The organism is Sagittula sp. NFXS13, assembly GCF_040148795.1.
Lineage (GTDB): Bacteria > Pseudomonadota > Alphaproteobacteria > Rhodobacterales > Rhodobacteraceae > Sagittula > Sagittula marina.
In genome coordinates this window covers 1-56699 of the sequence record NZ_JAGEMH010000017.1, presented here as the reverse complement: position 1 = coordinate 56699, position 56699 = coordinate 1, and the positions used below count along the sequence as shown (strand labels likewise).

The 56699-nt window shown below is 59.2% G+C and carries 53 protein-coding genes, 2 tRNA genes, 1 rRNA gene and 3 pseudogenes (1 of these 59 running past the window's edge); 25 read left to right on the top strand and 34 right to left on the bottom strand.

Annotated features, from left to right (window positions below):
* From lnt to miaB, 8 genes are all read right to left on the bottom strand, one after another.
* Positions 1-430 carry the beginning of an apolipoprotein N-acyltransferase gene (lnt, locus tag J4E08_RS21065; RefSeq protein WP_349540159.1) on the bottom strand. The gene continues 1127 nt to the left of window position 1, outside the view, so the window shows 430 of its 1557 coding nt (coding positions 1-430); the start codon lies at positions 428-430; its stop codon lies beyond the left edge, outside the window.
* Positions 431-434: 4 nt separating this feature from the next.
* Positions 435-1448: a hemolysin family protein gene (locus J4E08_RS21060; protein ID WP_349540172.1), complete on the bottom strand. Its 1014-nt coding sequence runs from the start codon at positions 1446-1448 to the stop codon at positions 435-437.
* Positions 1449-1461: 13 nt separating this feature from the next.
* Positions 1462-1986 carry an rRNA maturation RNase YbeY gene (gene ybeY, locus J4E08_RS21055; protein WP_349540158.1) on the bottom strand — a complete coding sequence of 175 codons (525 nt, stop codon included), beginning with the start codon at positions 1984-1986 and terminating at the stop codon, positions 1462-1464.
* 39 nt (positions 1987-2025) lie between these two features.
* Positions 2026-3870, bottom strand: a complete 1845-nt coding sequence (locus J4E08_RS21050) for a PIG-L family deacetylase (RefSeq protein WP_349540157.1) — start codon at positions 3868-3870, stop codon at positions 2026-2028.
* A gap of 248 nt (positions 3871-4118) precedes the next feature.
* Positions 4119-5090: a PhoH family protein gene (locus tag J4E08_RS21045; RefSeq protein ID WP_349540156.1), complete on the bottom strand. Its 972-nt coding sequence runs from the start codon at positions 5088-5090 to the stop codon at positions 4119-4121.
* A 188-nt stretch (positions 5091-5278) separates the two neighbouring features.
* Positions 5279-5602 (bottom strand): hypothetical protein, encoded by a 324-nt coding sequence (locus J4E08_RS21040; protein ID WP_183969427.1) that lies wholly within the window; start codon positions 5600-5602, stop codon positions 5279-5281.
* A 12-nt stretch (positions 5603-5614) separates the two neighbouring features.
* Complete coding sequence (locus tag J4E08_RS21035) at positions 5615-6214, bottom strand: OmpA family protein (protein WP_183969425.1); 600 nt, start codon at positions 6212-6214, stop codon at positions 5615-5617.
* 217 nt (positions 6215-6431) lie between these two features.
* Positions 6432-7760, bottom strand: a complete 1329-nt coding sequence (gene miaB / locus J4E08_RS21030; protein WP_349540155.1) for a tRNA (N6-isopentenyl adenosine(37)-C2)-methylthiotransferase MiaB — start codon at positions 7758-7760, stop codon at positions 6432-6434.
* 112 nt (positions 7761-7872) lie between these two features.
* Here miaB and J4E08_RS21025 point away from each other — a divergent pair, with 112 nt between their 5' ends.
* The gene (locus tag J4E08_RS21025) at positions 7873-8742 is read left to right on the top strand and encodes a hypothetical protein (RefSeq protein WP_349540154.1); all 870 of its coding nucleotides are present in this window, start codon (positions 7873-7875) and stop codon (positions 8740-8742) included.
* A 143-nt stretch (positions 8743-8885) separates the two neighbouring features.
* On the opposite strand, the gene J4E08_RS21020 is transcribed toward J4E08_RS21025, so the two are convergent.
* The 8 genes from J4E08_RS21020 to putA all read right to left on the bottom strand — a co-directional run bounded on the left by J4E08_RS21020 (position 8886) and on the right by putA (position 17648).
* Positions 8886-9560: a ferredoxin reductase domain-containing protein gene (locus J4E08_RS21020; RefSeq protein WP_349540153.1), complete on the bottom strand. Its 675-nt coding sequence runs from the start codon at positions 9558-9560 to the stop codon at positions 8886-8888.
* Between the two features lie 53 nt (positions 9561-9613).
* Positions 9614-9946, bottom strand: coding sequence for a hypothetical protein (locus J4E08_RS21015; protein WP_183969417.1), 333 nt, complete (start codon positions 9944-9946; stop codon positions 9614-9616).
* A 71-nt stretch (positions 9947-10017) separates the two neighbouring features.
* Positions 10018-10518: a hypothetical protein gene (locus J4E08_RS21010; protein WP_349540152.1), complete on the bottom strand. Its 501-nt coding sequence runs from the start codon at positions 10516-10518 to the stop codon at positions 10018-10020.
* A gap of 120 nt (positions 10519-10638) precedes the next feature.
* On the bottom strand, positions 10639-11427 hold the full coding sequence (locus J4E08_RS21005; RefSeq protein WP_349540151.1) for an enoyl-ACP reductase FabI: 789 nt from the start codon (positions 11425-11427) through the stop codon (positions 10639-10641).
* Positions 11428-11441: 14 nt separating this feature from the next.
* On the bottom strand, positions 11442-12671 hold the full coding sequence (gene fabB / locus J4E08_RS21000; protein WP_349540150.1) for a beta-ketoacyl-ACP synthase I: 1230 nt from the start codon (positions 12669-12671) through the stop codon (positions 11442-11444).
* A 318-nt stretch (positions 12672-12989) separates the two neighbouring features.
* The gene (locus J4E08_RS20995; RefSeq protein WP_349540149.1) at positions 12990-13370 is read right to left on the bottom strand and encodes a GFA family protein; all 381 of its coding nucleotides are present in this window, start codon (positions 13368-13370) and stop codon (positions 12990-12992) included.
* Positions 13367-14110, bottom strand: a complete 744-nt coding sequence (locus J4E08_RS20990; RefSeq protein WP_349540148.1) for a rhomboid family intramembrane serine protease — start codon at positions 14108-14110, stop codon at positions 13367-13369. Before J4E08_RS20990 ends, J4E08_RS20995 begins: the two co-directional genes overlap by 4 nt.
* 103 nt (positions 14111-14213) lie before the next feature.
* Positions 14214-17648 carry a bifunctional proline dehydrogenase/L-glutamate gamma-semialdehyde dehydrogenase PutA gene (putA, locus tag J4E08_RS20985; protein WP_349540147.1) on the bottom strand — a complete coding sequence of 1145 codons (3435 nt, stop codon included), beginning with the start codon at positions 17646-17648 and terminating at the stop codon, positions 14214-14216.
* 108 nt (positions 17649-17756) lie between these two features.
* Between putA and J4E08_RS20980 the strand changes: the two genes are divergently transcribed.
* The 3 genes from J4E08_RS20980 (at position 17757) to J4E08_RS20970 (ending at position 20439) form a co-directional block, all read left to right on the top strand.
* Positions 17757-18233: an Lrp/AsnC family transcriptional regulator gene (locus J4E08_RS20980; protein ID WP_349540146.1), complete on the top strand. Its 477-nt coding sequence runs from the start codon at positions 17757-17759 to the stop codon at positions 18231-18233.
* A gap of 147 nt (positions 18234-18380) precedes the next feature.
* A complete protein-coding gene (locus J4E08_RS20975; RefSeq protein ID WP_349540145.1) occupies positions 18381-20273 on the top strand; it encodes a calcium-binding protein in 1893 nt (630 codons plus the stop codon).
* A gap of 80 nt (positions 20274-20353) precedes the next feature.
* Positions 20354-20439 (top strand) — tRNA-Leu (locus tag J4E08_RS20970).
* Positions 20440-20496: 57 nt separating this feature from the next.
* On the opposite strand, the gene irr is transcribed toward J4E08_RS20970, so the two are convergent.
* On the bottom strand, positions 20497-20913 hold the full coding sequence (irr, locus tag J4E08_RS20965; protein WP_349540171.1) for a Fur family transcriptional regulator Irr: 417 nt from the start codon (positions 20911-20913) through the stop codon (positions 20497-20499).
* A gap of 183 nt (positions 20914-21096) precedes the next feature.
* On the opposite strand from irr, the gene fabA reads away from it, so the two are divergent.
* The gene (gene fabA, locus J4E08_RS20960) at positions 21097-21606 is read left to right on the top strand and encodes a bifunctional 3-hydroxydecanoyl-ACP dehydratase/trans-2-decenoyl-ACP isomerase (RefSeq protein ID WP_349540144.1); all 510 of its coding nucleotides are present in this window, start codon (positions 21097-21099) and stop codon (positions 21604-21606) included.
* 361 nt (positions 21607-21967) lie between these two features.
* Positions 21968-23851, top strand: coding sequence for a PhoX family protein (locus tag J4E08_RS20955; protein ID WP_349540143.1), 1884 nt, complete (start codon positions 21968-21970; stop codon positions 23849-23851).
* A gap of 357 nt (positions 23852-24208) precedes the next feature.
* Here the strand turns inward: J4E08_RS20955 and J4E08_RS20950 are convergent, their stop codons facing one another.
* From J4E08_RS20950 to J4E08_RS20935, 4 genes are all read right to left on the bottom strand, one after another.
* Complete coding sequence (locus J4E08_RS20950) at positions 24209-25000, bottom strand: inositol monophosphatase family protein (protein WP_349540142.1); 792 nt, start codon at positions 24998-25000, stop codon at positions 24209-24211.
* 118 nt (positions 25001-25118) lie between these two features.
* Complete coding sequence (locus J4E08_RS20945) at positions 25119-25427, bottom strand: hypothetical protein (protein ID WP_349540141.1); 309 nt, start codon at positions 25425-25427, stop codon at positions 25119-25121.
* Between the two features lie 814 nt (positions 25428-26241).
* Positions 26242-26640 carry a hypothetical protein gene (locus J4E08_RS20940; protein WP_349540140.1) on the bottom strand — a complete coding sequence of 133 codons (399 nt, stop codon included), beginning with the start codon at positions 26638-26640 and terminating at the stop codon, positions 26242-26244.
* A complete protein-coding gene (locus J4E08_RS20935; RefSeq protein WP_349540139.1) occupies positions 26633-27841 on the bottom strand; it encodes a pyridoxal phosphate-dependent aminotransferase in 1209 nt (402 codons plus the stop codon). Before J4E08_RS20935 ends, J4E08_RS20940 begins: the two co-directional genes overlap by 8 nt.
* A gap of 91 nt (positions 27842-27932) precedes the next feature.
* Here J4E08_RS20935 and J4E08_RS20930 point away from each other — a divergent pair, with 91 nt between their 5' ends.
* Positions 27933-28328 carry a helix-turn-helix domain-containing protein gene (locus J4E08_RS20930; RefSeq protein ID WP_349540138.1) on the top strand — a complete coding sequence of 132 codons (396 nt, stop codon included), beginning with the start codon at positions 27933-27935 and terminating at the stop codon, positions 28326-28328.
* A 41-nt stretch (positions 28329-28369) separates the two neighbouring features.
* Positions 28370-28591: an FAD assembly factor SdhE gene (locus tag J4E08_RS20925; RefSeq protein ID WP_183969528.1), complete on the top strand. Its 222-nt coding sequence runs from the start codon at positions 28370-28372 to the stop codon at positions 28589-28591.
* Positions 28592-28663: 72 nt separating this feature from the next.
* Here the strand turns inward: J4E08_RS20925 and J4E08_RS20920 are convergent, their stop codons facing one another.
* Both J4E08_RS20920 and J4E08_RS20915 read right to left on the bottom strand, forming a co-directional pair.
* Positions 28664-30151, bottom strand: a complete 1488-nt coding sequence (locus J4E08_RS20920) for an inorganic phosphate transporter (RefSeq protein WP_349540137.1) — start codon at positions 30149-30151, stop codon at positions 28664-28666.
* Positions 30152-30201: 50 nt separating this feature from the next.
* A complete protein-coding gene (locus tag J4E08_RS20915) occupies positions 30202-30690 on the bottom strand; it encodes an NUDIX hydrolase (RefSeq protein WP_349540136.1) in 489 nt (162 codons plus the stop codon).
* A 293-nt stretch (positions 30691-30983) separates the two neighbouring features.
* Between J4E08_RS20915 and J4E08_RS20910 the strand changes: the two genes are divergently transcribed.
* Positions 30984-31481, top strand: coding sequence for a MarR family winged helix-turn-helix transcriptional regulator (locus J4E08_RS20910; protein WP_349540135.1), 498 nt, complete (start codon positions 30984-30986; stop codon positions 31479-31481).
* A 159-nt stretch (positions 31482-31640) separates the two neighbouring features.
* Here the strand turns inward: J4E08_RS20910 and J4E08_RS20905 are convergent, their stop codons facing one another.
* The 5 genes from J4E08_RS20905 to J4E08_RS20885 form a co-directional block, all read right to left on the bottom strand.
* Positions 31641-32300, bottom strand: coding sequence for a DUF1194 domain-containing protein (locus J4E08_RS20905; RefSeq protein ID WP_349540134.1), 660 nt, complete (start codon positions 32298-32300; stop codon positions 31641-31643).
* Between the two features lie 8 nt (positions 32301-32308).
* On the bottom strand, positions 32309-32977 hold the full coding sequence (locus J4E08_RS20900) for a DUF1194 domain-containing protein (RefSeq protein ID WP_349540170.1): 669 nt from the start codon (positions 32975-32977) through the stop codon (positions 32309-32311).
* Positions 32974-33408, bottom strand: coding sequence for a VOC family protein (locus J4E08_RS20895; protein WP_349540133.1), 435 nt, complete (start codon positions 33406-33408; stop codon positions 32974-32976). Before J4E08_RS20895 ends, J4E08_RS20900 begins: the two co-directional genes overlap by 4 nt.
* Before the next feature lie 36 nt (positions 33409-33444).
* On the bottom strand, positions 33445-34725 hold the full coding sequence (locus tag J4E08_RS20890; protein ID WP_349540132.1) for a tetratricopeptide repeat protein: 1281 nt from the start codon (positions 34723-34725) through the stop codon (positions 33445-33447).
* A 109-nt stretch (positions 34726-34834) separates the two neighbouring features.
* The gene (locus tag J4E08_RS20885; RefSeq protein ID WP_349540131.1) at positions 34835-35785 is read right to left on the bottom strand and encodes a hypothetical protein; all 951 of its coding nucleotides are present in this window, start codon (positions 35783-35785) and stop codon (positions 34835-34837) included.
* A 599-nt stretch (positions 35786-36384) separates the two neighbouring features.
* Between J4E08_RS20885 and J4E08_RS20880 the strand changes: the two genes are divergently transcribed.
* The gene (locus J4E08_RS20880) at positions 36385-37281 is read left to right on the top strand and encodes a thymidylate synthase (protein WP_349540169.1); all 897 of its coding nucleotides are present in this window, start codon (positions 36385-36387) and stop codon (positions 37279-37281) included.
* A 251-nt stretch (positions 37282-37532) separates the two neighbouring features.
* On the opposite strand, the gene J4E08_RS20875 is transcribed toward J4E08_RS20880, so the two are convergent.
* Both J4E08_RS20875 and J4E08_RS24615 read right to left on the bottom strand, forming a co-directional pair.
* Positions 37533-38747: a V4R domain-containing protein gene (locus tag J4E08_RS20875; RefSeq protein ID WP_349540130.1), complete on the bottom strand. Its 1215-nt coding sequence runs from the start codon at positions 38745-38747 to the stop codon at positions 37533-37535.
* Between the two features lie 114 nt (positions 38748-38861).
* Positions 38862-39089: pseudogene (locus J4E08_RS24615) on the bottom strand (XylR N-terminal domain-containing protein); the annotation flags it as partial.
* Positions 39090-39404: 315 nt separating this feature from the next.
* Here J4E08_RS24615 and J4E08_RS20865 point away from each other — a divergent pair.
* The 8 genes from J4E08_RS20865 (at position 39405) to J4E08_RS20830 (ending at position 46533) form a co-directional block, all read left to right on the top strand.
* The gene (locus J4E08_RS20865) at positions 39405-39920 is read left to right on the top strand and encodes a 2,4'-dihydroxyacetophenone dioxygenase family protein (RefSeq protein ID WP_183969369.1); all 516 of its coding nucleotides are present in this window, start codon (positions 39405-39407) and stop codon (positions 39918-39920) included.
* A 30-nt stretch (positions 39921-39950) separates the two neighbouring features.
* Positions 39951-40787: an SDR family NAD(P)-dependent oxidoreductase gene (locus tag J4E08_RS20860; RefSeq protein WP_349540128.1), complete on the top strand. Its 837-nt coding sequence runs from the start codon at positions 39951-39953 to the stop codon at positions 40785-40787.
* Between the two features lie 89 nt (positions 40788-40876).
* Positions 40877-42175, top strand: coding sequence for an ABC transporter substrate-binding protein (locus tag J4E08_RS20855; protein WP_349540127.1), 1299 nt, complete (start codon positions 40877-40879; stop codon positions 42173-42175).
* Positions 42176-42184: 9 nt separating this feature from the next.
* A complete protein-coding gene (locus J4E08_RS20850; protein WP_183969364.1) occupies positions 42185-42913 on the top strand; it encodes an ABC transporter ATP-binding protein in 729 nt (242 codons plus the stop codon).
* Positions 42910-43644: an ABC transporter ATP-binding protein gene (locus J4E08_RS20845; protein ID WP_349540126.1), complete on the top strand. Its 735-nt coding sequence runs from the start codon at positions 42910-42912 to the stop codon at positions 43642-43644. Before J4E08_RS20850 ends, J4E08_RS20845 begins: the two co-directional genes overlap by 4 nt.
* Entirely contained in the window at positions 43631-44491 is an 861-nt protein-coding gene (locus J4E08_RS20840) for a branched-chain amino acid ABC transporter permease (protein ID WP_349540125.1), read from the top strand. The genes J4E08_RS20845 and J4E08_RS20840 overlap by 14 nt, the downstream gene beginning before the upstream one ends.
* A gap of 9 nt (positions 44492-44500) precedes the next feature.
* Positions 44501-45508: a branched-chain amino acid ABC transporter permease gene (locus J4E08_RS20835; protein ID WP_349540124.1), complete on the top strand. Its 1008-nt coding sequence runs from the start codon at positions 44501-44503 to the stop codon at positions 45506-45508.
* Positions 45505-46533 (top strand): zinc-dependent alcohol dehydrogenase, encoded by a 1029-nt coding sequence (locus tag J4E08_RS20830; protein WP_349540123.1) that lies wholly within the window; start codon positions 45505-45507, stop codon positions 46531-46533. Before J4E08_RS20835 ends, J4E08_RS20830 begins: the two co-directional genes overlap by 4 nt.
* Before the next feature lie 346 nt (positions 46534-46879).
* Here the strand turns inward: J4E08_RS20830 and J4E08_RS20825 are convergent, their stop codons facing one another.
* The gene (locus J4E08_RS20825; RefSeq protein ID WP_349540122.1) at positions 46880-48280 is read right to left on the bottom strand and encodes an alpha/beta hydrolase fold domain-containing protein; all 1401 of its coding nucleotides are present in this window, start codon (positions 48278-48280) and stop codon (positions 46880-46882) included.
* Positions 48281-48715: 435 nt separating this feature from the next.
* On the opposite strand from J4E08_RS20825, the gene J4E08_RS20820 reads away from it, so the two are divergent.
* The 6 genes from J4E08_RS20820 (at position 48716) to J4E08_RS20795 (ending at position 54371) form a co-directional block, all read left to right on the top strand.
* Complete coding sequence (locus J4E08_RS20820) at positions 48716-49582, top strand: shikimate dehydrogenase (RefSeq protein WP_349540121.1); 867 nt, start codon at positions 48716-48718, stop codon at positions 49580-49582.
* Positions 49583-49626: 44 nt separating this feature from the next.
* On the top strand, positions 49627-50616 hold the full coding sequence (gene dctP / locus J4E08_RS20815; protein WP_349540120.1) for a TRAP transporter substrate-binding protein DctP: 990 nt from the start codon (positions 49627-49629) through the stop codon (positions 50614-50616).
* A 62-nt stretch (positions 50617-50678) separates the two neighbouring features.
* The gene (locus J4E08_RS20810) at positions 50679-51200 is read left to right on the top strand and encodes a TRAP transporter small permease (protein ID WP_349540119.1); all 522 of its coding nucleotides are present in this window, start codon (positions 50679-50681) and stop codon (positions 51198-51200) included.
* The gene (locus tag J4E08_RS20805; RefSeq protein WP_183969349.1) at positions 51193-52488 is read left to right on the top strand and encodes a TRAP transporter large permease; all 1296 of its coding nucleotides are present in this window, start codon (positions 51193-51195) and stop codon (positions 52486-52488) included. The genes J4E08_RS20810 and J4E08_RS20805 overlap by 8 nt, the downstream gene beginning before the upstream one ends.
* 4 nt (positions 52489-52492) lie before the next feature.
* Entirely contained in the window at positions 52493-53377 is an 885-nt protein-coding gene (locus J4E08_RS20800) for an SMP-30/gluconolactonase/LRE family protein (RefSeq protein WP_349540118.1), read from the top strand.
* A 16-nt stretch (positions 53378-53393) separates the two neighbouring features.
* Positions 53394-54371: a sialic acid TRAP transporter substrate-binding protein SiaP gene (locus J4E08_RS20795; RefSeq protein WP_349540117.1), complete on the top strand. Its 978-nt coding sequence runs from the start codon at positions 53394-53396 to the stop codon at positions 54369-54371.
* 41 nt (positions 54372-54412) lie between these two features.
* Here J4E08_RS20795 and J4E08_RS20790 read toward each other — a convergent pair.
* Positions 54413-54967 (bottom strand): annotated as a pseudogene (locus tag J4E08_RS20790) (transposase); the annotation flags it as partial.
* A gap of 64 nt (positions 54968-55031) precedes the next feature.
* Here J4E08_RS20790 and J4E08_RS20785 point away from each other — a divergent pair.
* Positions 55032-56102: pseudogene (locus J4E08_RS20785) on the top strand (IS3 family transposase); the annotation flags it as partial.
* 197 nt (positions 56103-56299) lie between these two features.
* Here J4E08_RS20785 and J4E08_RS20780 read toward each other — a convergent pair.
* Both J4E08_RS20780 and rrf read right to left on the bottom strand, forming a co-directional pair.
* Positions 56300-56376 (bottom strand) — tRNA-Met (locus tag J4E08_RS20780).
* A 43-nt stretch (positions 56377-56419) separates the two neighbouring features.
* Positions 56420-56535, bottom strand: a 5S ribosomal RNA gene (rrf, locus tag J4E08_RS20775).
* Positions 56536-56699 lie beyond the last annotated feature (164 nt).

Here is a 56699-nt window from a genome sequence, read left to right as displayed (position 1 = left end):
GGAAGCCTGTCAGAACATAGCCGCGCGCCAATTCCGCAGCGGTCCATGCCAACACCAATGCCGCTACCCCTCGGCGCGGAACCTGCGCTGCACCCCAGAACGCCAGCGCCCAGAACAGCGCCAGTCCACCTGCCAAGCCGAAAAGACCAAAGGGCGCCATCCAGCCTGTCTCTGCTGCGTCGACCATAAAGGGCTCGACAATCCAGCCCATGGAAAAGCCGAAATATCCAAGACCGACCATCCAGCCGGTGCCTGCCGCCTGAACGCCGCGGGGCGCGACCTGAAACAGCCAGAACGCCCCGACCAGTCCGACGAAAGCGAGGTACCACATGTCCCAAGGGGCGGCGGCGCTGCCCATGGCAACGCCTGCGCCGAGCGCCAAGGGCAAGCGCGCCCAGCGCGGCAGCGCAAAGAGGCGCGGCTCGGGCATAGGGTTAGTCGCGACCTGCGGTGCTGCCGCTCGACTGCGGTTCTGTCAGCTGTGCGGAGGATTGCGGCTCTTGCGGAACAGGGGTTTGAGAGGCCTCCGCCCCAGCGCGCGCGGCAGCACGTGTGGTCCCCGGCAGGCGGACGCGTAGCCGCTTGATCCGACGAGGATCGGCGTCCACCACCTCCAGCTCGACCCCGGCAGGATGGCGCACCATCTCTCCGCGCGCAGGCACTCGGCCCGCCAGCATGAAAATAAGACCGCCCAGCGTGTCGATCTCTTCCTCGTCGATATCCTCGTGCTGGGTCAGATCAAAGCCCAGCTCGGCCTCGAATTCCTCCAACGGGGTCTTGGCGAGCGCCAGCCAGCAGCCGGGACGTTCCTTCACCCATGTCTGATCATCGTCGGTGTCGTGCTCGTCCTCGATCTCGCCGATGACTTGCTCAATCAGATCCTCAATCGTCACCAGGCCATCAGTGCCCCCGTATTCGTCGATCACCAGCGCCATATGCCGACGCTCCGTCTGCATTTTCGTCAGCAGAACGCCGATCGGCATGGACGGCGGCACATACAACAAAGGCCGTAGCATTTCGCGAAGATTGAAGTCATCGCTCTCGCCGTTGAAGCCATAGGCCAAGGCGAAGTCCTTCAGGTGAGCCATACCCACGGGTGTGTCGAGCGTGTTTTCATAGACAGGCAACCGGGTCATGCCGCTTTCGCGGAAAACCTGCACCAGATCGTCCTTCGTGATTGTATCAGGAACCGCGACGATGTCTGCCTTGGGGATGGACACATCCTCAACCCGCATCCGGCGGAGGTTCACCATGCCATGAGTCTGCACAGGTGCACCTGTTTCGCTTCGTGACATGAGCTCGCCGTCCTCATCTTCTTCTTCGCGCGGCGAACGCCCGAAGATTCGGCTCAAGAAGCCGCCTTGCTCTGTCAGTTGGCCATCGTCGTGGCCGTTTACATCCATTAGCGCGCTACGCGCCGCATTAGACGAATCGTCGTTGTCGCCCATCAATCCATACCAGTCACGAGCCATGTGGCCCATCGATCTCCCTATATGGGTCTTTCAGACCGAGATTGCCAAGTATCTCGACCTCAAACCCTTCCATTAGCGTGGCATCTGCATCACGGATATGGTCATACCCCAGAAGATGTAAAACCCCGTGAACCAATAAATGCGTCACGTGGTCACTCTCAGGCTTGTGCTGTTCGGCGGCTTCCCGCGCGCAGGTGTCATACGCAAGCGCCAGATCGCCCAGATGATGCGGCTCGCCTTCCAATTCCGGCTCTGGCGCGAATGGCGCTTCACCCGCTTCGTCCGCTGCCAAATCCTCTGATGGCCAAGACAGAACATTGGTCGCGCGGGGCTTGTCCCGAAAATCTGCGTTCAACACCGCGATCCGTGTGTCATCGGACCCCAGAACCGCGATCTCGAACGCCTCGGGATCGAATCCCAGATGCCGCAGCGTCGCCAACGCGGCACGCTCTGCCAGACGGTCAAGGCCCGCGGCCTGCCAGCGGTCGTCTTCGCAGAGGGTTTCTGTCAGCATGTCGGTCTCCGGACTGTAGCAGCGCCCGTGCTACCCACTTTACTCAATCGGGTCCATGACTTCCATCTCTGCTTCGATTTGGTCCGGCGGCAAGTCGCCGTCGCCCGGCAATGACAACAACGCCATAAGCGCCGCGCCACCTTCGCTTGGCACCTGGACAAAACTGTCGTCAGCGCGGGTCTCGAAGGTCAGCGACTCTTCGGCCTCCTCGCCCGTTTCGAAGTGGGTGACGCGGGTGATCTCATAGAAATGATCCTCGTCGCGGTCCCATGCGTCGTCGCGTGTGGGCGTGAACCAGTCTTGTGTATCCACCTCTCCGGTGGCCCTGTCGATGGTGAACAATTGTGAATCTTCACCCGCAAGACTGAAGAAATCTATTCCGCTGTCTGGCGCTGGGTCCGGCTCAGGATCTGGTTGCGGCTCCGCAGGGTCTGGATTGGAAATCGGGTCGGCAGGCGCGTCGCTCGTCAGACTCACCAGACCTTCCGCTGTTGTTTCAAAGGTCAGATCCTCCGTTACAGTCGTTCCGTTCTCATCGGTTGCGACGCGGGTCACTTGGTAGACGTGATCCTCATCGTGGTCCCAGGCATCGTCAAGGGAAGGTGTGAACCACGCTTCAGGCGCAATCTCTCCGCTGTTGGCGTCGATGGTAAACAGGAAGCTGTCCTCGCCCTCAAGGCTGTACACCACGTTGCCAAGGGGCATCGTAGGGTCCACGGGGTCAGGCCCTCCCGGCTCCGGTTCCACAGGGACAGGGGGGATCGGGTCGGGATCAGCCGGATCGTCTGCAACAGGCGCCAACTGACCCTCCGCCACTGTCTCAAAGAGCAGCGTTTCTTCCGTACGTGTGCCGTCATCTGCCACGAAGACCCGCGTCACCTCGTAGATATAATCGCTATTTTGATCCCACGCGTCGCTCTGCGAGGGCACGAACCAGTCCTTTGGCGTAATCGCTCCGGTACTGCCGATATTGAACAGGAACCCATCGGGTCCGGCCACTTCATAGCCTCCCCCGCCCTCCGCCGGCCCGGCTGGTTCGTCCGGCGCCTCGACAACCGGATCTGCCAGGGTCCACGGGGTGTCAGGATCGACCTCGGTCACACGGTCCACATATTGCCGACCGGTCCAGTCGAGATAGACCTTCGACAGCGTTCCGTCGCTTTCCCAAACTCCCGGGTCGTGCTCGGCATAAGCCTCCATAATAGCGAGCGTCCGGTCGGCCTCAGCCTCAGACAAATTGGCCGGCATATCCTTTGAGGCGTACTGCACATACTGTGTCACGGTGAAACTGTCGGCGTCATAGCCCGCCAAAGCTTCTTCCGCGAATTCGGTGACGTTGACGTGGTCGGTATGCTCGCCCACAGCATTGTCGCCATCGGCGATTTGCAGGCGCACCTGCGTTGGAGCATGCAGGTCGAGGAGCGCAGTCAGCGTCTCCACCAAATCGGCGCGAGTGTATGTGACGCTCTCGTCGACGGCGGTCACAGTGTTCAGCGTTCCCTCTTCAAGGCGGGCGAGCTGCTGCTCTTGGTCGGGCGTCAATGACCCCCCGCCATCCGGCAACCGCAGAAAGTAGAGACGCACATCAGAGAGACCTTCGGGATGGCTGCTCACGACCTCGATGCTGCGGCCGTTGATGTCGAGCTGAATCGCCTCGTCCACCCATGTATCCACGCCAGTCATCACAGAATAGGCGGCCTTTGCACCGTCTTCCCGTCCGCCCCAATACGCCGGCCCAAGCCCCGCGTCTCCTGCGGTCACAAATATGGTGGTGTTCGCCTCCCCCGCTGAGAGGCTCGCGTCAATGTCCGGGTTCATGAACAAGATGTCGTCGTCCTGATGGGCGACGATGGAGACCGCGCCTCCTCTAGACAATTCCGGCATGAGCAGATCCTCCGATGAGGCTCTGAAATTGAGCCCTACACGCAAGGATAGTACCGCAAATTTACCAAGACTGATAATAACGTCAGCCTGACACGGAAAATCTAAGAAAAATGAGGACAGCCCACCACATTTCGGCCAACCGTCGCCGGCACGGCAACAATGCTATCGGGAAACCGAATCATCCCTATTGAAACGACTTGCGCCCCCACCCGTCAGGCAGAGGCGCATTGCCGTTTAAGAGTAGCATATTACGCCTGCGTGTCGCCCTCATAGGCTTCGATGATCGCGGCGACCAGCGGGTGACGGACAACATCCTTTGCCGTGAAGTAATTGAACGATATTCCCGGCACATGGGACAACAGACGTTCCGCATCGGCAAGTCCCGACGGCACGCCACGCGGCAGGTCGGTCTGTGTGCGGTCGCCGGTGATGACCATGCGCGACCCTTCGCCCAACCTCGTCAGGAACATCTTCATCTGCATGGTCGTGGCGTTCTGCGCCTCGTCGAGAACCACGAACGCATTCGACAAGGTCCGACCGCGCATGAAGGCCAGCGGAGCGATCTCGATCGTCTTTTCTTCGCGCATTTTCGCTTGTTGCTTGCCAGGCAGGAAGTCGTTCAGAGCATCCAGAAGCGGCTGCATATAGGGATCAACCTTTTCCTCCTGCGTGCCAGGCAGAAAGCCAAGCCGTTCGCCCGCCTCGACCGCCGGACGACACAGAATGATTTTGTCCACCGCGCCGGTAATCAGCATGTTCACGCCAACGGCAACGGCAAGATAGGTTTTGCCGGTGCCTGCTGGCCCGATCCCGAACGCCATCTCATTCTCGAACAGCGACCTGACATAGGCCTTCTGCGCGTCCGTGCGTGGCTCGATCAGCTTCTTCCGGGTCTTGATCTCGACCTTGCCGCCGGTGAACATCTCAAGCTGCTCGTCGGGCTCTTCATGGTCTTGCAGACGGAACTCCCGGTCGATGTCGCCACGTTCCACCGCACGACCGTTTTCCAATCGGTCATACAGCGCTTCAAGCACCTCACGGGCACCGCTCACCGCATCTTCGGGGCCGTGCACCGCAAGCTGGTTGCCACGGCGCAGGATCTGCACCCCGGTGCGCGCTTCGATGTCGGTAAGGTTGCGATCGAATTCGCCACAAAGATCGATCAACAATCGGTTGTCGGGAAATTCAAGGATGGCTTCGGTCAAAAGGCCAGTGCTCAATACGCTCTCCTGCGCGAGTGTTGCGAAGACCGGAGGGGCCGTCGCTCCCTACTCCAGATATGGTGCCGCGTTGCCTTGTCCAACGCAAGGGGCCCGCTGCATTTGTCATCGCTCTGAAACACATCTGCCCAAAAAGAGACAGCCGCCCCGGGTGGGACGGCTGTCACGATGTCGCGATCCGGTTAAGATCAGAGGGGGTCGCCGATGATGCTTGTCGAACCCTGCTTGAAATTACCGACGGCAGTGGTCGGCGGGGCTATCCCCGAGCAGACCGGCTTGCCGTACTTGTCGAGACGGGCAGAGAGATAACCTTCGACGCCGTCGTCGATGATCCAGTGGTCACAGCCGTTCGGGTCAACCCAGATACCAGCGCGCATGCTGGACAGATCATCACTGTCGATGCCGCGGTCGATGGATTTGTCCGGACCGTAGGCGCCGACACCGTCTGCCAGCTCACAGCCGGCGAGCAGTGCGCCAGCGGTCAGCATCAGGGCGAGTTTTGCAATTTTCATGTCTCGGACCTTTTACTGAAAGCAGATGATTTCGACACGGCGGTTCTTCGCCATGCCAGTGGTGGAAGCGTTCGACGCCACGGGCATACGTTCGCCATAACCGCGCACATCGGTGATGTTCGCGCCGACACTGCGCGCGATTTTCGCCACAGCCAAGGCACGGTTATAGGACAGCTTGATGTTGTACTCATCGCTGGCGCGGCTGTCTGTGTGACCGGCAATCACATAGCCAACAGCAGGTGAGGAGCGGAAGAAGTCCGCGATCCGCGCCTTGCCGGCGGGTGAGATTTTGTAGCTGTCAGTGGCAAAGAACTGGTCAGTGTTCATCACGCCGCAAGTGTTGGAACGGTGGCATTGCGGGATACCCTTACGATCGACGTGCGGGCTCATGTAGCCTTCGACGCCATCGTCCATAACCCAGTGTTCGCAGCCATCGGGATCGACCCAAATGCCAGGAATATACTGCTCACCGCGAACTGTACGGGTGTTCTGAGTTGAAATAAATGCTTCGTTATGCTCGGCCCCAGCTGCAACGGCCGGTGCGGCCGCCGTCAGACATGCGAGAGCTGTCAGCGCAATTGCGCTGAGGGCCTTGGTGATACGTGTCGCCACAGGCTCTGTCCCTTAACTGTTGTTTCCCCCAACGCGGCTCCAAATTGGCAGCGGGCCGCGCTAATTAACTGTAATCAACAGTTTAAGGATTCCGATCGTTAAGGGAAGGATGAATCCACAGAGTTTGTACCGATTTCGGAAACAGTTCCCACTATATCTTGTGTTTTGTGTGGACAACCGGAGGTTTTCTGACTCGTCAAAGGCTTCGACGCCATACTTAAGACGAAAGAAGCACCCCTTCCAGACTATTCGTTTTACTCGACTCGATTCGAATTTTCGCCAAATCACCCACTGCGATTCTGGACCCGCCCTGCCCGTCCGACGTGTCGACGTGCACAGCATGCAGATATTCGGATTTGCCGACCATCTGTCCGGCTTGCCGTCCAGGCTTCTCAAATAGAACCTGCACCTCACGCCCCACCATGGCATCCTGAAGCGCGCGTTGCTGTTTGGTCAACAAGCCTTGAAGCCGCTGCAGGCGATCATCCTTCTCATCTTCAGGCACCTGAGGACGCTCAGCCGCCGGCGTGCCGGGACGTTCGGAGTATTTGAACGAAAACGCCGAACCGTATTCCACGGCCTGCACCAAATCCATGGTTGCTTGGAAATCCTCTTCGGTTTCTTCCGGAAATCCCACGATAAAATCGCCGGACATGTGCAAATCAGGGCGCACAGCGCGCATACGTTCAATAAGTTTGAGGTATTGCTCGGCCGTGTGCTGCCTGTTCATGCGCTTGAGGATCTTGTCTGATCCAGACTGCACCGGAAGGTGCAGATATGGCATCAGCTTCTCGCAATCGCCATGCGCCGCAATCAGGGCCTCATCCATGTCATTGGGATGTGACGTGGTGAAACGAATACGCTTCAGGTCATTTATCTTCGAAAGCTCGCGGATCAATCCGTCCAAGCCTGCGTCATGTCCATGATAGGCATTCACATTTTGCCCAAGCAGAGTGATCTCTCGTACGCCACGTTCAACCAGATCCTGTGCCTCCTGGATCACACGATCGGCAGGGCGGCTGACTTCGGCCCCCCGTGTATAGGGCACCACGCAAAAGGCGCAAAACTTGTCACAGCCTTCCTGCACGGTCAGAAAGGCGGTCGGGCCGCGCTTGGCCTTCGTCCGCCCCTTGAGGTGCTCGAACTTGTCTTCCTCGGGGAAATCAGTGTCGAGCGCCTTCGCTCCACCAGTCGCCTTTGCCGTCAGCTGCGGCAACTTGTGATAACTCTGCGGCCCGACCACGAGATCAACCAGAGGCTGGCGGCGCATGATTTCAGCGCCCTCTGCCTGCGCGACGCAGCCCGCAACGCCAATCTTCAAGTCCGGCTTTGCCGCCTTCAAACCCTTGTAACGCCCCAGTTCGGAATAGACCTTTTCGGCAGCCTTCTCCCTGATGTGACAGGTATTCAGCAGGATCATGTCCGCATCGTCAGGCGATTGCGTGACCTCATACCCCTCACCACCCATGGCCTCTGCCATGCGTTCGCTGTCATAAACGTTCATCTGGCAGCCATAGGTCTTGATATAGAGCTTCTTGGCGGTCATGGCGCGACTCCGATCCGGGGAACAAGGGCGGGAAATACCGCGAAACGCCCCCGGCTTGCAATGGGCACACTTTTCACCGATTCTTCACTAAAAGCGGAGATGACAGGCCAAGATGCAGTACGACTCCCTAGACGACTTCCTCAAACGCGGTCGCAGTGTTTTGGGCCATGGTCCAATCGCGCTTGTATTTGCCGAAGATGACGTGGAGTTGGCCACCACACTGCGCCACCATCGCCACTGCGGCTTTCAGGTGATCCTGTGTTTCGTGTCCAACCTGTACGACATGCCTGACGACCTGAACGGCAAAGTCCACCGCATAACATATGACGCCACAGACGATGGCGCGGTGCCCGCCGCAGTGAATGCCATCAACAACGCTGCGAGCGGCCAATGGGTATTCTACTGCTACAATGCGGAGTACCTGTTCTACCCCTTTTGCGAGACGCGCACCATCGGAGAGATGCTGTCATACCATGCAGAGGAACGGCGCGACGCCATGCTGACATACGTGGTCGACCTCTATGCAGGCGACTTGAGGCGTGTCCCAGATGCCGTCGATCTCGACGATGCACATTTGGACCGTTCCGGGTACTACGCCTTGGCCCGCCCAGACCCCGAAAACCGCAACCATCCCAAAGAGCGACAACTGGATTTTTTCGGCGGACTGCGCTGGCGATACGAAGAGCATGTCCCCGCGAAACGTCGCAAAATAGACCGCATTGCGATTTTCCGCGCGCGCGTCGGCCTGACTTTGCAGGAAGATCACACCTTCAACGATCAGGAATACAACACTTATGCCTGCCCTTGGCATAACAACCTCACGGCCGTTCTCGCGTCGTTCCGAACGGCAAAGGCTCTTAAACGCAACCCCGGCTCGACCTTTGATATCAAAACCTTCCACTGGCACAATTCCGTGCCGTTCGAATGGCACTCGCGGCAATTGCTGGACCTTGGCTTGATGGAACCCGGACAATGGTTCTAGCGAAAAGATGGGCGCCCGTCCGAAGCCATTGAGGCGGCTCGGTTGAAATATCCTGTGGCCTCTGGAATGCAGGTCACTTCCTTGCGTCCCAAAAACAACGGGTATCGGCGGCCGGCCCGCGATACCCGGTTGTATAATCTCAGTCAGTCGAGGTCTTCGGTCACGACCTGCTTGTCACGCACACCCAGTTCCGCCACTTCTCGGGGCATAGCTTCGACCATAGCGTCGGGTCCGCAGACGTAGACCATGTCACCTTTGACATCGACCATGTCTTTCAGAAACGATGCATCCACCTTGCCACGCGCATAGTCGCTGTCCGGTCGGTCAGTGACCGTGTAAACGGTTTTCAGACCCGGCATGGCGTCGAATTCATCTTTTAAAATAATGTCGGCTTCAGTTTGGTTGGAAAACACCAGCGTGTTTCCATCCAACGTGCCATTGTCCTGCAGCTTTTGACGAAGGATCGCGATAAAGGGCGTGACGCCAGCTCCGCCTGCAATGAAGATGCCGTCGCCTTTATCCTCGATCGCGCCCCACGGGTCTTCGATCAGAGCTTTGTCGCCAGCCGTCATCTTGCCTATCTGCTCGGTCACGCCATCATGTTCGGGATACGTCTTGATCACGAATTGCAGGGTGTCTTCGCCGGGCAGGCTGGTGAATGTGAAGGGACGCTTTTCCTCTCGCCAGCCATCTTTGTCGACCGCAAAATCAGTGGCTTGTCCTGGCTTGAACGCAAACCCTTCGGGCTTGTCGAACACCAGATGATACGTGTCTGGGGTTAGTGCGGCGATGGATTGCAGTGTCAGCGTATGTGTCATTGGAATACCCTCCGTTTCCCAATGAACGCCGGCCTTGGCTGCGGAGTTCCGGCTCAGCCACCGATCAGCGAACCATAGGTGCACAAGCCGCGATGCCCATCAGAGCGCTGCACCAGCGCCCCGTCCCGAAAGCGTGCGTGGACATAGCGCGGCCCATCCCCGAAGTCTCCGTAAGCATAGCTGCTGCAAGATTCGTCATAGTTCTGCGGATTGCGCTCGAACCCTGCTTCCATGCCCAGCGCGACCTCTGCCTCTGCCGCGGAGATGCCCAGCGCCAGTTTTTGCGCCACGCCGTCGTCCTTGCTACGGGCTGTCATCGGTTGATCGCCGGACTGACAGGCCGTCAGCGCAGCGAGCGCAATGGGCAGGAAGAAAGGCAGACGCATAGGAAATTCTCCGGCAGGTTGCCAGATGGGTACCATGGGACGCGGCGATTGCGAAGCCCGGAGGAACCCGATCAATCACCGATGCGCCGGATGGTGACCCGGCTTTGCGGCATGTCACTGACGATGGGGCGTTCCACGCGCTCCGATCCGCGCGCCGGAACGAAAGTGATTTTATCAGGCACGCGAATTGGCGTCGCCTGCGAGGGTGGAGTGAGTTTTGCCCCTTGAGCCGCAGCGGTGACGGCGTGAGTAGCCAGAGTATCAGGGTCCGCAGAGGGATCAGCATAGGCCACCTGCGCCTCTCGTCTGGCTTCCATTTCCGTGCGTATCACATCAAGCAGACCGGCTTGGAACTCGCGGCGCATTTCGCGTCCGCTTTCCGTGAACACCATCATTGCGGAGCCGGACAGGCTCAACGCCATGAAGATCAGCCGAAACACCCATCGGCGGTTGGCGCTGCGGTTCGCGCGTTTGGCCCGCTGTGCCCTCTTGGCAGCACGCTTATCCCGCTTGCCACCTGCAGCCGGCGCAGCGTCCAGAATGGCCTGCCTGAGTTCCTGTTCGGGTGTCATCGTTCGTTTCCTGCAACCAGTGCTTCGAGCATCCGCCCTTTGAAATGCAACCTCTGCATGAAAAAAGCCCAAAGCATGGCATGCTTCGGGCTTTTTCTGGCTATCGAAGTAGTTCGCGGTCTACAGGTTCTCGTACTGCGGCATCCCCAGCACATGATATCCACCGTCCACGCGGATCACCTCCCCCGTGGTGCAGGCAGCTGCATCAGAAATCAGGTAGACAGCCGTGCCGCCAACGGCCTCCAGCGTCGCATTTGAGCCCAAGGGCGCGTTCTGATCCGTGTGCTTGTAAGTCTTGCGCGCGCCGCCGATGGCCGCTCCTGCCAGCGTCTTCATCGGACCCGGAGAGATCGCATTCACACGTATCCCGTCCGCTCCAAGGTCATTCGCCAAATAGCGCGTGGTCGACTCCAGCGCCGCCTTGGCCACGCCCATGACGTTGTAATTCGGCGTCACACGGGTGGAGCCCATGTAAGTCAGCGTCAGCAAGGTGCCGCCTTCTGTCATAAGCGGATGCGCCCGACGCGCCACGTCCATGAAGGAATACACGGAAATATCCATGGAATTCCTGAAGTTGGCCCGCGAGGTATTCAAGATGCGGCCCGTCAACTCCGATTTGTCGGAAAATGCGATGGCATGCACTACGAAGTCCAAACGATCCCAACGCGCGCCAAGTTTGTCGAACGCCGCGTCGAGAGACGCATCGTCGGTCACATCCACATCAACCATGAAGTCGGAGCCGACCGAGGCCGCCAGCGGTTCCAGTCGCTTGCCGAAAGCCTCGCCCTGATAGGTAAAGGCCAGCTCGGCCCCGGCCTCGGCGCAGGCCTTGGCAATGCCCCAGGCGATCGAGCGTTCGTTCGCCACGCCCATCACAAGCCCGCGCTTGCCTTGCAAAGAAATCGTCATCAAAGCATTCCGTTTTATTCGTTGAACTTGGACAGCACCATGGAGCCGTTGGTGCCCCCGAAGCCAAATGAATTGGTCATCACGGAATCAAGGCCAGCGTTTTCGACGCAGGTGGTGGCGATCTCTTCCGGCTTCAGCGCCGGGTCCAGCGTTTCCACGTTGATCGACGGAATGATGAAATCGTGCTCCAGTGCGAGCAGGCAGTAGATCGCTTCCTGCGCACCGGTGGCGCCCTGGCTATGGCCGGTCATTGACTTGGTCGAGGACACAGGCGGCGTTGATCCTTCACCGAACACGCGGCGCACGGCCTCGATCTCGCCCACGTCGCCCACGGGCGTCGAGGTGCCATGCGCATTGATGTAGCTGACCTTGCGCCCCTCTGGCACCGTGCTCAACGCCACGCGCATTGCGCGCTCACCGCCCTCACCGGAGGGGGCCACCATATCTGCACCGTCAGAAGTCGCGCCGTAGCCGGTCACTTCGGCGTAAATCTTCGCTCCGCGCGCGCGGGCGTGTTCCAGCTCTTCGAGCACGAGGATGCCGCCGCCACCGGAGATGACAAAACCATCGCGGCCCGCGTCAAACGCGCGCGAGGCTTTGTCCGGTGTATCGTTGTACTTGGACGACATGGCGCCCATGGCGTCGAACAGGCAGGACAGGGTCCAGTCCAGTTCCTCGCCGCCACCGGCGAACATCACGTCCTGTTTGCCCATCATGATCTGCTCTGCGGCGTTGCCGATGCAGTGCAGCGAGGTCGAACAGGCCGAGGTGATGGAATAGTTGATGCCCTTGATCTTGAACGCGGTGGACAGGTTTGCCGACACGGTGGAACACATGGCTTTTGGCACGGCAAAGGGGCCGACGCGCTTTGTGGCACCCGTTTTCAAAACCGTCTGATGCGCGGTGAGCAACGCCGATGTGGACGGGCCGCCAGAGCCCGCCACAAGTCCGGTGCGCGGGTTCACGATGTCGGATTCTTCAAGGCCTGAATCCGCGATGGCTTGTTGCATGGCGATATGGGCATAGGCCGCCCCCGGCCCCATGAAGCGCAGAGCGCGCTTGTCCACATGCTCAGAGACGTCAATCTTCAACTGGCCTGCGATCTGTGACCGAAAGCCGTGTTCTTTCATTTCTTCGCTGGCAGTGATCCCGGAGGTGCCTGCCTTCAACGCGGCAAGCACTTCCTGAGCATTGTTCCCGATGCTGGAGACAACCCCCAGCCCTGTAACGACGACGCGGCGCATACGGCCTCCCTTGCGTTTGTTGGGGGTTATGTAGGCGACCAAAGGGGGGTGGCGCAAGGTGTGGCTGAATTCGCAGGGCCAGCAAACGCTTTGCAGTGGACTGATCAGGCATCATGCAAACAAGTGGCAGGATTCGCAGCCAATGAAATTGAGACGCACGCCGCCCATTTATGGTCAACACCTCTGCTATAGCTGCAGCGAAACGCTTTTTTAAGCAGCTCTCCGCAGGGCTCCCGAAGACGTTGATCCAACCAAGCACCCTGCATCACTATTTCGGAGGCCCCATGTGGCAGCCGCCGAGACGCGAGGCGGCCGCCGTCAGCTGTCCGAGGGATGATTCACGCCGTCGTTCCAGTGGACAGGCTCGAAATCCATCGGCTCCATGCCCTCAATGCAATAGAGGTTCACCCCAAGCTGGTCAGGGTTCGATCGCCGTTTGTGATACATGTAGATGCCGCAGGTTTTGCAGAAGTGATGCTGCGCGGTATGTGTGTTCCATGAATAGGTCGTCAGATTGTCCGCTCCCTTGATGATCTTCACCCCGTCCAACGGGGCAGAGACCACGGCAGAAGGACGGCGTCGGCAATAGGAGCAGTCGCATTTGCGAGGGGCGTTGGGCCCACCGATCAATATGACCTCCAGCGCGACCGCGCCACAATGGCAAGTGGCTTTGACGGGTTCGGTGGGAAGCTCTGTCATTTTCGTTTGATCCTTGGAACACGGGTGATGTCGCGACGATAGACTGCTGCGGGGTGCGGTGGAATGCCGTGTGTCTGGCTCCAGAAACGAGGCCCGCCAAGACGCAGAAACGTCGGCAGGGCCAGCGCGGCACCCGCGACGAAGCCCCCTGCATGGGCCCAATAGGCCACGCCTCCCGCCATCGGATCTGCGCCAAGCCCGTTCCAGATCTGCATCGCGAACCATCCTGCCAAGGCAATCCAAGCGGGCACCGGGATGATTTTGAAAATGATGACAATTATTAACAGGATGTCTACTTTTGCCCTTGGAAAGAGCAGGATGTAACCTCCCATCACCCCTGCGATCGCACCAGAGGCACCGACGGTTGGCACGTTGCTAAAGGGGGCCGAATAGTAATGCACCAACCCTGCCAGTATCCCCGCTGCCAGATAGAACAGCGCAAAACGGATATGCCCCATCTTGTCTTCGAGGTTGTCACCGAAGATCCAAAGATACAGCATGTTGCCGCCGATGTGCATCCAGCCGCCGTGCAGGAACATGGAGGTCAGCAACCCCGTGTAGCCAAAGCCTTCGGACAAGAAGGACGGCACCAAGGCGTAGTCCGCATAGAACGAAAGCAATGCCCGGTCATCGTTGGCAAGGTCAAGCGTCGCGACGAAGACGGCGATATTGATCGCGATCAGCGCATACGTGACGAAGGGCGTGCGCCCCGAAGGGTTGTGATCGCGGATTGGAAACATGGGAACAGTGGTAGGCTTTGGCGGTGGACGCGTCCAGAGCAGCGGGAGGGAGGACAAGCAATTCTCCCCCCTCCCGACCTGCCGTCGACGTCACGTGCAGAGATCAGGCATGCCCTGCCAGCAGGGCCGTGTTCCCGCCCGCCGCCGTGGTGTCGATGCAGATGTGCCGCTCTGCCAGTGCGTGGGCTGGGTCGGGCATCCCGGTGATGAGCGGCAGAATCGGCCCTGTGCGCTCTGCCAACGCGCGGCGCAGAGTTCTGGCGTGATCTTCGTCGCCCCACCAGACTACGCCGGAGAAACCATCGAGCTTGCTCAGGCAGTCGGCATTTACCGGGCCGGTCGCCGCATGGGCAGTGCCGCCAAGCGCGCGGATGGCTTCGGCCTGTTGCTGCGCGGCCCGTGTGCCGGGGCCAAGGCACAGCACGGGCGGACGGGCGCTGGTGGTCAGCTGGTTTGCCTCGCCCGTAGGCCCTGGCAGGATGGTGCGGCTGGGCTTCGGGGCGTCCTTGGCAGCGGCAACCAGCGCTTGCGCCAGCCCTTGTGCCGTGGCTGGCATATGGTCGCCATTGGGCGGCGTGACCTCGGGCGCGGGGTGCGCACGAAAGCGCGGCAGGTAATGCGGGCCGCCCGCCTTGGGGCCAGTCCCCGACAGCCCTTCGCCACCAAAGGGCTGAGAGCCGACAATGGCTCCGATCTGGTTGCGGTTCACATAGATATTGCCCGCATGAATGCGATCCGTGACGTGTTGCACACGGTCGTCGATCCGGGTCTGCAGGCCAAAGGTCAGCCCGTAACCCGTTGCGTTGATCGCATCGATGACCTTGTCCAGATCGCGGCCCTTGAAGGACGCAATATGAAGGACAGGGCCAAAGATCTCGCGTTGCATGTCTGCAATGCCGTCAACACGGATCAGAGCAGGCGGCACAAAATGACCGTCTGATGGGACGGGCAAGCTGTGCAACAGGCGCTTGTCGTGGCGGGCGGCCTCGATGTGATCGGTGATGATCCCGGCGGCCTCTGCGTCGATCACCGGGCCTGCGTCTGTAGCAGGTTGCCACGGGTCGCCCAGCACCAGCGCATCCATCGCGCCGGTCAGCATCTCAAGGAAACCCGTCATGATGTCTTCCTGGACATACAGGCAACGCAGGGCGGAGCACCGTTGCCCGGAGGACTGGAACGCGCTTTCAATGATCGCCTGCACAGCTTGTTCCGGCAGCGCGGTGCTGTCCACGATCATGGCATTCAACCCGCCGGTCTCCGCGATGAGCGGTGCGCCGGGAGCAAGGTTTTCCGCCATGGATTTATGGATGATTTGAGCGGTCTCGGTCGAGCCGGTGAAGGCCACGCCCGCCACATCCGGGCAGGAAGTCAGGGCAGCCCCCACGTCGCCTGCCCCGGGAAGCAGGTGCAACGCCTCGGCAGGCACGCCCGCCTCGATCAGAAGTTGCGCAGCGCGGTATCCGATCAGCGGCGTCTGCTCGGCGGGCTTGGCGAGCACGGCGTTGCCAGCAGCCAGGGCGGCTGCAATTTGCCCGGTAAAGATCGCCAACGGGAAGTTCCAGGGCGAGATGCAGGCAAAGATGCCGCGCGCGGGGTCCTCATTCGCCTGACCGGCGTAATAGCGTAGAAAGTCCACGGCTTCCCGCAGTTCAGCCACGGCGTCGAGCAGGGTCTTGCCCGCCTCACGGTGCAGCAGGGCAAACAGCTCGCCATAGTGCTGCTCATACAGGTCAGCTGCGGCGTTAAGCACGCGCGCGCGCTCGGGCGCGGGCGCAGACCATGGCTGCGCAACCGCTGCAGCGGCGCGGGACAGTTCCGGCGTGGCCCAGGCGACAGCGCCGACCGTATCCGACGGATCGGACGGGGCGACGCGGGTTTCCGGCGCAGTGGCCTCGCCCGTGGCGGTGGTCAGCGGTCCACCCTGCCACTGGTGCTTTGCAAAGGGCGAACGCGCTGCGTCAATCGCCGCCATCGTCGGGCGGTGGCGCAGATCCCAGCCCTTGGAGTTTTCGCGCCCGTCGAACAGGTCGCGCCCGGTGGGCAGATGGCGCGCATCCGGTGCATCAAAGGGATCGGCGGCAACCACTTCGGGGGCCACATCCTCGTCAACAATCTGGTTCACGAAGGACGAGTTCGCGCCGTTTTCGAGCAAGCGACGCACAAGATAGGCGAGCAGGTCGCGGTGTGCACCCACAGGCGCGTAGATACGACAGGCGGTGCCATTCTGATCCTTGAGCAGCCCATGCAAAGTTTCGCCCATGCCGTGCAGGCGCTGGAACTCGAACGCATCTTTGGGCACCTCCCGCGCCATGTGCAGAATGGCCGCTGCGGTATGGGCATTATGTGTGGCGAATTGCGGGTAGATGCGGTCGGTCATGGACAGCAGTTTGCGCGCGTTGGCGATGTAGCTGACATCGGTGTGCGATTTCGCGGTGAACACGGGGAAAGCGCCTAGCCCCATGACCTGCGCCTTCTTGATCTCTGAATCCCAATAGGCACCTTTGACCAAGCGCACCATGATGCGGCGGTTCAGCCGCTCTGCCGTGGCGTTGAGCCAATCGATGACCGCCCCGGCGCGCTGGCCATAAGCCTGTACAACAACCCCAAAGCCGTCCCAGCCTTTCAGCGCCGGATCGGCAAGCGTTTTTTCAATGATGTCGAGCGATATCGACAGGCGGTCAGCTTCCTCCGCATCGACGTTCAGCCCGATCCTGGCGCTTTTTGCCAGACCACACAGCGCGGTCAGACGCGGGACCAGAGCGGCCACGGCCTCGTCATGTTGCAACTCGTCATAGCGTGCATAAAGAGCCGACAGTTTGACCGAGATGCCGGGGTTGCGCCGCGTATCCTTATGCGTCGCGGCCTTGGAAATCGCGGTGATCGCGCGGCTGTAGGCAAGATGATAGCGCGCGGCGTCGCTTTCCGTCCGCGCGGCTTCGCCCAGCATGTCGTAGGAATAGGTGTAGCCCTTCTCTTCCATCTTGGAACCACGCTTCATCGCGGCCTCGATGGTTTCCCCAAGGACGAATTGGCTGCCCATCTCCTTCATGGCGCGCGCGACGGCCTTGCGGATCACCGGCTCGCCCAGCCGCTTCATGGCGTTGCGCAGATGGCCTGCGGGGCCGGGGCGGGCGTCGTCGTCCAGCACCTTGCCGGTCAGCACCAGCGCCCATGTCGATGCGTTCACCAAGGGCGAGGCGGAATGTCCGATGTGGCGCGACCAGTCGGACGGCGCGATCTTGTCCTCGATCAGCGCGTCAATGGTGTGGGCGTCGGGCACCCGCAGCAGCGCCTCGGCCAGGCACATAAGCGCAATGCCTTCTTCGGTCGACAGGCCGTATTCTGCGAGGAATACCTCCATCAAGCCGGGGCGGGTGCTGCCACGGATGTCTCGCACAAGGCGCGCGGCCTTGTCAGAGATGGCTTTGCGCGCTTCTGGCGACAGGTCTGCCGTGGCCCTCAAATCGGTCAAGGCCTCTGCCTCGGGTGCATAGGTCAACGCGTCGATACGACTGCGCAGGTCGGATGGCATGGTCATGGCGGTCTCCGGGCTGGATTTCGTCAAGAGTATCTGCAATCATAAAGGTGGTTCGCCTGATTGGGGGCGCTAAAGTGGTCAAATCGACTTTTGAAGGGGGCCTCTGCCATGCAGGATGAATTGAACGATCTGGACCGCTTTGATCAGGCCATTCTGCGCGAGCTTGCAGGTGAGGCGCGAATCTCGATCACTGAACTCGCCCGTCGTGTCGGGCTCTCGAAAAGCCCGGTTCAGGCACGCTTGAAAAAGCTCGAGAACGGCGGCACCATCAAAGGATATCGCGCGCTGCTTGATCCGATCCGGTTGGGGTTGGCGCATGTGACATTTGTCGAAGTGCGCATGGTCGACACGCGCGAAGCAACGTTGGCCAAATTCAATGCCGCCGTTGCCAAAGTGCCCGAGATTGAGCAAGCACATCTTATTGCGGGGAATTTCGACTATCTGCTGAAGGTGCGCACCGCCGATATGCCCTCTTACCGTCGCGTGCTGGCAGACAGCGTATCGACGCTTCCCGGGGTGGCCTCGACCTCCACCTTCGTGGCGATGGAAGCCATCAAGGAAGAGGCCGTGACAGACGTCTCGTGATCCGGTTGGAATTGCCGCCTCCTCCGTGCCGAACAGCCCGGCGCAGATCACCCGGTGTTCTTTTCGGAAGCCTCACGGCGGCGAGCCCCGCTGGGGATCCATGAGTTTTCGCTGCGATGATAACCCAGTCTTTACCCTGTCGGCACGATGGTGGCCCTGCGTCAGCTTCGGCGCGGAACAGGTGTGGCGGGCGAAGACCCGCTTTTGGGGCGCTGCATGGCCTATGTCTTTCTAAACGCGAACCAGATTTATACCGGCTCATATTACCCGGTAGCGAATGGCGACACGGTCTATGTGACAGATGGCACCATCATCGCCAACGACGAGAATTACACCGTCATCATGAGCGGCGGTTCGGCCCGAAGCCTTCTGGTGAATTATGGGCAGATCATAGGCCATGGCTTTGCAACACTGTACATGGGTGCGGCAAATTCCGTTTTGGAAAACCACGGATTGCTGCGGAACAATGACGACTCCCTGAACATGCGCCCCGCCGTCTTGCTCCCGACGGCGGGCAACCATCGCATCGTGAACAACGGGGAAATCACCAGCGCCGGGCGTGTGATCGACGTGAACGGAGCGGCCGCAACGCTGTCGTATACCGTACAGAACCACGGGCTGATGCAGGCGCTTTATGGCCACGATTTACTCCGCGATGGTGATTACGCGTCTCATGTCACCGTGGAGAACACAGGCACCATGCGCGGCGGAGAGCTTGCCATGTCAGGCACCGGGCGCAGCTGGCTGGACAATTCCGGCTTTATGGAAGTGACCAATATCGATGGCGCGTCCACCTTGGGATTGAAGCTGTTCAACACCGGCGTGATCCAGGGCTTCGAGTCGAGCAAAGCTTTTCTCGCCGACGCGGGAGAGGTCTGGATTCAAGGCAGCGAAGACAGCGACCTTGTGCGCAACCAAGGCACTATTCGCGGAGACATGGACGCCGCTTCCGGCGGAGACGCGATCTATAATAGCGGGCACTGGGTCGGCGACCTGACCCTTGGTTTTGGCAACGACAGCATCTACGGTTTCGATGGCACCTTTGAAGGCATTATCGACGCTGGGCCGGGTGATGATCGGATCGCGCTGGCAGAGAACAACGCCACTGTCATCGGGGGCGAGGGACAGGACACGCTGATCGCGCGAGGCGATGTTCTGAACGTCAGCGGCGTCGAGGTCATCGTCTTGCAAGGTTATGGCAGCTATGAAGTTATCGGCTCCGAAGCAGGTGACGATATTCGGGGCAATTACGCAGACAACTCCTTGTCCGGCCTTGGCGGCGCAGACACGATCAGCGGTGGCGCCGGAAACGACGTGATTTTTGGTGGGGATGCCGACGACGTCTTGTACGGCAATGCCGGGGACGACGAAATTGATGGCGGGGCGAATGCGGATGTTCTGGTTGGAGGCGAGGGCAATGATACGCTGCGCGGGGATGTCGGCAACGATGCATTATCGGGCGGCAACGGAAACGACTACGTCGATGGCGGGATCAACGACGACACGATGACTGGCGGGTTTGGAGACGACACGCTGCTCGGCGGTGACGGAGGTGATTACATCGCGGGGCTTGGTGATGATGACTACCTCGATGCCGGCAATGGCGCTGATCGTGTCTTGGGCGGCGACGGAGACGACACGCTGATTGGCGGGGCTGGAAATGACACGATCGCCGGAGACGGCGGAAATGACGTGATCCAAGGAGGCTTGGGCTACGACATTCTGATTGGCAAATCCGGCTCGGATACTTTCGTGTTCGACAGCTTTGCAGAGGTCGATGACGGAACGCCCGACAGGATCAAGGACTTTGAGAGAGGCCGGGACATCATTGACCTCTCCGGCATCGACGAAGAGGCGAGCTTTCGCTTTGCCGGAACGGGCGGGTTTACCGGCAGCGGCGGCATGGAAGTGTTCTACTTCGTCAATCCATTCGGCGCGACCCTGCTGTATCTCGACGAAAACGGCGATGGCGCGACTGATGCATCGCTGATTTTGCTGAATGTGCCTGATGGCGTCACAGAGGCTGACTTCATTCTCTGAAATCTTGGGCGAATGTGGTTTACACCGCAGGTGCTATAGCTATTGTCACGCCACCTTTCGCGCTTCGCGCGCGATGTGGAGCCCGCGTGGTGGAATGGTAGACACAGGAGACTTAAAATCTCTAGGCCTTAGTGCCGTGCCGGTTCGAATCCGGCCGCGGGCACCACATTATCCATAGGTGAAGACGACGAAAGAGCGCCACACGGCGCGTTAGCCCGCAATGTCAGCTTTTCTTGCGCAGACGGATCACGACCTCGACCGATGCAATTTCAGATCCAGGCGGCGCCTCGGGCAGATTGGTAATGACCAGCTGGTCAGAAGGCGCGTCGGTCAGATGGCCCTCATCTTCCCAGAAAAAATGCGGGTGATCGTGGGTGTTGGTGTCGAAATAGCTGCGCGAGCCATCCACGGTGACTTCCTGCATCAACCCTGCGTCGCAGAACGCCTTCAGCGTGTTATAAACGGTGGCGAGGCTCACCTGCTCTCCATCACCCTTGGCTGCGGCAAACAAGCTCTCGGCAGTTACATGGCGGTTGTTACCATCGCCGACCAGCAAAGCCGCCAAAGCAACGCGTTGCCGTGTCGGGCGCAGGTCACTGCGCGCCAGCCAAGATTTTCCACGCTCTATTGCGGGGGTCATTGTCAAATCTGCACCAACTTTCGCCATCACCCTAATATATAGGGCGCATGTGGGGGTGATTTCAATTCCTTTCACGGACAAAGGGCATCGAACGCGGTTGGGTTGCGCTTGCATGGCACGCGACCCCGGTGGTAGACGGGGCCGGACTTTCTGACACGGCTTATGATGAGGGGGACTTCCGCGATGTCCGACTATCCCACCAGCTTCGACAAGGACGACCTGCTGAAATGCGCCCGTGGCGAGCTGTTCGGCGAAGGCAACGCACAGCTTCCCGCACCGCCCATGCTTATGATGGACCGCATCACCGATGTCTCTGCTGACGGCGGCGCGCACGGCAAGGGGCACATTCTGGCCGAATTCGACATTACGCCAGACCTGTGGTTCTTTGACTGCCACTTTCCCGGCAACCCGATCATGCCCGGGTGCCTCGGGCTGGACGGCCTATGGCAACTGACTGGGTTCAACCTCGGCTGGCGGGGCTGGAAAGGCCGTGGCTACGCACTGGGCGTGGGCGAGGTGAAGCTGACCGGCATGGTTCGCCCTGACCGCAAGATGCTGACCTACAAAATAGATTTCACCAAGGCTGTGCAAACCCGTCGCCTGACCATGGGCGTCGCAGACGGCATCGTCGAAGCAGATGGCGAAGTCATCTATCAGGTCACCGGCATGAAAGTGGCGCTGAGCGAAAGCTGACAGCTCACCACCTTCCAGCGGCGATGATATGAAAGGGGCAGAAATGCCCCTTTTTTTTTGTTTTGATAATGTCTGTGCCATTATGCGCAAAGCAGATCGGAGAACTGCGGAGGCTCTCGTTCAAAGGTTTTGTGCAGCAAAACCGCTCAGGATTTAAAACACATCAGAGCGGACGGCAGGAGAAAAACAACCGATCGGTCGGTGAAGGTTTTGACGGATCCAAGTGGGAACTTTCCGGAAAGCAAAGCCTGCGTCACAAAAGCTTCAACAAAGTGTTACGGTTGTTTTGCACCCGTCCTTTAGCGCGGCTCGCAGACGGGGCGACAGTTCCGCAAGCGACATTGCCAGCGAGGAATGCACAATGACCGACAAGACCCTTATCGATCTGTCCTGGGACGAATTCGACGAACACCGCGATCCGCGCCCCGACACCAATGATTTCGACGCCGTGGTCGAACGCGCTGTGTCCCGCCGTGGCTTCCTCGGCGGCGCACTGGCCTTTGGTTCTGGCGCGGCCGTGTTCGGCACCGCTGGGCTGCTTGGCTCCACCACCGCGGCCCGTGCCGAGGCCCACGGCGGCTTTGCCTTCGACGCCATCGACATTTCCACCGACCACCAGATCCACCTGCCCGACGGCTATCAGCACAAGGTTCTTGTGCGCTGGGGCGACGCGCTGTGGTCCGAAGCAAATGACGCCTTTAAGGACGGCCTCGTCTCTGTCGACATGTCCGACAAGGTATTTGGCGAGAATACCGACGGCATGGAGCTGTTCGACGTGGACGGCAAAGAAGTCATCGCCGTCAACTCTGAATACGTGAACCCCAAGATCAACCTGCCAGAGGCCTCCGAAGGCATGCCGCAAACCGCTGACGATGTGCAGATGCTCAAGAATTTCCAGGGCGTCACGGTCATGGAAATCACAAAGGGCGACAACGGCTACGAAGTGGTCAAGGACAGCCCCTACAACCGCCGCATCACGCATGAGACAGAGATGACCCTCGCAGGCCCGTTGGCCGGTCATGATCTGGTGAAAACCAACGCAGATCCCGAAGGCATGACCGTCAAAGGGACCATGAACAACTGTGGTTCGGGCAAGACGCTTTGGGGTACATACCTGACCTGCGAAGAAAACTTTAACGGCTACTTCGGCGCGACCGGTGACATGCCCGAGGGCGAAGGCTACAGCCGCTACGGCATCGGTGGTGAAGGCCGCTACGCTTACGAGAAGTTCGACGATCGTTATGACCTGTCGAAAGAGCCGAACGAACCGCACCGCCACGGCTTCGTCACCGAAATCAACCCGGCTGACGCATCCTCGACTCCGATCAAGCGCACTGCACTGGGCCGTTTCAAGCACGAGAATGCCGAGATGGTGCAGGCCTCTGACGGGCGCATCGTGGTCTACCTGGGCGACGACGAACGCGGCGAGTACCTGTACCGCTACGTGTCCAACGGCACGTGGGAAGAAGGTCAGGACGGCGGCGAGCTGCTCAATGATGGCACGCTCTATGTGGCGAAGTTCCACGACGACCAGACCGGCGAGTGGCTGGCGCTGACGCCGGACACCACGGGCATGAACGCTGCCGAAATCCTCGCCTTCACCCGCATGGCAGCCTCGGCGGCTGGCGGCACGACCATGGACCGCCCGGAGTGGGTCGCGGCAAACCCGACCAAGCCAGAGGCCTACGTCGCGCTCACCAACAACAAGAACCGTGGCGTGAAGCCGAACGCCGGCGGCGACGACACATCTGTCAACGCGGTCAACCCACGCGAGACCAACAACTTCGGTCAAATCGCCCGCTGGACCCCGGCGGATGGCAACCACGCGGCGGACGACTTCACTTGGGACCTGTACGTGATGGCCGGCAACCCGACCGTCTACGACAACGTCTATGCAGGCTCGGACAACGTCACCAAGGGCAACATGTTCAACTCGCCCGATGGCATGGCCTTCTCCTCTGACGGCATGCTGTGGATCCAGACTGACGGCGACGACAGCAACGAAGGCGAATTCGAAGGGCAAGGCAACAACCAGATGCTGGTGGGCAACCCGGAAACCGGCGAAATCGCCCGCTTCATGACTGTGCCGAACGGCGCGGAAGTCACCGGCCTGTGCTGGTCGCTGGACGGAAAGACAGCGTTTGTCGGCGTACAGCATCCGGGCGGCGCATGGCCGGACGGTGACGGCAAGCCCCGCTCCTCCGTGGTCGCCGTATGGCGCGAAGACGGTTCCGTAATCGGCTGATCACATTGATCGACCATGAAAGGAACAGCTCCGGCGCAACAGTGCCGGGGCTGTTTCACGTTGATGGCCCTGGCTGCTGGCGATGACCATCTTTTCGCTTCTTCACCTGCGAATTTCAGGCTCGACCAAATGGTCCTGTCGACTCAGTCTCGGTCCCGATCCTGCCTGAAACGCCGTTGCGTCCGGCTATTTCCAGCCAAGCAGGCAGCGCGTGACATGCAACAAACAAGATTACCGTGAGCAAAGAAAATCCCGCGCCGGGCGACCGGTGCGGGATGTTTGTGCCGTCAGCTGCGTTAGATAGGTATTTCTGCTCCGGAATTCCCTATGTGGACCATGGGCAGAACGCTTGGCCGTTCACTCCGACCGCAGAACCCGCGCAAAGCTGCTGAAGATATCATTGTTCGCGCAGAGGAGGGTTTTTGTCTCGAAAGGATCCTGCCCTTCGCGCACGCCTTCGACGATCGCACCCGCTTCCTTGGCAATCAAGTAGCCCGCTGCAAAATCGTGCAGGCTAAGCTCTCGCTCCCAATATCCATCGAAGCGACCGGCCGCCACATAGGCCAGATCCAAAGAAGCGGCGCCCGAGCGCCGCACGCCGGCACATTCCGGCATCAGTCGCGCAAGGTCCTTGAGCGTCGCGGGCAAAGTCCGCTTTGCGCCGAATGGCACGCCAGTGGCAAAAAGTGCCTCTACCATACGGCGGCGCCCGGAGACGCGCAGGCGTTTGGAGTCATTGAGCCAAGCGCCCGACCCCTTTTCGGCATAGAACATTTCGTCCTTGGCGGCATCGTACACGACGGCAGACACGATCTGGCCCTTGTGTTCCAACGCGATGGAAATCGCCCAATGCGGCAGGCCGTGGAGGAAATTGGTGGTTCCGTCCAACGGATCGACGATCCAGCGACGGGTCGGGTCTTCACCAGCGATCTCGCCGCTTTCTTCGCCAAGCCAGCCGTAGGTCGGGCGTGCGCCCATCAGCTCTTCTTTGAGGATGGCTTCGGACGCCAGGTCGGCGCGGGTCACGAAATCGCCCGCGCCTTTCATGGACACCTGGAGGTTTTCAACCTCGCGGAAGTCCTTGACCAGAGACCGTGCTGCCTTGCGCGCCGCCTTCATCATAATGTTGAGATTCGCGGTGCCCTGCATGATCCTGCCTCCAGACAACAAAAAGAAATCAGGCCGCGCCTATACGCGGCCTGACAGGAATTGCCAAGGGTTCATCCCTTTTTTGGCGTAAAACTCTCCGGCAGAGGGAGCTTTTATCTTAGCGGTAAACCACGCCCTTGGTGCCTGCGGGCGCGTATGCGCGCGGCGCCGCGGCGGGCTTGTGATAAACCTTACGCGCACCCGCACGGTTCACGTAAGGGCCGGCGTTTGCATTGCCACAGCAGACGACGCCGCCAACCAGCACTGGCTGAAGCCCCGCCGGGCAGTAGTTTGGTGCGTGGTACGCGTGCTGAAGCATATTGGAATTCGGGTTATTGGTCGCATCGCCCATGTACATATCGCCCCAGGCGAAAGCAGCGGTGCCAGAAAGCGCAAAGGCGGCCACGGCCGCGGAAAGAAGTCTCATAATGTCCCCCATGGTGACTAAAAACGGTGACTCGCAGAAATCCCTTCGGGAAAGCTAACAGCCCCTGTGGGCAAGTCAATTTCTTCCTGTCTTTTCCAAAGAAGTCGCGGAAATTGTTTCCGAATTGGGATCAATTTACCAACTGTTTCTGGCCTGACCTGCGGCTGGATGAATGCTCTATGGAGTGATGGTGCGACGCGTTTCCCAGCTTTGAACGGAACCTTGCGGACCAAGTTCGTGACGGCAGCGCCATGACGCTGCACAACGTCACAAAGGCAAAAGATCAGCAAAGCCGCGCTGGCGTCGGCAACGATTATCCGTTGAATGACACCGAAACGGCGACCTCGACCAGATGCGCGCACATCGTCTGAGCCATCCTCACTTGCAGTTTCCCTCGTGGGTCAAACCCCTCGTCGATAGCCGCTTTGAACCAACGACAAACAGGGGTCGCCCCTCATGGATACAAAAACCTGCGCCTTAAATCCAAATGGCTTCATCCGAAATCCGATCCGATGGTTGCCGGGACCGATCACCTAAGACAGCTCGTCATCCAAAAGATCACGCACAGCTTCAGGCGACAGCGGAAACTGAGGAGGACAGAGCGGAGGAGCGGCCCCATGGCCGGGATGGTCTTTACCGCCTTCATAGGATGAAGATCTTCGCATGAATCGACCTTTCCCTGAAAGTGAGGCGGAGAAAACAGCAAAACCTTCGCGTCAGCGACGTTTCTTTGCCAAACTGCGAACAGCTCACCTGAAACGCACAATTTTCAGGCGAACCACTCGCAAACAGTGCTAAATCACCCATTTGGGCCTCAGCTCTTCATCACCCGATCAGCTTTTTTCCGCACCAGCACCGTGCGAAGGTCGTGCATTGCCAATAGCAGCGCATCGGTCACCTCTTCGAGCTGGTCATCCGTGGCCTTTGACTGCGCCCATTGTGTCGTCGTGTTCAGGTAGTCCACCGCGCGATGGATATCGTCAATATCACGCATGGCGAGCAGGGTTTTACGCTCTGTCATCCATCGATTAATCTCCTCCAGATCATCGTTGGAAAGCTGCGTGTCGCCCTGAGGCTTTACCTCCTCGCGGTTCAGATTGACCACCGCGATCTGGTCCATCTCTATACGCCGATGCCGGTTTTCCGTATCGACGCGAAAAACCAGGGCGCCGTTTTCGCGCACCCGGAAATAGTAGTTTGGCAGATCAGCCATCTTTAAGCCCCTCACAGAAACGCTTGATGCGGAGGCATGCCTCTTTCAGCACCGCCTCGGATTCGGCATAGCTGACGCGGAAATACGGAGACAGACCAAAGGCCGTCCCAAAGACCACCGCGACCCCCTCTTCCTCCAGCAACGCTGTGCAGAACTCTTCATCGGTGGTGATAGACGTCCCGCCTTTGGACACCTTGCCCATGCAGTCGGCCACTGATGGGTAGACGTAAAACGCGCCTTCCGGCACGGCGCAGGTGATGCCGGGACAGCCGTTCAGCCCCTCAACCACAAGATCACGCCGCTTGCGGAACGCCTCGCAACGGGTGCCAAGGAAGTCTTGCGGGCCGGTCAGCGCCTCTACCGCTGCCCATTGCGAGATGGACGATGGATTGGTGGTGGATTGACCCTGAATCTTGCGCATGGCGGCGATCAGGTGCTCTGGCCCGCCTGCGTAGCCGATGCGCCAGCCGGTCATGGCATAGGCTTTGGACACGCCATTTACCGTCAGCGTGCGATCATACAGCTCCGGCTCCACTTGGGCGGGAGTTACGAATTGAAAGCCGTCATAGGCGAGGTGTTCGTACATGTCGTCAGACATGATCCAGACATGCGGATGCCGCATCAATACATCGGTCAGCGCCTTCAGTTCGTCCCGCGTGTAGCCTGCCCCCGTCGGATTGGAGGGCGAGTTGAAAATAAGCCACTTCGTCTGCGGCGTGATCGCCGCCTCGAGCGCCTCCGGCGTGATCTTGAAACCAAGCTGCCGCTCCCCCTCGACGATCACCGGAGTCCCCTGCCCCAGGCGCACGATGTCCGGATAGCTGACCCAGAACGGCGCGGGAATGATGACTTCGTCGCCGGGATTCAGTGTCGCCATCAGCGCGTTATACAGCACCTGCTTGCCACCCGTAGAGACGCTGATCTGCGCTGGCGTATAGGTCAGCCCATTCTCACGGTGAAACTTGGCGCAAATCGCTTCCTTCAATTCAGGAATTCCGTCAGGCGCCGTGTATTTCGTTTTCCCGGCATTGATTGCCGCAATCGCAGCAGCCTTGATGTTGTCCGGCGTGTCAAAATCCGGTTCACCGGCGCCAAGGCTGATGATGTCTCGGCCCTTCGCCTTCAGCTCGCGGGCCAGTTGCGTCACTGCCACGGTGGGGCTCGGCTTTACGGCAGCAAGCGTTTCGGAGAGGAAGGTCATGAGAAAGACTCCAACAGTTTGTGTTCAGGCGCTGCCTGTCTTAGGCTTCACCCCACCCCCGTTCAAGCGGCGACGCAAGGGAGAATAACGAATGGCAAATGACACTGACTGGTACGGCCCCGATGTGGCAACGCTTGGCGACCGCCTTGCGGCGGCGCGCGAGGCCCAAAGCATGACGCAGGAAAGTCTGGCAAAACGGCTCGGCCTGAAAACAAAGACCATCCAGGCGTGGGAAGATGATCACGCGGAACCGCGCGCAAACAGGCTGCAGATGCTGGCCGGTATACTCAATGTTTCGATGATGTGGCTCATAAACGGCGAAGGCGATGGCGTCATCAATCCCGACGCAGGCGCACTGTCCGAAGACGTAAACGCGCTTTTTCTTGAGTTGCGGACCGTGCGTGCGCAGATCGTACAAAAGGTCGAAAAAATTGCGCAGATCGAAAAACAGCTGCGCGCCAAGCTTAGGGAGGAAGGTCAGCTGTGACCGACGAAGAGACCCGCGATATCCGCATCAAACGTCTGAACATGCGCTCAATGCGACGCGGCACCAAGGAGATGGATATCATCCTGATCCGCTACGCCGAAGCGCGCCTGACAGCGATGGACACCGCGGGGCTCGACGCCTACGAGGCGCTTCTCGATGAGAACGATCAAGATCTGTACCAATGGATTTCGGGCCAAAAACCCGCGCCCGCCGTACACGCTCCGCTGATTTCCGATATCAAAGCGGTCGCTGCCAACGGCTGAAACGCCTTACGTCTTATGCATAGGGCGGGAATTCCCCCGCCCTTTCATATTTTTACGGAACGGTCCGTCGCCTCAACCAACCATCGCCTGAATGCCAAGGAACACAATGGCCGACAGCACCGCTGCCGCAGGAACCGTGATCACCCATGCGGCGGCGATGGTCAAAAAGTGCGACCGGCGCACCAACTTTCGACGGCGGCGTTCTTCGCGTGGGAGCGAGGGACGTTCTGGCATGGACATCCGCGCGCGTTTCAGTCGCCGCTCGAAATCCCATTCACGAAAAAATCCGACACCAAAGACCGCGCCGACCGCAATGTGCGTCGAGGAGACCGGCAAGCCCAGCCAGCTTGCCACGATAACCGTGATCGCAGCCGACAGCGCAACGCAATAGGCGCGCATCGGATTCAATTTTGTGATCTGCGACCCGACGATACGGATCAGCTTCGGACCGAACAGGAACAGGCCAAAGGAAATGCCGAAAGCCCCGATCAACATCACCCACAGCGGAATACCAAAGCCATCGCCGAACGTCCCCGTGCGTGAGGCTTCAACAATCGCGGCCAGCGGGCCGACCGCATTGGCCACGTCATTCGCCCCATGCGCAAAAGACAGCAGCGCAGCAGAGACGATCAACGGCACCCCAAACAGCACCTTCAGGGATTTGTTCCGGTTCTCCAGCCCTTTCGACTGGCGCTTTACCACCGGAATCATCACCGCCCAAAATACCACGCCCAGCGCTCCGCCGATGGCCAGCGAAGTGGTCAAGTCGATATCGACAACCTTCTTGAGCCCCTTCATTGCGAGATAGGCGGAAAAGGATCCGGCCATGATGCCCACCAATACGGGCACCCAGCGGCGCGCGGCTGCGATTTTGTCATCCTGATATACGATGCGAGACTTGATGAACCACAGGAAGGCTGCAGCGATTATGCCGCCGAGCAGAGGTGAAATTACCCAGCTGGCCGCAATCTTGCCCATTGTGGGCCATGCCACCGCGCCAAAACCGGCCGCAGCAATGCCTGCCCCCATAACGCCCCCCACGACAGAGTGCGTGGTAGAGACCGGCGCGCCGATCCATGTGGCGAGGTTAACCCAAAGCGCCGAGGACAGCAGCGCTGCCATCATCGCCCAAATGAAGACGTTTACATCTGACATGGCTTCCGGAGCGACGATGCCCTTGGCGATGGTGCCCACCACGTCACCGCCTGCCAGCATCGCGCCCGCGCTTTCAAAGATCGCGGCAATGGCGATCGCCCCACCCATTGTCAGCGCATTTGCCCCGACCGCAGGCCCCATGTTGTTGGCCACATCGTTCGCGCCGATGTTCAACGCCATGTAGGCACCAAAGGCCGAGGCGATCACGATGATCATGGTATTGTCGGAGCCGCCAAAGGCGATAGACGCCAGCAAAGCCGCCAGCACCATAAAGACCAGTGCAACGCCCTTTCCCGCCATCGGACGCGACACGTAGGCCGTGGCTTGCTCAAGCGTCGATAGCCGCCCGAGGTCGCGATCCAGTGTATCGGCGTGATTGGCCTGAAAATCTCGTTTCTCGGTCATAATGTTCTCCGCTCCGGTTCCGGGCGGAGTAACGACTGAGGCGCTTCATCTCAAGTGTTCTGAGGGGTGACCTTGGGATCGAAATCAAGAATGAGCTGCTTCAGCCCCGGTTCCAGCACCCGTGCGGCAGCCTCTGCTGGGGTAAACCAGCGCAGCTTGCGCTCATGCGCCTCGGGAAAATCAGCACACATTTTCACGACTTCAGCAGAGTACAACCAGACTTCGATCGGTTGGCTCCAGCCACGTTTCAGGAGCTTCTCATAAACGAAGCTGCCAAGCGCCCGCTTGCCGACTGCGCGCGTCTCGAACACCCCGGCCTCTTCCCAGGCTTCTTGCAGAGCCGTCCCAGTGGAATCCTTGCCCTTCATAGGCCAGCCTTTGGGCACGACCCATCGCCCGGTGTCACGACTTGTGATCAAAAGAACTTGCAATTCATCGCCATGAAAACGGTAGCATAGCGCGGCAAGCTGCAATCGCTTCGGTCTTTGATAAATGGGTTGGACGAAATCCCCCCAGAAACTTTTAAAATTTTCCAGCACAGCGCTGCCTCATTTTTTTAATTTGTGTGACGCCAGGACGCTGTGTCTAACAGCTAGGGGTAAAAATTTCAACCTGAAGCAGGCGGAACACCGTCAAGCCTGTTAAACTACGTCGATGTGTTTGCCAGTTCGTGGGAGCAAACCGCATCAGAAGTACGCATCTCAACGCACATCTGTAAGAACGCCTTCCGCGCAAAAGTGGTTCCAATTTTCTCGGCTTTCGGCACGGTTTAACGCGATATTTGGTTTTATCCGTGAAAGCTGCCGTTCATCACAATAGGCGGAGAAACGATATGAGCATTCATTCGTCCATGGACAAGAGCCCGGAACAGGGCTTCATGGCGAGCTATCTGGATGCGTTGAGCTTGGTGGAACGGCTTCACCGACTGCTGCTCGACGTTATCAAGGACGAGTTCGAAAGGCTTGGGATCATCGACGTGAACGCGGTGCAAGCACTGCTGCTGTTCAACATCGGCGAAAACGAGGTCACCGCAGGGGAACTGAAAACCCGCGGCTACTACCAAGGCTCCAACGTCAGCTACAACCTCAAGAAGCTGGTCGAAATGGGGTACATGCATCATCAGCGCTGCGAAATCGACCGCCGCTCTGTGCGCGTGCGTCTGACGCAACGCGGTCGGGAAATCAGCAACATCGTGGCAGAGCTGTTCAGCCGCCACGCGGATGGACTGCAAGGCAGGAACGTCTTGACCGTCGAGGGGATCGACGAGATCACAACGGCGCTGCGCCGCGTGGAACGCTATTGGACCGATCAGATCCGATACATCTACTGAGTCCCGCGCCTTGATGCGCATAGGCCAGAATGGCCAGACTCTCCTTCTGACGCCCGCCCTAGGGCATTATCACCGAAACCTGAGTGCAATTTGTTCACTCTACGACGCCAGACTGCGATCTGCTTCGCTCAGGCACCCATTTTCCCAAACATCTTTCATCTACCGGGTCGAGACCACCATGACCTGCAGTTCGCGCTTTAATTTGCGCACCATAGCTGCTTCGAAACTGGCGAATTCCGCTGCGGTTTCCACAAAGGCATCCGGCCCCTGCACCACGTAGGCGTGGTAATAGGCGGCAAGCGCATCCAGTCCGCCCCCGTCGCCCCCACCGATCACAAGACCATTGATCGTGATACCATCGGGACGCACAACCTTTGGCCGAGGCCCAGTGTTCGACGTACCATCCCCCGATACATCCAAAACCCGCTTCCAACAGGCTGCCTGCTTTGACAGCATCGCGGCCCCAAAAGACTTTGCCGCGCCAAGAGCGGTAGACGATGCGCCATCGCCTCGCTGCACATGGCGCAACGTCGTTGCGACCGCATCCAAGGCCACCGGGTCGCTTATGACACGCCACGGCGCAATGACGCGTTGTGCTTCCGGCCCACTCCACTCGTAAACTGCCAAGGATACTGGCGCCTCAGGCATGGCGAAGAGCGCGGTCTGGACCTCCGGGTGCAACAAAGCGGCGGCCAGGCCGTCCATTTGCAATCTATACTCCGCAGCGTCCACCGATCCCGATACGTCCAGCCCCAAGGCCAGCGCCTGACGGCACGCCCCCTGCGCCGTGGCGCCCCACAGACACAGAAGCAAGGGCAAGATCGCTCTCACCGAGACAGTCCGCCGACGATCCGGTCACGGATTTCACGGTAGAGCTTTCGCTCCATCGCTGCTTCGTAATCGGTATAATCGCTGGCAATCTCCACGAAGGCCCCCGGCCCGCGCATCACTTCGAACTCGAAATGTTCAAGCACCGCAGGGTCAGCCCCCAGCACCACAAGACCGTTTACCGTCACATCATTAAATGGGAAATGCCGATAGGCGTGCACAGGGCCAAAACCATCGTTGGTCACCCCATCACCAGACACGTCGATCACCTGCCGCTCACAACTCGGCGCCCGCTGCATAAGCCCCGCTCCGAAGCCAAGCGCATAGCCCAAAGCGGTAGGATAGCGCCGATATGTGCGGGTCTGCGCCTGCAAGCGCGCCGCCACTGGTGCGATATCCGCTGCCCCACCAAGCAGGACCCAGTCTTGAACCACAACCGACTGTCGCCGTCCGCTCCACTCGTAGATCGCCAGTGCGATGGGACCATCCTGGGCGATGGCATTCACCACATCGGGGCTTTGCAGCGCTGCTGCCAAACCATCACGTTGCAGGGCATATTCCGCGTCATCAACCGACGACGACACGTCCAGCGCCAAGAGTAGCGCCAGCCGACAGGCTGACGCCGCACTTGGCAACAATAGCGCCGTTAAAAGCGCCAGAAACCTCACCAATGGCCGGTGTTCTCCATGCTGGTCCAGGGCTCTTGCGGGGCGAGCGGCTCACCCTCCTGAAGCAATTCGATGGACACGTTGTCGGGAGAGCGCACAAAGGCCATGTGCCCGTCGCGCGGCGGACGGTTGATGGTCACGCCCGCATCCATCAGTGCCTGACACATCTCGTAGATGTCCGGCACCGTATAGGCGAGGTGACCAAAGTGGCGCGAATCCGACGGCAGCCCGTCGTCACCGTCCCAATTGTAGGTCAGCTCTACGTCCGCATGGCCGTCCGCCATATCCGGCGGGCACAGGAATACCAGAGTGAACCGACCCTGCTCACTTTCCTTGCGCTGACGTTCGACCAGCCCCAGCAGTTTGTAGAATGCGATGGATGCGTCCAGATCCTTCACGCGGACCATGGTGTGCAGGTATTTAATGCTCATTGGGAGCCCCCCTCGACCGGAGACACCCGCCCCCGATCAGAATACAGATTTCAGTCCGAACCGCAGATCGGTGCTGCGGCTCTCGTACAGACTATAATTGGACCTTCGGTCCTCGAAGGAAACCCCGATTTCCGGCGCAAAGCCATATCTTTCTAGCTTCGGGAGCAGAACATCGACAGACAAGCGCCAAACGTCATCTTCACGCGGATCCAGCCAAAACGTCGATGGTCCGAAGTCAAAATCCTCTGACTGCCAGGACAATGCGACGCGCGGCTGCGTCCCCTTGATCGGAGTCGCGTGGCTGTAGCCCAACTGAACCCGGTCTACCTGCCGCGCAAGAGACCGTGAGTCAGAAGAGATGTCAGCGCGGCTCAGGTCAAGGCTGACCGTGCCCTGCGTCCCTTTCCATTGGGTCAAGACACCTCCTGATCGCGTCGTCGCATCGCGTACGCCTGCATCGTGCCTGTGGTTGTCGGTGATTGCCCCGTGACCCGTAAGGATGAGATGTGATCCAAAGCTGCGGCCATAAGACAACGACACCTGACGCGTGTCGGACAGCACATCACCGCCAACCCAATCGCGTCGAAAGAGCAGGTCAACAGAGCCAAGCCACCGGCCCTCTTCACCGCGACGTTCCAAGCCGATGCCGACATTCATATGTTCCTGCCGGAAATCTTCGTTGTCCAGGCCTGGCACCTCGTCACGGGCCTCCTCAGAAAATCTGACACGGCTCAAACCGCCGCCCGCACGCAGGTTCAGACGTGCATTTCCGTCCAGCGCAAAGCGATAGAGATAGTCCGCGTCGACGCCGTAGCGTATTCCGCTCAACGGCACAGCCGTCGGGTTGATGAAGGTCAGACCGCCAAAGGTGAATTCATTCGTGCGTGGCGCATCGTTAAGGTTATCCGATGGCGCAACGCTCAGATCCAGCGACAGCCGCCAAGGTGTCTGCCGACGCACCACGCGAAAATCACGGATCGCAACGGCACGGGCTTCTTCGTCCGGCGCGATTGCCGAGGCACGTCTCAGCCAGAGTTGCGCCATCCCCTTGCGCCCCGCTGTGGCCCCCGTCTGAGCACGCACCATCGCAGCGTAGAAGCGCTCCGTCGGTGTCTCCGCGGCTTGCCAGGCGAGCGCTCCTGCTTCGGTGGCCTCATCAAGGCGGCCAAGGTCACGCAAGGCACGTGCGCGCAAGGTCAATGCTACAGGATCTTCAGGCTCGCCAAGCAGGACGCCATTGATAAGCACCAATGCGACGTCCGGACGCCGCGCCATCAAGGCGCGCGTCGCCACAGCGCGCGCCTCATCAAGGCTCATGCGGGTCTCCTGCGAGCTCGGATCAGCATTGGCGAGCGCTGGAAGCGCGCCAACGCAGATCAACGCCAACCAAGCCGCGCACAGAAGGCTGGTCAAACGCCTTGTCGGCTCAGCGCGAGCCAACAAAGCCGCCGACTTCACGCACGATCTCGACATCGTTGTACAAACCGGTATCGGGATCAATGCCGATGCTGATCGGCGTCGTATCCTCCACAACCACGATTCCAACGACCTCTTCACCATTCGGCCCGACAAAAAGCCCCTCCCAGCGCCCATCTGTCGTACCATTATCCTCACGAGGCGTAGGGCGGTTGGACGTAGCAGACACGTGCACCAATTGCGCATCGCCGGAGACGATAGTCCAGTTGTCAAAATCAATGTCCGTCCGGTCGAGACGGATAAAGGTCGTATCGCCAACGTTCGCCTCGCCCATGGAACGATCACCAACCGGCACCCCCATCGCGTCGAAAACGGTACGGTCGAACACAAGCCCACGGACGCTACCTGTTGTGTCAAAATCCTGAATGTCGACGGTCAACTGAGTTGTTCCCGTCACGTACTGAATGTCCTCCGTCGGCCCGGTCCTGCTATCAGGGCGGATTGTCCGAACGCCAGCGTACTCGCCGTTGAAAACATAGGTCGCATTCGTATCGGGCAATTGGCCGGAGCCGACCAAACGCTCGGCCCCTGCCCCACCGGTATCAAATGCGCGGTCAAAAACCTCGGATCGGGAGCCGCTCGCTGCGACCTGACCGTAGCCTTCGTCAGTAAGCCGAAAAACAGCGTAATATTCATCAGGACCGATGTTGTTTCGATATGCCCGAAACCCGGAGCCCTCGCCTGCGAAACTTGCCGAGACGGCCCCATCTGCCGAGTAAGGATTTGTGTCGTCGAAATCCAGGTTGTTGAGAACCAGATCGCCAGTGTCCGCGTCGTAGGTGATGCTGTTGAGCTGCAAGCCTTCCGCATCTGCCTGGGTCAGGTAGACATTTGGGTCTTCGGGCACCTCGGGAACGACTTCGCTGTCTGGCTCTCCGGTCACATCCGGCTCTTCGGTCAAAGGCTGCTGGCCTGTGCCAATACCGTTGGAACCATCGCTCTGAAGAGAACTGCCCCCACCTGAGCTGCACGAGGAAAGGACACTCGCAATTGCGAGTGCCAAGATTGCACGATTCATGATAACTGCCTCAGGTAAAACTTTTTATATTTTGTCCTGATCCTGTTTGGCGGCCTCAAAAAAGTCAATCGGCCCAGCCGCACACCTCTAAGATGTGCGGCAAAATCGCCCCACTTTCGCCACAGGTTTGACCAACTCACGGCGCCCGAGTTCACCACCGAGAGCGGCGCAGTGACTGACGCACTGCGGCGAAAGATCCGGCGCAACTCTGCCTATTTCAGCACGCATATTCTGCATTAGGACGGGAAAACATACCCGCCGGACGTCCCCTCGAAGGGGGAGAAGTGATTTCTCTCGAATGCCCGACACTTTTGCGGACTGAACGTTCACACCACGCGACGCAAAGCTATGCAGTGGAGGCTTGGGAAACAGCCCCAAGAACGGGCAGTGCCGCTCCGCATCGCGAGCCTATGGATGCGCCCCGTCAACTTATGTACAACGGAACTCAACAACTTCCCTCACATGATTTAAGAGACGTCGGCATGCGCCACCCGGAACTTCAATATCTCGACTTACTGTCCCACGTTCTTGAGAATGGGGACGAGCGCGTTGATCGCACCGGCGTCGGCACGCGCTCCGTCTTTGGCGCGATGTTGCGCTTCGATCTTTCAAATGGGACCGTTCCGATCCTCACGACCAAGCGTGTGTATTGGAAAACCGCCGTGAAAGAGATGCTCTGGTTTCTCACTGGCGGCACCAACATTCAGCCGTTGCTCAAGGACAACGTGCGCATTTGGTCCGATTGGCCCCTCGCCACCTACCGAAGGCAGACAGGCGACACCATTTCGCAAGACGCATTTGAACAGCGAATTGTTGAAGATGATGCCTTTGCGGCCCGCTGGGGTGAACTTGGGCCGGTCTATGGCAAGCAGTGGCGCCGCTGGCAGGGTCCGGACGGCAAAGAGCATGATCAAATCGCAACCTTGGTTCAAACACTGCGCGAAAACCCCACCAGCCGGAGAATGCTCTTTCATGGCTGGAATGTCGCGGAATTGGGGTCAATGGCCCTGCCGCCATGCCATATGGTTTATCAATACCACGTCACGTCCGACGGGCGATTGAATTGCCTGCTTTTTCAAAGGTCAGTCGATTTGCTGCTCGGAGCGCCTTTCAATTTTGTCGGCGCAACAGCGCTTCAGTTGATGCTTGCTCAACAATCGGACCTGCGTCCAGGCGAACTCGTTTGGGTCGGGGGAGATGCGCATCTTTATCTCAACCATCTTGAACAGGCACGAGAGCAGATAGCACGTACGCCCCGACCACTCCCATCCATGCGATTGGCCAGCAAGCCTCAAAGTATTGACGGGTATTCAATTTCTGACTTTGTGGTCGAAGGTTACGATCCACATGCAGCGATCAAAGCACCGGTCGCTGTGTAAGAGCGCCAGCATTCCGGGTTGAAATACCAACGGAAGCAGCTTTGTTGCGCGAAACGATGCAATGTGTGCATCGAAACACCTCCCCGCTTCACTTGGCAAAAGTGGAGCGGCCAACACCGCGCTCGGCATGCCTGTAGACTGCGCACGTAGGGTAATTTTTTCATGGGACAGAACGTGTCTGGGCTTCACGAGAATTGCGCAACAATGGCGCGGGGATTTCGCGCCCCTCACGCTACCCCATCCAAAAATGCTTACTTGTTCAATAAGGCCAAGCGATAGCCCAATTTCGCCCGGGTTAAGCCAAGTCGACGCGCAGCAGCCGATATATTCCCACCGGCCTCGTTCAAAGCAAGAACCTCGATCTTGGCAATTAGATCGTCTATCGGGACTCCGTGATCCAAGGTAGATTTTGTAGCCTCCCAAACAGCGTCAATGCAGTCGGCAGTCGACCTCTTGCTCGTCTCGACCGCCGACGACTGAGGCCGGGTGGAGGCTTCGTTTGTCAGAGCTTTGGCGATATCCTCCGCAGTTATTGCGGCAGGCGTCTCCGTTTTCAACGCGGCGCGGAGAATTGTCGAACGGAGTTCCGGCAAATTTCTGGGCCAAGACTGTTGTCGAATGAAATCACGTGCCTCCGGCGTGAGCTGTAGAACGAAATCATCTTGTTGGGTTCTGAGATGAGACAAGTAGATATCGCCGAACACCGCGATGTCGTCCTGCCGTGCGGCCAAGCAAGGCATTGTGACGGGCATAACGGACAGCGCGTAAAGCAGCTCAGCGCGCAGATTCTTGTCGCATTGAAGCTGAGACAAAGAACGATGTGATAGCCCGATCAACATGAAATTGTCGGGCGCGGCTCCGTCTGCCTGCATCAGGTTGACCAATTCCAACTGTGCGTCGGCGGGGAGGTCTTCCAGTGCTTCAACCACCAGAGTCTGTTCTCGCGCGCCCTTTTTGGCCAGCATTTGGCGAATGCCCCGAAGAAGCTCTGGAAGCGTGTCTGATCCGCCATGCACGCGGTGCAATTCACCGGACGCAAATCGCCTTGCCTGCAACCAGGCGGCGGCCTTGAAGCATCCTGTGCCCTGAGGTCCGGTGATGACAGTGCTTAAACCTGCCATTGCCAGCCGCTCCAGATCCCTTCGCACGGGCGCAACGATCATGTCATCCAGAACGCCGGCGGTCTGGCTGCCCTGTGTCAGGCCATTTTTGCGAATGCGGGGCGAGGTTTCGGGCCTTGTGACCAGCACTTCCTCAAGGAATGTGCGAACGAACGGGTCGTCTTTGCCCCATTCATCGACTGTTTTGCCCACAACGCGGCAGAATTTGTCGCCCATCGCCGCGCAGCTTACTTCCTTGTAAAGGATCAGCTTGCGAAAAAAAACGCTGGCATATCCGGCCGCATACCCTGTCTGCGCCCAGCAAACAGGCTTGATCGCGCGACCGTGACGCCGCGAATATTCCATCGCCTCAACCGATCCGTGCCAGAGAAAATCGCCGGAAAACCGGTCGTTCTTGAAGTCGAAATCGTTATGCAGTGTCTCGACGCGGACTGTGCCAGTGACCATGTGCAGGCGCGTTCCCGCCGTGAACGCATCGCCGATCTCAAGATTTGGCCAGGCTTGCCGGATGAACTCCGCGTCCTCACGTCCGTTTCGGTAGCCCAGGCGCAGCAGAAGAACCATCGCCTCGTGCTCGCCGTAGCGGCGAATAAGTTCGTCCTGAAGGTCGGCCGCGTAGGTCGCGCGGGACAGGACCATTCGCGCTCCATTCAGCTCGATGCTTCCGCGCGCCGGGCTGAAGGTCATTCGATCGAGCATGTCGGACAGGGTTGGGCGCCCACCCCGGTCGAGAAGGCCAAGTTCGTCAGGATGTGTTTTCATGTAGGCATTTAATCATATGATGAAGCAGTTTCATCATATACTTAAGCCGCACCGCAGAAAGGAGGCGCGACCCACCTATGCCTTGGTGATCTTGTTAACCATTTTCCTCAAGCTTTTCAGAGCATACATGCCGCGGCGAAAGCTTTCCGCAATGCAGCATCAAAAAAGGTTTTGACGATTTGTGACCCCCGCCTGTCTCCTAGGCGTCGCTCCTGAAAATGGGGGCTTAGGGAGGATCACATGAACGACCAGAAGCTGATTACCAAATTGCCAGACGAACCCCACGAAGCGATGATCCATCGCTTTGGCAAAGAGGGCGCCTTCATCCCCGGTGATGATGAGAACAACCCTTGGGTGCCCTTCGGAGAACACGCAGCCATAAAGCACTTGGCCTTTGACGTGCGCCAAAATTCGGTGGCAAACATCCTATGGGTCAAAGGCGGCGGACGCATCGGCACGCACCGCCACAGGGGTGTCGTGTCTGCGGTCACCCTGGAAGGGTCCTGGGGCTATTACGAATACGACTGGGTCGCGCGACCGGGTGATTTTGTCTACGAATTGCCAGGCACGGCCCACACGCTCTATTCAGACGATCCAAACGGCATGAAGGCCCTTTTCTGGATCAACGGCGCAATCGAGTTCTTTGACGATCAAGCGAATTTCGAGTTCACGGCGGACGTCTTCTGGTTCATCGACCATTATGTCACGCACTGCGAAGCCAACAACATCCCCGTCAACAAAGACATGTTCATCTGATCCGCAATCGGTTCAGTCAGGGAGGAATACATGTCGCTTGAGACGATGTTTGATGTGGCGGAAAAGTCCGTCATCGTGACCGGTGCGGCCTATGGGCTGGGCCGGGCCTATGCAGAGATCATGGCCGAGCGTGGGGCAAATGTCGCCCTGTTCGACCTTAATCAGCAACAACTCGACCGCACGCTGTCGGGCATCCGCGAAACCGCGCCCAAAGGCAAGGTGACCGGCACCGTGGTGGATGTGACAGACCGTACCGCGCTCCGTGCGGCATTTGACGCAACCGCCAAAGCTCAGTCGGGCATTGATGTGGTCTTTGCCAATGCCGGTGTGGACGCCGGTCCGGGATTTCTGACACCGGAGGGCGCACGCAACCCTGAAGGCCAGATCGATGCCTTGGACGACGCGCATTGGGACAAGGTGATCGGAGTCAACCTGACCTCGATCTACAACACGATGAAGCTGGCCGCCCAGCATATGAAGCAGCAGGACCGTGGCGGTGCGATCATCGCAACTTCGTCCATCGCGGCATTCTATGTCGATGGCATCGTCGGGACCCCTTATATGCCCGCGAAGGCCGGGGTCAGCCATCTGGTAAAGCAATTGGCGATGGAGCTTGGGCGATATCAGATCCGTGTGAACGCGATTTGTCCGGGCCCCTTCATCACCAATATCGCCGGGGGCCGTATGGCCAATGTCGAGGACCGGCAGGCGTTTGTCCGGTGGTCCTGCCTTGGACGCGTAGCTGAGGCGGACGAGATCAAGCCCTTGGCGCTTTATCTCGCGTCCAACGCATCGTCTTACGTCACGGGGTCGCAAATGGTGATCGACGGCGGTCTGATCCTGCGCCCGGCTCAAGAGATCGAATGAACCTCGGTCAGGCAGCGGACGCTGCCTGCCGACACGTGTCACCAACCGGGCAGGAGGAGCCCGGCGTGACGTCATCAGGGAGGAAGCCAATGACACTCGAAATCAATCCAAAATCCTACGTTGACCGGCGTTCGCTGCTCAAGGGGTTGGCCGCAGTGACCGCTGCCACAATTGCCCTGCCGCATGCGGCCCGTGCTCAAAACGCCAAGACCATCAAGATTGGCATGATCAGCCCAATGACCGGGCCGCTGTCGCTTTTTGGTGAAACCGACGAATACACGGCCGCAAAAATCATGGAATTGGTCGCCGACGGGATCGAGGTCAACGGCGAGACCTACAACATCGAAATCCTGATGCGGGACGCGCAGTCCAACCCCAACCGGGCTGCCGAATTGGCAGGTGACCTCATTCTCAACGATGAAGTGTCGCTGATGCTGCCGGCCTCGACCACGGACATCAACAACCCGACAGCGGATCAATGCGAGCTTTACGGCGTGCCGTGCATTTCATCGAACTCGCCCTGGCAGGCCTTCGTGATGCCACGGGGAGGCGCGGAAAACCCGTTCATGTGGACCTACCACTTCTTCTGGGGGCTCGAAGACGTGCTGGGTACGTTCACGGGTATGTGGCGATCCATCGACACCAATGGCAAGGTCGGCATGCTTTTCCCTCGCAATGCTGACGGTGAAACCTGGGGCAACGAAGAATACGGCCTGCCCTCTGCCGTGCGCGAAGCGGGTTTCGAGGCCTTTGCCCCATCCATGTTCGAACCAAGAACCAACGATTTCTCGGCCCAGATATCAGAGTTCAAAAACAACAACTGCGAGATCGTCGGCGGCATCACCTACGTGGCCGACCTCAAGACATTCATCACGCAGTGCAAGCAGCAAAACTACACACCCAAGGTTGTGACCGTGGCCGCGGCCCTGCTGTTCCCCTCCGGCATCGAAGCCATGGGCGACTTGGGCGAAGGCATGTCCTCCGAGGTCTGGTGGACACCGGCGTTCCCCTTCACGTCATCCTTGACCGGTCAGACAAGCCAGGAAATCGCTGAAGGCTGGGGAGAGGATACCGGCAAACAGTGGACACAGCCGCTGGGCTACTCTCATGCGCTGTGGGAAGTCATCCTCGACACGCTCAAGCGCTCCTCCGACCCGCAGGATCGCGATGCAAACCGCGAAGCTCTGGCGGCCACAAATCTGGACACGCTCGTCGGAAACATCAATTTTGCCGATGGCCCTCATCCGAACATATGCAAGACGCCTATCTTTGGCGGTCAGTGGGTCGAAGGCGAAGACTGGCCCTTCGATCTGAAGATCGTGGACAACACGCTGTATCCGGACGTGCTTGAACCGGACACGGCGATGAAACCGCTTGATTGGTCGTAAGGGCAACCCATGACTGATCAGATGCTCTTGTCGGCGCGCGGCCTGACCAAGCGTTTCGGCGCTGTCACCGTGGTGGACGACGTAACTTTCGATGTTCCACGCGGGAAGGTCCTTGGCATTCTTGGGCCCAATGGTGCGGGCAAGACGACGCTGTTCAACCTGATCAGTGGTGACCTTGCTGCAAACGGGGGGGAGTTGTCTTTGGACGGCTCCCTGCTCTCCGCTGAACCGCCCTACAAACGCTGCCAGCGCGGCATAGGACGCACCTATCAGGTGCCTCAGCCGTTTGGCGACATGACGGCGTTCGAAAACCTCATGGTGCCCGCAATGATGAGCGCCAAGATGAGCGAGGCGGACGCCAGCGAACATGCCGCCGAGGTTTTGCGCGACTGCGGGCTGCTTGCGCGTGCCAACAATCGCGCCGGCGGCCTGACGTTGCTTGATCGGAAACGTCTGGAACTGGCGCGGGCGCTGGCGGGCAAGCCCAAACTGCTGCTGCTCGATGAAATCGCGGGCGGCCTGACCGAGGCAGAGGGCGCAGAACTCGTGTCGCTCGTCCGGCGTGTGCGTGACCGCGGCGTGACGATTCTCTGGATTGAACACGTTCTGCACGCCCTGATGGCAGTCGCGGACAGCGTTCTGGTGTTGAACTTCGGCAAGAAGATCGCCGAGGGCAGCCCCGACACGGTGATGCAGAACTCCGAGGTTCAGCGCGTTTACATGGGGATCGAAGCATGACTGACACACCCATCCTGTCGACCCACGGCATGACCGGGGGATACGGCGACTTTCAGGCGCTTTTCGGCATCGACCTGCACCTTATGCCCGGCGAAGTCATTTCGCTGATCGGTGCCAACGGGGCGGGTAAATCCACCTTTCTCAAGTCAATCTTCGGGCTGTTGCCCGTGGACCAGGAGATGGTCCGGTATGAAGGTGCGGCCGTTGGCGGCACACCGGCGCACAAGATGGTCGGACGCGGACTGGCCATGGTACCGGAGGGGCGCAGACTGTTCGTCGGCATGACTGTCGAAGAAAACATGCGTGTCGCCATCGACCATGCACGGCTTCCCGAAAGCGAAGGGCAATGGACACGGAACCGCTTGTTCGAGCTGTTTCCGATCCTTGGAGAGAAACGCAATCAGCCCATCGAAGACCTGTCGGGCGGGCAACAGCAGATGGTTGCCATATCGCGCGCGCTGCTCTGCCAGCCCAAGGTGCTTTTGTGCGACGAAATCAGTCTTGGCCTCGCGCCCAAGGTGATCCGAGAAATCTATGCCGTGTTGCCGGAAATCCTTTCGGGGGGCACGTCCATCGTCCTCGTAGAGCAGGATGTGACACTGGCCCGTGAGGCCTCCAACCGGCTGTACTGCATGTTGGAAGGGCGGATCACCCTGACCGGCAATTCCAATGAAATCTCCCGCGACGACATCGCCGCGGCCTACTTCGGAGCGTCCAATGCAATGGCTTGATGCAATTGTCCAAGGGGTGCTTTTGGGCGGCATGTATGCGCAATACGCCCTTGGCATGGCCCTTATGTTCGGTGTTATGCGGATCGTGAACATTGCCCATGGCGACGTGATGATCCTGTTATCCTTGATCGCGGTGTCCTTGGCGGGGGTTCTTCCACTTGGCAATATCGGACTGGTTCTGGTGATCGTGCCCATCGCCGTTGCCCTTGGCTGGCTTTTGCAAAAGTTCATCCTGAACCGAGTGGTCGGGGCGGACCCCCTGCCCTCGTTGATCGCGACGTTCGGCCTGTCGATCGCATTGCAAAACCTGATGTTGGAAATCTGGTCTGCGGATACACGCAGCCTGCCAAATTCCGATATCGCAAGTGCAAGCTTTCAGATCGGGCCGATCTACCTTGGCCTGCTTCCGGTGATCGTCCTGCTCTGCGCCTTCTGCCTCACCGGCGGACTGGATGCCGTTCTGCGCTATACCCGGTTCGGGCGCGGCCTGCGGGCAGCTGCAGCAGATACCGAGGCCGCTGCCATGACCGGCGTCGATCCCAAACGCATCTACGCGACGGCGACTGCGATTGCCGTGGGCATCCTGGGCCTTGCTGCCATCTTTGCGGCGCTTCGGGCGACTGTCTCACCCTCGGACGGGTCAGCGCAACTGATCTACGCCTTCGAAGCCGTCATCATCGGTGGCATGGGCTCTGTCTGGGGCGCGTTCATCGGATCAATGGTGCTGGGTGTCGCGCAGGCCGTGGGTCTGCGGATTGATCCGGGTCTTGGAATTCTCTTCGGCCATCTGGTGTTCCTTCTGGTGCTCGCAACGCGCCCCGAAGGCATCATGGCGCGCAAGAAGTAAGGGCGAAAAATGACCACAATTCATCATACGCGCGTCCAACGCGCGACCCTGTCCAGCCGGATTGCCATGAGCATCGGCATCGTGGCGCTCGTGGCTCTGGTGGCGATGCCCTGGTGGGCGACGTCGGGCAACATTCGCTGGGCGATCGAGCTGTGTTGCTACATCGCCATCGCGCAGATGTGGAACCTGCTGGCAGGCTACGCCGGTCTTGTTTCTGTCGGGCAGCAGGCCTTTATCGGTGTGGCCGGCTACATGCTTTTCGTTCTGGCGCAGAACTTTGGCGTCAATCCGTTCGTGGCGGTAATACTGTCGATGATTGCACCAGCGGTTCTGGCGGTGCCCACCTATTTCCTGCTGCGGCGGCTCGATGGTCCCTATTTCGCCATCGGCACATGGGTCGTGGCAGAGGCCGTGCGTCTGGCCACCTCGAACATCGACTATGTGAATGCGGGGGCCGGCATGACCTTGCGAGTCATGACGCAATATAGCCAACACGAACGCGAAGTCGCTTTTGTCATCCTCTGTGCCATCCTGTTGCTCGTGACCATCGGCGGCAGCTACTGGCTGCTCCGGTCCCGTCATGGACTGGCCCTGACCGCGATGCGCGACAACCCGGTCGCCGCCGCCAGCCAAGGTGTCAATGTCGGCAAGCTGCGGTTCTATATCTTCGTTGCAGCCGCGGTGGGCACTGGGTTCGCCGGCGCAATTTACTACATGGCGCAATTGCGCATTACGCCGTCGGCAGGCTTCGATCCGTTCTGGGCCTCGATGGCGATCTTCATCGTCATGGTCGGCGGGATCGGCTCCATCGAAGGGGCCATCATCGGCGCTCTGATCTACTTCTTTGCAGACCGGCTGTTCGGCGAATTCGGTTCTGCGTATCTCATCGTGCTTGGCCTGCTCACACTGATCATCGCCCTCTATGCCAGAGGCGGCGTCTGGGGACTGCAGCAAAAGCTCGGGGACCATCCATGGTTCCCGGTCCGCCGAAAACTGATCGTGGAGGACATCTCATGAAGGCCGCAATTTTCGACGCATTTGGAAAACCACTCCGCATCGGCAGCGTCGATAAGCCCGAGGCTGGCCGGGGTCAGGTTTTGCTCAAGATCTGCCGCTGCGGCATCTGCGGATCGGATCTGCACATGACCGAAGACCCGACCTTCGGTCTGAAAGGCGGCGAAGTCATCGGCCATGAATTTTCCGGCGAGGTCATCGATGTCGGCTCTGGCGTCACCCACCTGAAACCCGGTGATCAGGTCTCGGCGGCGCCACTTCGCGGCTGCGGCTCTTGCCCTTCATGCAAGCGCGGCGAGCCCGCGTGGTGTTCGGACTTCACCTTGATCGGCGGTGGGTATGCCGAGTTCGCCGCCTTGGACGAGTTGCAATGCCGGAAGCTGCCATGGGGTATTTCCGCCATCGACGGAGCCCTTGCAGAACCGCTCAGCGTGGCGCTGCATGGCATCCTCAGGGCCGGGATGACGCCCGGCGCCCGCGTGCTCATCGTCGGCGCGGGCGCCATCGGCTTGGCTGTCGCATATTGGGCCCGACGCATGGGGGCCGCACATGTTGTTGTCGCGGATCTGCACGACCATCAACGTGATCGTGCCATGGATCTGGGGGCAACTGACTTTGTTCTGTCGGGCGAAGACATGGCCCGCCGTGTGACCGAAAGCTGTGGCGGTGACGCGCCTGAAATTGTCTTTGAGTGTGTCGGAAAACCGGGGTTGATAGACCACTGTGTGGATCTCGTCGCGCCTCGGGGCAAGGTTCTGGTTCTGGGGCTTTGCACAGCACCCGATCACATGAACAGTTTCCGCGCGATCTCGAAGGAGGTCGAGATCGTGATGTCGGTTTTCTTCACGATGCCGGAATTTGAAATGGCGATCCGGGCTTTGGACGGTGGCAAATACACGCCGCATCACTTGATTTCCGACGACATCAACCTGATCGCGATGCCTGACGCGTTCGAAGCGCTGAGATCTCGCACGAGCCAGTGCAAGGTCATGGTTGATCCGAGTGCGGCTGAAACAACAAAGCTATAGCCGTTTCCCGAGCGGGGCTTTTGGCGTTGTCGAGACCGCCCATGCCCGCAATCTTGGTGATGTTTGCATCGACGCTCTTTGCACGTACCCCGATGCGTTACCCGTGATTTTCATTTCACGTTGTGGCGTGTCGTTACACGCAGATATCAGTTGCAGCCGTGACGGTATGCGTGGGCGGCGCGCTTCGATGAGGATCTTGTTCTCGAATGGTGCCCTCCATACCCGCGAGCGAACTTGTCATCAGACCTGGAAATCAAACAGCCATAATCACCTTGCGGCGAGGGCACAGATCCTCAATGGTCTGTGCCCTCTGAACGGCCCGAGTTACACTGTTAAGGTCCGATCGTCAGCCTTGGGTCTTGCGCAGCCAGGCTGACATGATTTTCAGCTTTTCCACGCTGTCTTCGCAATATTCCATCGCGCGAAGATACCCGTGGATCAGCCCCTCCCCGCTGTCAGTTTCGACAGGCACACCGGCGGATTTCAGCGCCTCGGCGTACGCCAGGCCGCTGTCGCGCAGCGGATCGTTCTGAGCCACGGCGATGTAGGCAGGTGGTAGGCCCGCATGGCTGTCCGCGGCCAACGGGGCAATCCTAGGGTCGGAATTCAGCTGCTCCACGTCATCGCAATAAAGCGCGTTCGTGGCCGCCATACCAGAGACCATCAGAAGCGGGCCCTCGGCGTTTTGCTCATAGGAGGGTCGCGACCGGTCAAAATCACACGCCGGATAGATCAACAACTGTGCGCAGAGCGGGATACCCTCGTCCCGGCATGTCAGGGCTACAGCAGCCGCAAGGTTTCCCCCGGCGCTGTCCCCGCCAATGGACACGCGGTTCGCATCGACACCCAGCGTCGCGGCCTCTGCATGGACCCATTTCGCTACCGCGAGCACCTGCTGGAAGGCCTTCGGGAAAGGTTGCTCCGGGGCGAGGGCGTAATCGACCGATATCACAGTCTGCTTGTTCCACGCCGCAATCCGCGCGGTGATGTCCCAGTGGGTTTCCGGGCTCCCCTGCATCCAGGCGCCGCCGTGCATGTAGATCAGGGCCGGTTGCACACCGCCGTCGGAATGGCGGAAAATCCGCACACGCACCGGGCCTCCCTCACTTTCAACCCAGTGTTCTTCATCAGTTTCCACGTCCGAAGGTGTCGGCAAACGCATGTCCTGAGCAACGCCTTCGAAATGCTGCCGCCTATCTGCCGGGGTCGCCCCGGGCGCAAGCGTTGCCCATTTCGCGTCCCAAACCTCTAGAAATTGAGAAATCTGCGGATTTATCATTCTTGTCTCCTCCTTCGCTCTTGGCAGAGCAATTCCGGCGGACAGGCCCGGCCTCATGACAAGGCCAAGAATCATGTCCCCCACATGACGGCGCAGCATTTGCTGACCGTGTTCCGTAAAAAGGTCGCCCCCGAAAACACGCGAGAATGTCGCGCGATTGGAGACATCGAAAATTGAAACGGCCGAGATGTGCCATTGCAGCTCCAGCGTCGTCAGGCCGCGACGGAAACCGCCTGCTTCGACGCCGCGGCGGCAGATATCCTCCAAAAGCAGGATGACGGAACTGTTCTGCCACGACATGGCGGCCCCAGAGGCCATGTGTGCGCCGTCGTGAATGCTCTCGATCATCACCAGTCGTACAAAGCCCAGTGAACGACGATGATGCTCGAAGGTAAATTCCGCCAGCTGCCGGAGCGCCGATACCGGATGGAGCGCGCCGAGATCCAACGCGGCTTCTCCCTTCCGCATACGGAAATAGGCATCCTTCAAAACCGTGATAGAGGCCTTTTTTGTCCTTGAAATAGTAAAAGAGCATGCACTTCGAGGTGCGTGTATGCGCCGCGATCTCTTCCATGCATGCGCTGGAAAGATCGTGCCGGGCAAAGATCTCCTGGGCCGTCTGCACTATGCTCTCGCGCACCGCTTCGGGGTTTTGCGTCCAGCCGCCGCGTTGCGGATTGTCCACTTCCTCCCTGGCCATGCTTGACATCCCTCCACCACCACCGGTCACGCATACCAATCCAAATTGATCCCTGCCGCAGCGCGTCCAAGCCCGTGATTGGGCACCAACGCCTCCACATTTAACCAGCACGAACAAAACGTTGACTCAATTAACCATTTAGAACAATATCGCGTCAAGTGGCCAGAAGGTCATTGGGAAAGATGTTGGATATAGCGGCACAAATGACTGAAACCATTGATCATTCCGCGACCGCAGGCTGTCAGATCGGGCTTTTGGGCGACGGCATTTCCGCATCGCGAACGCCAAGCATGCACCTGGCCGCTGCTCAGGCAATGGGGCTCCCCTACAGCTATAGCCTTATCGATCCGCGCTCGCGCACCCTACCCGAGGACGTGGGAGAGATCCTGTCCCGGCTCGAAGCCGAGGGCTTCAACGGCATCAACGTGACCTATCCGTACAAGCGCGCCGTGATCCCGTATCTTGATCAGATATCGGAGGCCGCGCGAAAGGTCGGCGCGGTCAACACCATCCTTTTCCGGGATGGAAAACGCCTCGGCCACAACACAGATCACTGGGGCTTTGCAGAAAGCATGCGGCGGGGCCTGCCTGATGCGCGCATGGACCGCGTTCTGCTGCTTGGCGCCGGAGGGGCCGGTGGCGCTGTCGCACACGCGCTGCTGGATGGTGGCGCCGGGCACTTGGCGGTGCGGGACGTGAACGCTGGCGTGGCGAATGATCTTGTCGACCGTCTGAACGATCACTACGGCTCCGGCCGGGCCAGCGTTGTCACGGATGTCTTCGACGGCACGGCACGTGCAAATGGCGTGGTCAATGCGTCACCCGTGGGGATGCGCAAGATGCCGGGCCTTCCGCTTCCCGCAAAGGCTCTGCGCCATGATTTATGGGTCGCGGATATCGTCTACTTTCCATTGGAGACCGAGTTGCTCGCGACTGCGCGCGCGCTCGGCTGCGCAGTTTTGCCGGGTTCTGGCATGGCGCTTTATCAGGCCATCAGAGCCTTCGAGCTGTTTTCGGGTCGCAAGCCCGAGATAGGTCGGATGCGGGAGGCATTCGACGCTTTCGACTGAGGCGGGAGGACGCCTCATGTTTTCTCAGGGAGGAGAAACAAGACATGAAGAAATTAAAAAGGGTCGCCGCGCAGGCTTCGGCGCTGGCACTGGTTGCCAGCCTCGGAGCAGGATCCGCGATGGCACAGGACACGGTCGAACTGATCTACTCCGACACTGTTCAGGAAACGGATCGCCGCAGTTCAATCCTGAAAGAGCACTTTTCCGGATGCCTGGGCGATGGCTTTGCCTTCAAGCCCTATTTCGGCGCCACCCTCTTTAAGCAGGGCACAGAACTGACGGCGATGCAGCGCGGCAATCTGGACATGGCGGCGCTGGCCATCTTTGACTTCTACAATCAGGTGCCGGAGGCGTCCATTCTGGGAACGGCCTACCTGTGGCGCGACTACGACCACATGCGCAAGACCTATGACTCCGGCGTCATGGACGAGCTGATCGCAGATATGGAAGAGGCCACGCAACTCAAGATCCTTGCCTTCCCCTATATCGGCACTCGGCACGTCAACATACGCGGCGACAAGAAGGTGATGACACCTGCGGATCTTGAGGGTGTGAAACTGCGGATGCCCGGCGGCGAAGGCTGGCAGTTCGTGGGCGAAGCGCTTGGCGCGAGCCCCACGCCGATGGCCTTCACCGAAGTGTATACCGCGCTTCAGACCGGTGCCGTGGATGGGCAGGACAATCCGCTGCCCGCCGACAAGCAGATGAAATTCTATGAGGTGACGGACCAGATCATTCTGACCGGCCACCTGATCTCGAACAACGTTTTCTCAATGTCCCGAAGCAAGTGGGACAGCATGACGGCGGACCAGCAAGGCAAGGTCGAAGAGTGTGCTCGCGAGTTCCAGGACGCGATGGACGAGGACACGATCCAGCAAGAGAGCGAGCTGATCGCCTTCTTCGAGGGAGAGGGACTCGATGTATATGAGCCGGACAAGGAAGCCTTCCGCACCCATGTGCTGGACGTCTTTGAGAATTCTAGGTTCTCGGCAGACTGGCCCGAAGGGGTTCTGGACAAGATCAACGGCCTGTAAAAAGGCCGCGCCGGGTCTGGAGCCACTCCACCGGACCCGGCCCAACAGGAGACGAGGGCTGAATGAACCGCCTGCGCACCATTTTTGACTGGCTCGGCAAACGCGCCGAGAACTTTCTGGCACTGATCCTGGGGGCGCTCTTCGTGAGCTTCCTGATCCAGATTGTCTTCCGCTACCTGCTGAATCTGCCGCTGGGCTGGACGGTGGAGTTCGTGTCTATCGCCTGGCTCTGGGGCATCCTGTTCGGCTACGCCTTTGTGGTGCGGGAGGCAGACGTGATCCGGCTGGACATCATTTATGCGGCCCTGCCGCGTAACGCTCGCCGCGCATTGGACGTGCTCACTGGAACGATTTGTGCCGGTATCTTCATCTGGACGCTGCCGTATGTGTGGGACTACATCACTTTCATGGCGATCGAAAAGACCGCCTACATGAAGATCCGTTTCGACTACGTCTTCGCGATTTACATCGCCTTCGCCCTATCCGTCATCCTGCGCTGCGGTATCACCGTCTGGCGCGGGATCACCGGTGCCGGACCGGCCTTCGACACCTCCAAATCCGCAGGCACTCACGACTATGACTGATCCATTTACCGTCGCGATCTTGCTGATCGCCTTCCTCGCCTTCGGCGGGCTCTCGATGGGCCTCGCCATGATCTGCGGATCGTCCATCTACCTGATCATGAAGGGCTTCGACCCGTCCATCGCCTCGGAGACATTGTTGCAGGGGCTTTTCAACAGCTACACGTTGCTGGCGATCCCACTGTTCATCCTGGCCGCCGACATCATGAATATCGGCTCGCTCGCGGACCGCCTCCTGCGCTTCAGCCAGGCACTCGTGGGCCGGTTCAAGGGCGGTCTGGGGCACGTGAACGTGGTCTCCTCGCTCATCTTCTCCGGCATGTCGGGATCTGCCGTCGCAGACGCCGTAGGCATGGGGAAGATCATCATCAACATGATGACCAAGGACGGCAAGTATACGGCCTCGTACGCTGCGGCGATCACCGCCGCATCGGCCACGATCGGGCCGATCATCCCACCGTCGATCCCGATGGTCCTTTATGCCCTGGTTTCCGACCAATCGGTCGGGTTTCTCTTTGCGGCTGGCATGGCGCCCGGTCTGCTCATGGGCGCGGTCTTGATGATCATGAACCTGGTCATCGCACACCGGCGCGGCTTTGAAACCGACGAGGCCATTCCACTGCGGGAGATGCCCGGCGTCACCTTCCGCGCCATCCCGGCATTGCTGCTGCCGGTGATCCTGCTGGGTGGGATCTACGGCGGTGTCATGACGCCAACAGAAGCTGCTGCCGTCGCCGCCTTCTACGCGTTGTCAATCTCCGTGATCTTCTACCGCTCCGTCTCGGCCGGGCAGTTCTACCAGACCCTGCTGGCTTCGGCGCGCTCCACCGCGACCGTCGGTATCCTGATTGCCGGCGCCCTGACCTTTCAGTACGTGGTCACGCGGGAGAACGTCCCGGACAGCCTTGCGGCCTTTCTGGGCCAGTACGAACTGTCACAGGTTGGCTTCCTGTTGGCGATCAACGCCCTTTTCCTGGTGCTTGGCTGCATCCTTGAATCCGGTGCCATCCTGCTGATCATCGTGCCGATCTTCATTCCAACGGCGCAATCGCTTGGCATCGACCTGGTGCACTTCGGGGTGATCTGCGTGGTCAACGCCATGCTGGGTCTCATCACGCCGCCCTACGGCCTGTTGCTGTTTATCGTGTCCTCCATAACGAAGGCCCCATTGGGCAAGATCATACGCGACCTGCTGCCCTTCCTGCTGGCGCTGTTCACTGCCCTGATGATCATCACCTTCGTGCCGGACTTTGTTCTCTGGCTCCCGCGTCTTCTTGGCTACAAAGGGTAATCTGATGCGCAAACCAATCATCGAATGCGTGCAGAAGGTCGCGGCCCAACTGGGGGAAACCCCGCTCTGGGATACAAAGCGCAATTGCCTGACCTGGATCGACATCGAGCAGCCCACGTACTGGACGCTCGATCCGCAGACCGGGGCAACCAGCGCGCTCAAGCAACCGGGGACCTACCTTGGCAGTCAGGCGCTCACCCGGTCCGGCGATGTCCTGATCTCCCGCGACCTCGAACTGGTGCGCCTTGATCCTGAAAGCGGACGCACAACGCCTTTCTCCACGACACCGGATGAAGCCATGCCCGCCACGCGCCTGAATGACGGCCGTGTCGATCCGCAAGGGCGGCTCTGGATCGGGACAATGGACAATGGCCTAAAGGACGGCCTGGGTGCGCTCTACCTGGTGACCCCGGACGGGGTGATGACGCGGATGCTAGACGACGTGGTGGTCTCCAACGGGATCGCTTTCGATCCGGACGGCCGGCACATGTACTTCACCGACACCCGCCGGCATGTCACCTTCCGCCTGTCGCTCAGCGCGGACGCAAACGCAATCACAAGTCAGGAGGTATTTGCCGACTACTCCGCCAGCGGAGACCGCCCTGACGGTGCCTGTGTCGATGCTGACGGCTGTTTATGGCAGGCCTTTTTCGCCGGTGGCAAAGTCGTTCGCTACGCACCAGACGGACGTATCGACCGCGAGATCTCCCTGCCGGTCACGAACCCGACCTGCCTGTGCTTCGGCGGGCCGGACATGAAGACCCTTTTCGTGACCTCGGCCTTCAAGTTCCTGAGCCCCGAGCGCCTTGCGGCAGAACCCCTTGCCGGAAGCGTGTTCGCCATCGAAGGCGCCGGCCAAGGCGTGCCCGAAACCCTATTTTCAATCTGACACCCCGGAGGACTTAATGTTTCATACACGTATCAAGACCCTGACCGCCGCCCTGGCGGTCGCAGCCCTTGGCTCCATGGCCAGCGCGCAAGAGATCGACCTGATCTTCTCTGATGTGAACCCGCCGGATGTTCCACGGTCCAAGGCGATGGTCGACATCTTCGCCGCAGAACTGGGCGACGAGTTCAACTTCCAGCCCTATTTCAGCGCCACATTGATGAAGCAGGGCACAGAGCTTGTGGGCATGCAGCGCGGCAACATCAACATGGCGGGTCTGCCGCCCTCAGATCTGGCGCAGCAGGCGCCTGAGTTCGACATTCTGGGCGCAGCCTACGTCGTGCGCGACCAGGCACATCTGAAGGCGATCTTCGACAGCGACGTGGGTGAGCAACTCAGGGAAATCGCCCGCGAAAAGCTGAAAGTCGAGATCCTTGGAAGCTTCTATTACGGCACCCGCCAAGTGAACCTCAAAGGCGACGCCGAGATCATGACGCCCGAGGATATGTCCGGCATAAAGCTGCGGATGCCCGGCGGAGAAAGCTGGCAGTTCCTCGGCAAGGCTCTTGGCGCAAACCCGGTGCCGATCCCCTACACGGAACTTTACACGGCCCTGCAATCCGGCGTGGTCGACGGCCAGGACAATCCCCTGCCCAACGACAAAGCAATGAAGTTCTACGAGGTCACCGACCAGATCGTGATGACCAATCACAACGTGGGCTTCGGGATGCTGCTGGTGTCCTCACAGCTCTGGAATGACCTTACACCGGAACAGCAAACCGCGATGCAAGCCGCTGCTGACAAGGCCACAGCCTGGTCCGATGAGCAGTACCTCGCCCAAGAAGCCGAACTGATCGACTTCTTCAAGGGTGAAGGTCTGAAGGTTTACGAACCCGATCTGGCGGCCTTCCAGTCGTATGCGCAGGAACAGTACCTGAACTCTGCGCTTTCGGACTCCTGGCCTGAAGGCATGCTCGAAGCAATCAACGAGCTCTGAGCTCCTGCCCTAAATCCGCGCCCCGGCACAGGGGGCGCGGGCCCGATGGTCTGATCGGGTGGGATCTGCGCAAGCAATTCCGGCAGCATCGGGGCATCCATTGCCCGGCAGGCGCATGCGCAGCATGCTGCCGAGAGGGACCGACATGCTTGCGTGCGTTTCATTCGCCTTCACCCTTGGATTTGATGCCGGTGCGATCAATCAAGCGGTTCAGCGGGTCGGTTCCGCCACGGTACGGAAGGCTGACTTTCAGAGTCTTCTGACGCCGACATAGCGTGCTGTAGTCCGGGACCGACCAGTCCAATCCGATCAGCCTCAACAGGCTTTCCACGAAGCCCGCGGTTTGCCGCAACGGCAGGCCAAACAGGATTTTCAGCGTAAGGCAGGTCTGGATCGCAGCATCGCTAGATTGCTTCTGTCGCCCGCGCTTACCACCGGGACGCGGCACTCAGATCATGCCCGGATCGAACCAGACCGATAGTGACCCACGCTGCTTCAACGCGCTCGCCATTGTGCTCGAACCAATGGCGCATCAATGGCTCGCTGTACGAAGGCCAAGTCATGATCTTGTATTTCGTAGGGGACCAACTGCTCATCCCACCCAGCTATCATGCTGGTTTCACACAGTGAATCCCTCACCTGATTTGTGCAACAAAGCTTCGCAAGCATGATGTCAGCGATGCGACCTTTTACAAATGGCGATCCAAATATGCCGGCATGGAAGTTTCTGATGCGATGAAACTGAAGGCGTTTGAAGCCGAGAATACCAAGCTGAAGAAGCTGTTAGCTGAACAGATGATGGATGTATCGACGCTTAGGGAAATGCTGGGAATAAATTTGAGGCCCGGCCCACGCAGAAACACCGTGACTTGGGCCCATGACAGAGAAGCGATACAATAAGAAACGCGCCTGTGCGTTGGCTGGAATTGATCCACGGGTCTATCGACGTGTGTCGAAGAGGTCAGCGGATACGGAGTTGCGTGGTCGATTGAAAGAGCTGTCGTCTGAACGGCGACGCTTTGGCTATCGTCGGCTGCATATACTGCTGAAGCGCGAAGGCTGGCATGTGAACTGGAAGAAGCTGTATCGGAACTACTGCGAAAAACGGTAACCGTTCATAAACGCGGCGGACGCAAGCGCGCACTGGGCACCAGAACGCCCTTGGCGATCCCGCAGGTGCCGAACCAGCTTTGGAGCTTGGACTTCGTGTCTGACAGCCTGTCCTGCGGGTGCCGGTTCCGCTTTCTGAACGTCATCGCCGACTTCAGCCGGGGAGATGTCTGGCTGCAGTGGTCGATACATCATTGTCAGGTGAACGTGTTGCTCGTTAGTTGGATCGTATCGCCGAGATGCGTGGGTATCCTTGCATGGTGGTCTCGTACAACGGCACCGAACTGACTTCCAATGCAATCTTGAACTGGCAGGAAGACCGCAAGGCCGACTGGCGCTATGTCGCGCCCGGCAAGCCAGTGCAGAACGGTTTGGTGGCAAGCTTCAACGGGCGGATGCACCCCTCTCGGCGGATTGCTTAGCAATCGCCTGCCGGGCAATGGACGAATGCTTGAATGAAAATCTTTTCGACAGCCCGCGCCATACCCGCGCATTGGTGGCGGAATGCGTACAGACTTCAACCATCACCGACCACAATCCCGCCTCGCTGGTATGACACCAGCAGGATATGTCAACCGTTCAATGAAGGACCGCAACCTGAACAGAGCTAACCTAAAATAGCGGACTCAAAGGGGAGCAAGTCATCCTGCTCCCGTATTGGAGTAAGCAAATATAGGGACCATAAGAGCGGCGTGGAATAGACTCGATAGAGGCCCTTTGTAAAACTTACGGGCATTCGAAGTATTGAATTTTTGAGATTTTGAACACAGAAAAAGCGCCACAAGCTATTTGGCTTGTGGCGCTTTTTCTGTATTTGTTGGTTGCGGGAGTAGGATTTGAACCTACGACCTTCAGGTTATGAGCCTGACGAGCTACCGGGCTGCTCCATCCCGCGCCAATGGTCGGACAAGGTATAGAGAGATATCTGAGTTTACTAGGTTTGGCGGTGACCTACTCTCCCACGTCTTGAGACGCAGTACCATTGGCGCGGTGGCACTTAACGGCCAGGTTCGGAATGGGGGCTGGGTGTATTGCTCACGCTATGACCACCAAACCAAGAAAGCTCAGAAGGACGCTGCATGTATTGTATTGCAGCGCCATCAATCAACTTGGGGCCAGTATTTGGCCTTTGTGTTGTCCAGGTCTCGTACACTGATTGTTGTGTATGCTTGTGACCGAACAGGTTGGTTTGTCTTATTGACGAACCTTGCTGTTACT

What these genes read in the sequence shown, in the direction of transcription:
- J4E08_RS21060 (WP_349540172.1), bottom strand. Translation starts at nt 1,448, where the DNA reads ATGGGCGACAACGACGATTCGTCTAATGCGGCGCGTAGCGCGCTAATG.
- ybeY (WP_349540158.1), bottom strand. Translation starts at nt 1,986, where the DNA reads ATGCTGACAGAAACCCTCTGCGAAGACGACCGCTGGCAGGCCGCGGGC.
- J4E08_RS21050 (WP_349540157.1), bottom strand. Translation starts at nt 3,870, where the DNA reads ATGCCGGAATTGTCTAGAGGAGGCGCGGTCTCCATCGTCGCCCATCAG.
- J4E08_RS21040 (WP_183969427.1), bottom strand. Translation starts at nt 5,602, where the DNA reads ATGAAAATTGCAAAACTCGCCCTGATGCTGACCGCTGGCGCACTGCTC.
- miaB (WP_349540155.1), bottom strand. Translation starts at nt 7,760, where the DNA reads ATGACCGCCAAGAAGCTCTATATCAAGACCTATGGCTGCCAGATGAAC.
- J4E08_RS21025 (WP_349540154.1), top strand. Translation starts at nt 7,873, where the DNA reads ATGCAGTACGACTCCCTAGACGACTTCCTCAAACGCGGTCGCAGTGTT.
- J4E08_RS21020 (WP_349540153.1), bottom strand. Translation starts at nt 9,560, where the DNA reads ATGACACATACGCTGACACTGCAATCCATCGCCGCACTAACCCCAGAC.
- J4E08_RS21015 (WP_183969417.1), bottom strand. Translation starts at nt 9,946, where the DNA reads ATGCGTCTGCCTTTCTTCCTGCCCATTGCGCTCGCTGCGCTGACGGCC.
- J4E08_RS21010 (WP_349540152.1), bottom strand. Translation starts at nt 10,518, where the DNA reads ATGACACCCGAACAGGAACTCAGGCAGGCCATTCTGGACGCTGCGCCG.
- J4E08_RS21005 (WP_349540151.1), bottom strand. Translation starts at nt 11,427, where the DNA reads ATGACGATTTCTTTGCAAGGCAAGCGCGGGCTTGTGATGGGCGTGGCG.
- fabB (WP_349540150.1), bottom strand. Translation starts at nt 12,671, where the DNA reads ATGCGCCGCGTCGTCGTTACAGGGCTGGGGGTTGTCTCCAGCATCGGG.
- J4E08_RS20995 (WP_349540149.1), bottom strand. Translation starts at nt 13,370, where the DNA reads ATGACAGAGCTTCCCACCGAACCCGTCAAAGCCACTTGCCATTGTGGC.
- J4E08_RS20990 (WP_349540148.1), bottom strand. Translation starts at nt 14,110, where the DNA reads ATGTTTCCAATCCGCGATCACAACCCTTCGGGGCGCACGCCCTTCGTC.
- putA (WP_349540147.1), bottom strand. Translation starts at nt 17,648, where the DNA reads ATGACCATGCCATCCGACCTGCGCAGTCGTATCGACGCGTTGACCTAT.
- J4E08_RS20980 (WP_349540146.1), top strand. Translation starts at nt 17,757, where the DNA reads ATGCAGGATGAATTGAACGATCTGGACCGCTTTGATCAGGCCATTCTG.
- J4E08_RS20975 (WP_349540145.1), top strand. Translation starts at nt 18,381, where the DNA reads ATGGTGGCCCTGCGTCAGCTTCGGCGCGGAACAGGTGTGGCGGGCGAA.
- irr (WP_349540171.1), bottom strand. Translation starts at nt 20,913, where the DNA reads ATGACCCCCGCAATAGAGCGTGGAAAATCTTGGCTGGCGCGCAGTGAC.
- fabA (WP_349540144.1), top strand. Translation starts at nt 21,097, where the DNA reads ATGTCCGACTATCCCACCAGCTTCGACAAGGACGACCTGCTGAAATGC.
- J4E08_RS20955 (WP_349540143.1), top strand. Translation starts at nt 21,968, where the DNA reads ATGACCGACAAGACCCTTATCGATCTGTCCTGGGACGAATTCGACGAA.
- J4E08_RS20950 (WP_349540142.1), bottom strand. Translation starts at nt 25,000, where the DNA reads ATGCAGGGCACCGCGAATCTCAACATTATGATGAAGGCGGCGCGCAAG.
- J4E08_RS20945 (WP_349540141.1), bottom strand. Translation starts at nt 25,427, where the DNA reads ATGAGACTTCTTTCCGCGGCCGTGGCCGCCTTTGCGCTTTCTGGCACC.
- J4E08_RS20940 (WP_349540140.1), bottom strand. Translation starts at nt 26,640, where the DNA reads ATGGCTGATCTGCCAAACTACTATTTCCGGGTGCGCGAAAACGGCGCC.
- J4E08_RS20935 (WP_349540139.1), bottom strand. Translation starts at nt 27,841, where the DNA reads ATGACCTTCCTCTCCGAAACGCTTGCTGCCGTAAAGCCGAGCCCCACC.
- J4E08_RS20930 (WP_349540138.1), top strand. Translation starts at nt 27,933, where the DNA reads ATGGCAAATGACACTGACTGGTACGGCCCCGATGTGGCAACGCTTGGC.
- J4E08_RS20925 (WP_183969528.1), top strand. Translation starts at nt 28,370, where the DNA reads ATGCGCTCAATGCGACGCGGCACCAAGGAGATGGATATCATCCTGATC.
- J4E08_RS20920 (WP_349540137.1), bottom strand. Translation starts at nt 30,151, where the DNA reads ATGACCGAGAAACGAGATTTTCAGGCCAATCACGCCGATACACTGGAT.
- J4E08_RS20910 (WP_349540135.1), top strand. Translation starts at nt 30,984, where the DNA reads ATGAGCATTCATTCGTCCATGGACAAGAGCCCGGAACAGGGCTTCATG.
- J4E08_RS20895 (WP_349540133.1), bottom strand. Translation starts at nt 33,408, where the DNA reads ATGAGCATTAAATACCTGCACACCATGGTCCGCGTGAAGGATCTGGAC.
- J4E08_RS20890 (WP_349540132.1), bottom strand. Translation starts at nt 34,725, where the DNA reads ATGAGCCTTGATGAGGCGCGCGCTGTGGCGACGCGCGCCTTGATGGCG.
- J4E08_RS20880 (WP_349540169.1), top strand. Translation starts at nt 36,385, where the DNA reads ATGCGCCACCCGGAACTTCAATATCTCGACTTACTGTCCCACGTTCTT.
- J4E08_RS20875 (WP_349540130.1), bottom strand. Translation starts at nt 38,747, where the DNA reads ATGGAATATTCGCGGCGTCACGGTCGCGCGATCAAGCCTGTTTGCTGG.
- J4E08_RS20865 (WP_183969369.1), top strand. Translation starts at nt 39,405, where the DNA reads ATGAACGACCAGAAGCTGATTACCAAATTGCCAGACGAACCCCACGAA.
- J4E08_RS20860 (WP_349540128.1), top strand. Translation starts at nt 39,951, where the DNA reads ATGTCGCTTGAGACGATGTTTGATGTGGCGGAAAAGTCCGTCATCGTG.
- J4E08_RS20855 (WP_349540127.1), top strand. Translation starts at nt 40,877, where the DNA reads ATGACACTCGAAATCAATCCAAAATCCTACGTTGACCGGCGTTCGCTG.
- J4E08_RS20850 (WP_183969364.1), top strand. Translation starts at nt 42,185, where the DNA reads ATGACTGATCAGATGCTCTTGTCGGCGCGCGGCCTGACCAAGCGTTTC.
- J4E08_RS20845 (WP_349540126.1), top strand. Translation starts at nt 42,910, where the DNA reads ATGACTGACACACCCATCCTGTCGACCCACGGCATGACCGGGGGATAC.
- J4E08_RS20840 (WP_349540125.1), top strand. Translation starts at nt 43,631, where the DNA reads ATGCAATGGCTTGATGCAATTGTCCAAGGGGTGCTTTTGGGCGGCATG.
- J4E08_RS20835 (WP_349540124.1), top strand. Translation starts at nt 44,501, where the DNA reads ATGACCACAATTCATCATACGCGCGTCCAACGCGCGACCCTGTCCAGC.
- J4E08_RS20830 (WP_349540123.1), top strand. Translation starts at nt 45,505, where the DNA reads ATGAAGGCCGCAATTTTCGACGCATTTGGAAAACCACTCCGCATCGGC.
- J4E08_RS20825 (WP_349540122.1), bottom strand. Translation starts at nt 48,280, where the DNA reads ATGCGGAAGGGAGAAGCCGCGTTGGATCTCGGCGCGCTCCATCCGGTA.
- J4E08_RS20820 (WP_349540121.1), top strand. Translation starts at nt 48,716, where the DNA reads ATGACTGAAACCATTGATCATTCCGCGACCGCAGGCTGTCAGATCGGG.
- dctP (WP_349540120.1), top strand. Translation starts at nt 49,627, where the DNA reads ATGAAGAAATTAAAAAGGGTCGCCGCGCAGGCTTCGGCGCTGGCACTG.
- J4E08_RS20810 (WP_349540119.1), top strand. Translation starts at nt 50,679, where the DNA reads ATGAACCGCCTGCGCACCATTTTTGACTGGCTCGGCAAACGCGCCGAG.
- J4E08_RS20805 (WP_183969349.1), top strand. Translation starts at nt 51,193, where the DNA reads ATGACTGATCCATTTACCGTCGCGATCTTGCTGATCGCCTTCCTCGCC.
- J4E08_RS20800 (WP_349540118.1), top strand. Translation starts at nt 52,493, where the DNA reads ATGCGCAAACCAATCATCGAATGCGTGCAGAAGGTCGCGGCCCAACTG.
- J4E08_RS20795 (WP_349540117.1), top strand. Translation starts at nt 53,394, where the DNA reads ATGTTTCATACACGTATCAAGACCCTGACCGCCGCCCTGGCGGTCGCA.